Annotated in this window: 47 protein-coding genes, 1 tRNA gene, 1 rRNA gene, 5 pseudogenes and 1 riboswitch; of the genes and pseudogenes, 21 read left to right on the top strand and 33 right to left on the bottom strand. The window is 41.6% G+C overall.

Features of this window, described 5'->3' with window-relative positions; translation table 11 throughout:
* The 27 genes from AB5642_RS10645 to dnaA form a co-directional block, all read right to left on the bottom strand.
* Nucleotides 1-292: ribosomal RNA gene (locus tag AB5642_RS10645) — 16S ribosomal RNA — on the bottom strand; the annotation flags it as partial.
* 340 nt (nucleotides 293-632) lie between these two features.
* A tRNA-Ser gene (locus AB5642_RS10640) sits at nucleotides 633-720 on the bottom strand.
* Between the two features lie 176 nt (nucleotides 721-896).
* The gene (locus tag AB5642_RS10635; protein WP_195392125.1) at nucleotides 897-1,634 is read right to left on the bottom strand and encodes a 1-acyl-sn-glycerol-3-phosphate acyltransferase; all 738 of its coding nucleotides are present in this window, start codon (nucleotides 1,632-1,634) and stop codon (nucleotides 897-899) included.
* Between the two features lie 124 nt (nucleotides 1,635-1,758).
* Nucleotides 1,759-2,316 carry a hypothetical protein gene (locus tag AB5642_RS10630; RefSeq protein WP_173716664.1) on the bottom strand — a complete coding sequence of 186 codons (558 nt, stop codon included), beginning with the start codon at nucleotides 2,314-2,316 and terminating at the stop codon, nucleotides 1,759-1,761.
* 15 nt (nucleotides 2,317-2,331) lie between these two features.
* Entirely contained in the window at nucleotides 2,332-4,884 is a 2,553-nt protein-coding gene (gene gyrA / locus AB5642_RS10625; RefSeq protein WP_173716663.1) for a DNA gyrase subunit A, read from the bottom strand.
* A 15-nt stretch (nucleotides 4,885-4,899) separates the two neighbouring features.
* Nucleotides 4,900-6,822, bottom strand: coding sequence for a DNA topoisomerase (ATP-hydrolyzing) subunit B (gene gyrB, locus AB5642_RS10620; RefSeq protein ID WP_148463034.1), 1,923 nt, complete (start codon nucleotides 6,820-6,822; stop codon nucleotides 4,900-4,902).
* Nucleotides 6,823-7,077: 255 nt separating this feature from the next.
* A complete protein-coding gene (gene rsmI / locus AB5642_RS10615; RefSeq protein ID WP_118580874.1) occupies nucleotides 7,078-7,923 on the bottom strand; it encodes a 16S rRNA (cytidine(1402)-2'-O)-methyltransferase in 846 nt (281 codons plus the stop codon).
* A gap of 52 nt (nucleotides 7,924-7,975) precedes the next feature.
* Complete coding sequence (locus tag AB5642_RS10610; protein WP_195392124.1) at nucleotides 7,976-8,716, bottom strand: tRNA1(Val) (adenine(37)-N6)-methyltransferase; 741 nt, start codon at nucleotides 8,714-8,716, stop codon at nucleotides 7,976-7,978.
* Nucleotides 8,709-9,608, bottom strand: a complete 900-nt coding sequence (locus AB5642_RS10605; protein WP_118580868.1) for a stage 0 sporulation family protein — start codon at nucleotides 9,606-9,608, stop codon at nucleotides 8,709-8,711. Before AB5642_RS10605 ends, AB5642_RS10610 begins: the two co-directional genes overlap by 8 nt.
* Before the next feature lies 1 nt (nucleotide 9,609).
* Nucleotides 9,610-10,599, bottom strand: a complete 990-nt coding sequence (gene holB, locus AB5642_RS10600; RefSeq protein ID WP_195392123.1) for a DNA polymerase III subunit delta' — start codon at nucleotides 10,597-10,599, stop codon at nucleotides 9,610-9,612.
* Nucleotides 10,600-10,834: 235 nt separating this feature from the next.
* Nucleotides 10,835-11,419, bottom strand: a complete 585-nt coding sequence (locus AB5642_RS10595; protein WP_195380219.1) for a guanylate kinase — start codon at nucleotides 11,417-11,419, stop codon at nucleotides 10,835-10,837.
* 17 nt (nucleotides 11,420-11,436) lie between these two features.
* Nucleotides 11,437-13,035, bottom strand: coding sequence for an aminotransferase class I/II-fold pyridoxal phosphate-dependent enzyme (locus tag AB5642_RS10590; protein WP_243252211.1), 1,599 nt, complete (start codon nucleotides 13,033-13,035; stop codon nucleotides 11,437-11,439).
* Between the two features lie 121 nt (nucleotides 13,036-13,156).
* A complete protein-coding gene (locus AB5642_RS10585) occupies nucleotides 13,157-13,846 on the bottom strand; it encodes a response regulator transcription factor (RefSeq protein WP_118580859.1) in 690 nt (229 codons plus the stop codon).
* Nucleotides 13,843-14,991 (bottom strand): cell wall metabolism sensor histidine kinase WalK, encoded by a 1,149-nt coding sequence (locus AB5642_RS10580; protein WP_195392122.1) that lies wholly within the window; start codon nucleotides 14,989-14,991, stop codon nucleotides 13,843-13,845. Before AB5642_RS10580 ends, AB5642_RS10585 begins: the two co-directional genes overlap by 4 nt.
* A gap of 274 nt (nucleotides 14,992-15,265) precedes the next feature.
* Nucleotides 15,266-16,465, bottom strand: a complete 1,200-nt coding sequence (metK, locus tag AB5642_RS10575; RefSeq protein ID WP_195392121.1) for a methionine adenosyltransferase — start codon at nucleotides 16,463-16,465, stop codon at nucleotides 15,266-15,268.
* Nucleotides 16,466-16,610: 145 nt separating this feature from the next.
* A riboswitch (SAM riboswitch) is annotated at nucleotides 16,611-16,712 on the bottom strand.
* Nucleotides 16,713-16,865: 153 nt separating this feature from the next.
* Complete coding sequence (locus AB5642_RS10570) at nucleotides 16,866-18,158, bottom strand: UDP-N-acetylglucosamine 1-carboxyvinyltransferase (RefSeq protein ID WP_118580853.1); 1,293 nt, start codon at nucleotides 18,156-18,158, stop codon at nucleotides 16,866-16,868.
* Nucleotides 18,159-18,301: 143 nt separating this feature from the next.
* Nucleotides 18,302-18,817, bottom strand: a complete 516-nt coding sequence (locus tag AB5642_RS10565; RefSeq protein ID WP_330589405.1) for a shikimate kinase — start codon at nucleotides 18,815-18,817, stop codon at nucleotides 18,302-18,304.
* An 83-nt stretch (nucleotides 18,818-18,900) separates the two neighbouring features.
* Nucleotides 18,901-19,515 (bottom strand): flavin reductase family protein, encoded by a 615-nt coding sequence (locus AB5642_RS10560; protein ID WP_118580850.1) that lies wholly within the window; start codon nucleotides 19,513-19,515, stop codon nucleotides 18,901-18,903.
* 112 nt (nucleotides 19,516-19,627) lie between these two features.
* On the bottom strand, nucleotides 19,628-21,295 hold the full coding sequence (locus AB5642_RS10555; RefSeq protein ID WP_148463040.1) for a putative manganese-dependent inorganic diphosphatase: 1,668 nt from the start codon (nucleotides 21,293-21,295) through the stop codon (nucleotides 19,628-19,630).
* A 148-nt stretch (nucleotides 21,296-21,443) separates the two neighbouring features.
* Nucleotides 21,444-22,349 carry a S1 RNA-binding domain-containing protein gene (locus AB5642_RS10550; RefSeq protein WP_173718497.1) on the bottom strand — a complete coding sequence of 302 codons (906 nt, stop codon included), beginning with the start codon at nucleotides 22,347-22,349 and terminating at the stop codon, nucleotides 21,444-21,446.
* Between the two features lie 486 nt (nucleotides 22,350-22,835).
* Nucleotides 22,836-23,285 carry a DUF1002 domain-containing protein gene (locus AB5642_RS10545; RefSeq protein ID WP_118580844.1) on the bottom strand — a complete coding sequence of 150 codons (450 nt, stop codon included), beginning with the start codon at nucleotides 23,283-23,285 and terminating at the stop codon, nucleotides 22,836-22,838.
* A gap of 684 nt (nucleotides 23,286-23,969) precedes the next feature.
* Nucleotides 23,970-24,845: a 16S rRNA (adenine(1518)-N(6)/adenine(1519)-N(6))-dimethyltransferase RsmA gene (gene rsmA / locus AB5642_RS10540; RefSeq protein WP_173718496.1), complete on the bottom strand. Its 876-nt coding sequence runs from the start codon at nucleotides 24,843-24,845 to the stop codon at nucleotides 23,970-23,972.
* Nucleotides 24,846-24,929: 84 nt separating this feature from the next.
* Nucleotides 24,930-27,590: a lipopolysaccharide assembly protein LapB gene (locus AB5642_RS10535; RefSeq protein ID WP_272105111.1), complete on the bottom strand. Its 2,661-nt coding sequence runs from the start codon at nucleotides 27,588-27,590 to the stop codon at nucleotides 24,930-24,932.
* 52 nt (nucleotides 27,591-27,642) lie between these two features.
* Nucleotides 27,643-28,749, bottom strand: a complete 1,107-nt coding sequence (gene recF, locus AB5642_RS10530; protein ID WP_173718494.1) for a DNA replication/repair protein RecF — start codon at nucleotides 28,747-28,749, stop codon at nucleotides 27,643-27,645.
* 1 nt (nucleotide 28,750) lies between these two features.
* Nucleotides 28,751-28,966 (bottom strand): RNA-binding S4 domain-containing protein, encoded by a 216-nt coding sequence (locus AB5642_RS10525; RefSeq protein WP_173716655.1) that lies wholly within the window; start codon nucleotides 28,964-28,966, stop codon nucleotides 28,751-28,753.
* A gap of 133 nt (nucleotides 28,967-29,099) precedes the next feature.
* The gene (dnaN, locus tag AB5642_RS10520) at nucleotides 29,100-30,215 is read right to left on the bottom strand and encodes a DNA polymerase III subunit beta (protein WP_118580829.1); all 1,116 of its coding nucleotides are present in this window, start codon (nucleotides 30,213-30,215) and stop codon (nucleotides 29,100-29,102) included.
* 278 nt (nucleotides 30,216-30,493) lie between these two features.
* Nucleotides 30,494-31,858: a chromosomal replication initiator protein DnaA gene (gene dnaA / locus AB5642_RS10515; RefSeq protein ID WP_173716653.1), complete on the bottom strand. Its 1,365-nt coding sequence runs from the start codon at nucleotides 31,856-31,858 to the stop codon at nucleotides 30,494-30,496.
* 878 nt (nucleotides 31,859-32,736) lie between these two features.
* Here dnaA and rpmH point away from each other — a divergent pair.
* From rpmH to mnmG, 7 genes are all read left to right on the top strand, one after another.
* Nucleotides 32,737-32,871, top strand: a complete 135-nt coding sequence (gene rpmH / locus AB5642_RS10510; RefSeq protein ID WP_005423866.1) for a 50S ribosomal protein L34 — start codon at nucleotides 32,737-32,739, stop codon at nucleotides 32,869-32,871.
* A 79-nt stretch (nucleotides 32,872-32,950) separates the two neighbouring features.
* Complete coding sequence (gene rnpA, locus AB5642_RS10505) at nucleotides 32,951-33,316, top strand: ribonuclease P protein component (protein ID WP_148463049.1); 366 nt, start codon at nucleotides 32,951-32,953, stop codon at nucleotides 33,314-33,316.
* Between the two features lie 73 nt (nucleotides 33,317-33,389).
* Entirely contained in the window at nucleotides 33,390-33,614 is a 225-nt protein-coding gene (yidD, locus tag AB5642_RS10500) for a membrane protein insertion efficiency factor YidD (protein ID WP_118580820.1), read from the top strand.
* 121 nt (nucleotides 33,615-33,735) lie between these two features.
* The gene (gene yidC / locus AB5642_RS10495) at nucleotides 33,736-35,022 is read left to right on the top strand and encodes a membrane protein insertase YidC (protein WP_118580883.1); all 1,287 of its coding nucleotides are present in this window, start codon (nucleotides 33,736-33,738) and stop codon (nucleotides 35,020-35,022) included.
* Nucleotides 35,023-35,050: 28 nt separating this feature from the next.
* A complete protein-coding gene (gene jag, locus AB5642_RS10490) occupies nucleotides 35,051-36,022 on the top strand; it encodes an RNA-binding cell elongation regulator Jag/EloR (protein ID WP_173718493.1) in 972 nt (323 codons plus the stop codon).
* A gap of 208 nt (nucleotides 36,023-36,230) precedes the next feature.
* On the top strand, nucleotides 36,231-37,604 hold the full coding sequence (gene mnmE / locus AB5642_RS10485; RefSeq protein WP_173718492.1) for a tRNA uridine-5-carboxymethylaminomethyl(34) synthesis GTPase MnmE: 1,374 nt from the start codon (nucleotides 36,231-36,233) through the stop codon (nucleotides 37,602-37,604).
* Between the two features lie 146 nt (nucleotides 37,605-37,750).
* Nucleotides 37,751-39,634, top strand: coding sequence for a tRNA uridine-5-carboxymethylaminomethyl(34) synthesis enzyme MnmG (mnmG, locus tag AB5642_RS10480; protein WP_173718491.1), 1,884 nt, complete (start codon nucleotides 37,751-37,753; stop codon nucleotides 39,632-39,634).
* A gap of 34 nt (nucleotides 39,635-39,668) precedes the next feature.
* Here mnmG and AB5642_RS10475 read toward each other — a convergent pair.
* Nucleotides 39,669-39,770: pseudogene (locus tag AB5642_RS10475) on the bottom strand (DUF6783 domain-containing protein); the annotation flags it as partial.
* Here AB5642_RS10475 and AB5642_RS10470 point away from each other — a divergent pair.
* Both AB5642_RS10470 and rsmG read left to right on the top strand, forming a co-directional pair.
* Nucleotides 39,729-39,860 carry a DUF6783 domain-containing protein gene (locus tag AB5642_RS10470; RefSeq protein ID WP_308768470.1) on the top strand — a complete coding sequence of 44 codons (132 nt, stop codon included), beginning with the start codon at nucleotides 39,729-39,731 and terminating at the stop codon, nucleotides 39,858-39,860. The pseudogene AB5642_RS10475 and the gene AB5642_RS10470 sit on opposite strands and share 42 nt — an antisense overlap.
* A 98-nt stretch (nucleotides 39,861-39,958) precedes the next feature.
* On the top strand, nucleotides 39,959-40,693 hold the full coding sequence (rsmG, locus tag AB5642_RS10465) for a 16S rRNA (guanine(527)-N(7))-methyltransferase RsmG (protein WP_173718490.1): 735 nt from the start codon (nucleotides 39,959-39,961) through the stop codon (nucleotides 40,691-40,693).
* Nucleotides 40,694-40,768: 75 nt separating this feature from the next.
* On the opposite strand, the gene AB5642_RS10460 is transcribed toward rsmG, so the two are convergent.
* Entirely contained in the window at nucleotides 40,769-40,849 is an 81-nt protein-coding gene (locus tag AB5642_RS10460) for a DUF6783 domain-containing protein (protein WP_368371588.1), read from the bottom strand.
* Nucleotides 40,850-40,979: 130 nt separating this feature from the next.
* On the opposite strand from AB5642_RS10460, the gene AB5642_RS10455 reads away from it, so the two are divergent.
* The 5 genes and pseudogenes from AB5642_RS10455 to AB5642_RS10435 form a co-directional block, all read left to right on the top strand.
* Entirely contained in the window at nucleotides 40,980-42,146 is a 1,167-nt protein-coding gene (locus tag AB5642_RS10455; RefSeq protein ID WP_173718489.1) for an ABC transporter ATP-binding protein, read from the top strand.
* A 3-nt stretch (nucleotides 42,147-42,149) separates the two neighbouring features.
* Nucleotides 42,150-43,013 carry an ABC transporter permease subunit gene (locus AB5642_RS10450; protein WP_173718488.1) on the top strand — a complete coding sequence of 288 codons (864 nt, stop codon included), beginning with the start codon at nucleotides 42,150-42,152 and terminating at the stop codon, nucleotides 43,011-43,013.
* Nucleotides 43,014-43,026: 13 nt separating this feature from the next.
* The gene (locus AB5642_RS10445; RefSeq protein ID WP_173718487.1) at nucleotides 43,027-44,565 is read left to right on the top strand and encodes a GldG family protein; all 1,539 of its coding nucleotides are present in this window, start codon (nucleotides 43,027-43,029) and stop codon (nucleotides 44,563-44,565) included.
* The gene (locus tag AB5642_RS10440; protein ID WP_173718486.1) at nucleotides 44,565-46,583 is read left to right on the top strand and encodes a DUF4340 domain-containing protein; all 2,019 of its coding nucleotides are present in this window, start codon (nucleotides 44,565-44,567) and stop codon (nucleotides 46,581-46,583) included. The genes AB5642_RS10445 and AB5642_RS10440 overlap by 1 nt, the downstream gene beginning before the upstream one ends.
* Before the next feature lie 199 nt (nucleotides 46,584-46,782).
* A pseudogene (locus tag AB5642_RS10435) lies at nucleotides 46,783-46,878 on the top strand (DUF6783 domain-containing protein); the annotation flags it as partial.
* Here AB5642_RS10435 and AB5642_RS10430 read toward each other — a convergent pair.
* Nucleotides 46,840-46,929 (bottom strand): annotated as a pseudogene (locus tag AB5642_RS10430) (DUF6783 domain-containing protein); the annotation flags it as partial. The pseudogenes AB5642_RS10435 and AB5642_RS10430 sit on opposite strands and share 39 nt — an antisense overlap.
* The gene (locus AB5642_RS10425) at nucleotides 46,896-47,051 is read right to left on the bottom strand and encodes a DUF6783 domain-containing protein (protein ID WP_368361764.1); all 156 of its coding nucleotides are present in this window, start codon (nucleotides 47,049-47,051) and stop codon (nucleotides 46,896-46,898) included. The pseudogene AB5642_RS10430 and the gene AB5642_RS10425, both read right to left, overlap by 34 nt.
* On the opposite strand from AB5642_RS10425, the gene AB5642_RS10420 reads away from it, so the two are divergent.
* Nucleotides 47,016-47,108: a DUF6783 domain-containing protein gene (locus AB5642_RS10420; RefSeq protein ID WP_368361763.1), complete on the top strand. Its 93-nt coding sequence runs from the start codon at nucleotides 47,016-47,018 to the stop codon at nucleotides 47,106-47,108. The two genes, AB5642_RS10425 and AB5642_RS10420, sit on opposite strands and share 36 nt — an antisense overlap.
* Nucleotides 47,109-47,572: 464 nt before the next feature.
* Nucleotides 47,573-47,707: pseudogene (locus tag AB5642_RS10415) on the top strand (DUF6783 domain-containing protein); the annotation flags it as partial.
* On the opposite strand, the pseudogene AB5642_RS10410 reads toward AB5642_RS10415, so the two are convergent.
* Both AB5642_RS10410 and AB5642_RS10405 read right to left on the bottom strand, forming a co-directional pair.
* Nucleotides 47,654-47,767, bottom strand: a pseudogene (locus AB5642_RS10410) (DUF6783 domain-containing protein); the annotation flags it as partial. The pseudogenes AB5642_RS10415 and AB5642_RS10410 overlap by 54 nt on opposite strands.
* Nucleotides 47,768-48,028: 261 nt before the next feature.
* The gene (locus tag AB5642_RS10405) at nucleotides 48,029-48,982 is read right to left on the bottom strand and encodes an alpha/beta fold hydrolase (RefSeq protein ID WP_173718485.1); all 954 of its coding nucleotides are present in this window, start codon (nucleotides 48,980-48,982) and stop codon (nucleotides 48,029-48,031) included.
* 1,523 nt (nucleotides 48,983-50,505) lie between these two features.
* On the opposite strand from AB5642_RS10405, the gene AB5642_RS10400 reads away from it, so the two are divergent.
* The 5 genes from AB5642_RS10400 to AB5642_RS10380 all read left to right on the top strand — a co-directional run bounded on the left by AB5642_RS10400 (nucleotide 50,506) and on the right by AB5642_RS10380 (nucleotide 55,407).
* On the top strand, nucleotides 50,506-51,273 hold the full coding sequence (locus tag AB5642_RS10400; protein WP_148463060.1) for a ParA family protein: 768 nt from the start codon (nucleotides 50,506-50,508) through the stop codon (nucleotides 51,271-51,273).
* The gene (locus AB5642_RS10395; RefSeq protein WP_173718484.1) at nucleotides 51,273-52,274 is read left to right on the top strand and encodes a ParB/RepB/Spo0J family partition protein; all 1,002 of its coding nucleotides are present in this window, start codon (nucleotides 51,273-51,275) and stop codon (nucleotides 52,272-52,274) included. Before AB5642_RS10400 ends, AB5642_RS10395 begins: the two co-directional genes overlap by 1 nt.
* 9 nt (nucleotides 52,275-52,283) lie before the next feature.
* Entirely contained in the window at nucleotides 52,284-52,808 is a 525-nt protein-coding gene (locus AB5642_RS10390) for a DUF4446 family protein (protein WP_118580781.1), read from the top strand.
* Nucleotides 52,809-53,051: 243 nt separating this feature from the next.
* A complete protein-coding gene (gene serS / locus AB5642_RS10385; RefSeq protein WP_148463062.1) occupies nucleotides 53,052-54,344 on the top strand; it encodes a serine--tRNA ligase in 1,293 nt (430 codons plus the stop codon).
* A 190-nt stretch (nucleotides 54,345-54,534) separates the two neighbouring features.
* Nucleotides 54,535-55,407 (top strand): DUF3881 family protein, encoded by an 873-nt coding sequence (locus AB5642_RS10380; protein WP_173718483.1) that lies wholly within the window; start codon nucleotides 54,535-54,537, stop codon nucleotides 55,405-55,407.
* The last annotated feature ends 106 nt before the right edge of the window (nucleotides 55,408-55,513 follow it).

The raw sequence follows: 55,513 nt of genomic DNA, 5'->3' as shown, positions 1-55,513 counted from the left end.
TCGCCTTGGTAGGCCGCTGCCCTGCCAACTAGCTAATCCAACGCGGGTCCATCTTATACCACCGGAGTTTTTCACACCGAACCATGCGGTTCTGTGCGCTTATGCGGTATTAGCAGCCATTTCTGGCTGTTATCCCCCAGTATAAGGCAGGTTACCCACGCGTTACTCACCCGTCCGCCACTAGAAACAATCTAAATCTGCCGAAGCTTCAATAAAATGTTTCCCGTTCGACTTGCATGTGTTAAGCACGCCGCCAGCGTTCATCCTGAGCCAGGATCAAACTCTCTGATAAAGTGTTTGATGTACTCAAGACAACCAACTAGCTTAGTTATCTCTCGTCATTACTGTTATAAAAAGTTCATTCATTTGAATGATGATTCGTTAAGAATTTTCGAGAATCGTATGTGTTTCACTGTTTAGTTATCAAGGTTGTTCCGCTGTCATTTCTTTGCGACAGCTTGTTTATTTTACCTCATCTCTTTTTGTTTGTCAAGAACTTTTTTAAGTTTTTTCAAAACTTTTTTGATGAAGTTTTTTGTCTTTATTGACGACTTGTCCACTTTACCACAAGTAGAAAGCTTTGTCAACCACTTTTTTGATTTTTTTAATTTAAAATTTTAAAAAATCAAAAGCGGAGAAGGAGGGATTTGAACCCTCGCGCCGCGTTAACGACCTATACCCTTAGCAGGGGCACCTCTTCGGCCTCTTGAGTACTTCTCCAGTCTCCGAACTACTTAACCAATGTTAAATTGTGGAGTTGCGCATCTTTCGTAGCGCATTTGTTATTATACTTAAAAGATCACTTCTTGTCAACATCTTTTTTAAGTTTTTTATTTTTTATGAGAATTTCGGTGCGAAATCATGCAAATGCATGATTTCTGTGCATCGCGAAGCGTTTACTGGTTACGAAGTGAACAGTTACTATTTTCATTCGCCCGGATAGTCTCTTCAATTCTTCTTTTTACCTCTGCGGCAATCTCAGTTGATTTCATATCTTTATATTCTTCATATTCCATGGGCTTCAGAAAATGCACTTGAACATTCAGCATTTTTGCAGAACCGGTATCAAATGCTTTATAAGAATCAATCAATGTAACCGGTACAATCGGACATTTTGCTTTCATGGCAGCCTTAAAACTTCCGCCTTTAAATTCCTGAGGATGGTTTCCATTTTTGCTTCTGGTCCCTTCTGCAAAAATGAGATAATTTCTTCCTGCTTTTACTTCTTTCGTTACATTAATGATCACCTGCATAGATTGTTTAATATCTTCCCTGTCAATCAAAAATGCCTTCATACATGAAAATACCTGCTTCAAAAACGGTACATTTCCAACTTCCTTCTTTGCAACTACTGAAAAAGGTACCGGGCAGACCTCCATTATGGCAAGCACGTCATACAATCCCTGGTGATTCGGATAAAACATAAACCCATTTTGCGAAGGTATATTTTCTACTCCATGGCCGTCTATATGAAGATTTCCTCCACGATTAGCTGCATGGTCAATTTTTTTCAACATGGCATAGCGCTGTTCCTCTGTGTATTTATCCACATGCACAGCATACCAGTTCAGCATGATCCAATAATATGGTACGAATATAATATTCTTCAGTACCATTACAATGATTCTTTTCATTTCCAAGCTCCTTTCCTCTATGCAAAACTCCCCAGTGCGATAAAAATATTTTTCGGTTCCATATCAAATCACGATATGAAAAAGGGCCACTGCAAGATTCAATCATCCTGCAGCAGCCTCCCTTCTACTCTGCATCCAGCTTATTCGCAATTTTCTCCTCATACCCCGGGTTCTTTTTGATAAATACATTGTATGCTTTCGTATAAGTCTTATAAGAATCTGCAGTCATAAACTTGGCATAGTCATCTGCAGCCTGATTCCGCAGATCATCTGTGATCTCGGAAGGTGACATTACATAGTATTTACCATCTTTTTTCTCCGTCATATAGGTTCCTACGCATGGATACTCCTGGTCATTTTCCAATACCAGATTGTAAATAATGTACACGTAAGTATAATCGCCGTTTTCGGAAAGAATATCGCACTGTTCTACTTTTACTTTTGTTGGATTATGAGCAGCAAAATATTTTAAAGTAGCATCAATCTCATTCTGTAGAAGTTCATTGGTATCCTTTTCCTGAGAATAACACTGCTTCACCTTCTTCTCACTTCCGCTTACATAATTCTTTATGAGGGCTTCCACTACTCCCTCCGGCGATTTATGATTTACGCCGCATCCGGACATTGCCATGATAAACATCATGGCAATACCCAGGATTAAAATTCTGGTTCTTTTTTTCATACTTCACAGATTCCTTTATTCTGCATCATTTGTATCCTGTGAATCCTCTTCTTCAAAAACTTCCTCAGTCTCCTCAGTCGGCTCCTCACTGCTGCCGTTCTCCGTATTTCCCTCTGCTTTCTCGCGAACCTTGGCAAGACTTGCCACTGTTACACCCTCATCCAGATTGATCAGCTTCACTCCGGAAGTGATTCTTCCAAGAATAGAAATTCCAGCACAGGTAATACGAATAATGATTCCTTCTGTAGTGATCATCATAATCTCGTTTTCTTCATTGACAGCTTTAGCACCAATCACATTACCGGTTTTCTCGGTGATCTTGTAACACTTCACACCCTTACCTCCACGGTTCTGGCAGGTAAATTCACTCATAGCTGTACGTTTGCCCATACCATTTTCAGATACTACAAGCAGGTAATCTCCCTGAGAATTCAGCTGCATTGCCACAACCTCATCTCCAGGATCAAGATTCATACCCCGAACACCCATGGAGCTTCTTCCGGTACTTCTTACATCAGTCTCCTTGAAACGGATGCACATACCGTCTTTCGTCACAAGCATAATATCTTTTGTATCGTCTGTAGCCTTAACTTCAATAAGCTCATCATCATCACGAAGTGTGATTGCCACAAGACCTGTCTTACGTACATTTGCATATTCTTCCATAGGTGTCTTCTTCACAAGACCAGCCTTAGTTGCCATAACCAGATACTTGCCTTCTTCGAATTTACGCATAGGAATAACAGATGTAATGCGCTCACCTGGCATAAGCTGCAGAAGATTGACAATTGCAGTACCTCTTGCAGTTCTTCCTGCCTCAGGGATCTCGTATGCTTTTAGTCTGTATACACGTCCTGTATTGGTAAAGAACATCAGATAATGGTGAGTAGTAGTCATAAGCAGTTCTTCGATATAATCGTCATCTATGGTCTGCATTCCCTTGATTCCACGTCCGCCTCTGTTCTGGCTGCGGAAATTATCTACAGTCATTCTCTTGATATAACCAAGTTTTGTCATAGTAATGACCGTATTTTCCCTTGGAATCAGATCTTCTGTGGAAAGATCATAGACATCATATCCGATGGCAGTTCTTCTCTCATCGCCGTATTTGTCAGCGATTGCGAGGATTTCTTCCCTTACAACACGAAGAAGGAGATTTCTGTCTGCAAGAATTGCCAGGAATTTGCGGATCTTCTCTTCTAATTCTGCATATTCTGCTTCCAGCTTCTCTCTTTCCAAACCGGTGAGAGCTCTCAGACGCATATCTACAATAGCCTGAGCCTGCACATCCGTCAGTTCAAATCTGTCCATCAATTCCTGCTTCGCAATCTGAACATTGCGGGCAGCACGAATGATTCTGATAACTTCGTCGATATTATCCAGGGCTTTCAGCAAGCCTTCCAAAATGTGGGCACGTTCCTGTGCTTTATTCAGATCATATTTGGTTCTTCTGGTAACAACGTCCTCCTGATGAGCCAGATAATGCTCCAGAAGTTCTTTCAGATTCAGTACCTTTGGTACAAGGCTGTCGCCCTGAGGTACCACGCAAAGCATAATAACGCCAAAAGTATCTTGCAGCTGGGTATGCTTGTACAGCTGATTCAGAACAACATTTGCATTGGCATCTTTACGCAGGTCAATACAAATACGCATTCCCTCACGGCTGGAATGATCATTCAGGTCAGTAATTCCATCAATCTTTTTATCACGGACAAGCTCTGCGATCTTCTCGATCAGCCGGGCTTTATTTACCAGATAGGGAAGCTCCGTAACGATAATACGTGATTTTCCATTTGGTAAGGTCTCAATATTTGATACTGCACGTACACGGATCTTTCCGCGGCCTGTGCGGTATGCCTCCTCGATTCCCCTTCTTCCGAGAATAGTAGCTCCTGTAGGGAAATCCGGACCTTTTACAACGTCAAGAAGCTCTTCAATTGTGGTTTCTCTCTGCTCCTCGATGGTATTGTCAATAATTTTTACAACAGCATTAATAACCTCACGAAGATTGTGAGGCGGAATATTGGTAGCCATACCAACAGCAATACCTGTAGTACCATTGACCAGCAGGTTCGGGAACCTGGAAGGAAGCACCTTTGGCTCTCTCTCAGTTTCATCAAAGTTTGGCTGGAAGTCTACAGTATCTTTATTAATGTCAGCAAGCATCTCCATGGAAATTTTGCTCAGGCGGGCCTCAGTGTATCGCATGGCAGCTGCGCCGTCGCCGTCCACAGAACCGAAGTTTCCATGTCCGTCAACAAGAGTATAGCGGAAAGACCAGTCCTGTGCCATATTTACAAGTGCTCCGTAAATAGAGCTGTCACCATGAGGATGATACTTACCCATGGTATCACCAACGATACGGGCACATTTACGATGTGGCTTATCCGGACCGTTGTTCAATTCGATCATAGAATACAGCACTCTACGCTGTACCGGTTTCAAACCATCTCTTACATCAGGAAGCGCTCTTGAAGCAATAACGCTCATAGCATATTCGATGTAAGATTCTTTCATGGTTTTCTCCAGATCCACATCATGGACCTGGTCAAAAATCTTGTCATCCATATTGTTCTATCTCCCCTAGATATCCAGATTCTTTACAAAGCGTGCATTCTCTTCGATAAATTCACGTCTTGGTTCTACCTTGTCACCCATAAGTGTGGTAAATACAAGGTCAATTTCGGAGGTAGCTGCCTCATCCATTGTAACGCGGAGAAGAATACGCTTCTCCGGATCCATGGTAGTTTCCCAAAGCTGCTCTGCATCCATCTCTCCCAGACCTTTGTAACGCTGGATCTTATTGTTGGAGTCTCGTCCTATCTCTGTAAGGATGGCGTTCAGCTCATCGTCATCATAAGCGTACCATACCTTCTTGTTCTTCTCGATCTTGTACAGCGGCGGCTGTGCCAGATATACATAGCCCTGCTTGATCAGTTCCGGCATAAATCTGTACAGGAATGTAAGAAGCAGTGTGGCAATGTGGGCACCGTCAACATCGGCATCAGTCATAATGATGATCTTGTGATATCTCAGTTTGGAAATATCGAAATCATCATGAATACCAGTGCCAAAGGCTGTGATCATAGCCTTGATCTCTTTGTTTGCATAAATCTTGTCCAGACGGGCTTTCTCTACGTTCAGGATTTTTCCACGAAGAGGAAGAATAGCCTGTGTAGCACGGTTACGTGCTGTCTTCGCAGAACCACCCGCAGAATCTCCCTCTACGATATAGATTTCGCAATTTTCCGGATTCTTGTCCGAGCAATCGGCAAGCTTGCCTGGAAGGGACATACTGTCAAGGGCAGACTTCCTTCTTGTAAGATCTCGTGCCTTACGCGCTGCCTCTCTGGCTCTCTGGGCAAGTACAGACTTCTCTACGGTCGCCTTGGCTACAGCAGGATTCTGTTCCAGAAAAATCTCAAGCTGTTTGCTTACAACACTGTCCACAGCTCCTCTGGCCTCACTGTTGCCAAGTTTCTGCTTCGTCTGGCCTTCAAACTGCGGATTGCCAATTTTAACGCTGACAATAGCTGTCAGGCCTTCTCGGATATCATCACCGGAAAGGTTTGGCTCGCTGTCCTTGAGAAGCTTATTCTTTCTGGCGTAATCGTTAAATGTGTTTGTAATGGCATTTCTGAAACCAGTAATATGGGTACCGCCTTCAGGAGTATTAATATTGTTTACAAATCCGTAAGTATTCTCTGTATAAGAATCATTGTGCTGCATGGCAACTTCAACCGCCACACCGTCCTTCTCACCCTCGCAGTAAATGATCTCCGGATAAAGAGCTTCTTTACTTCTGTTCAGATAAGTTACAAATTCACGGATACCACCTTCATAGTGGAAAGTTTTCTCCCTTTCCATACCTTCCCGCTTGTCAGTAAGAATGATCTTCAGACCTTTGGTAAGAAAAGCCATTTCACGGAGACGCTGTTTCAGGATATCGTAATCGTATACAGTCTCCTCGAATATCTGCTTGTCCGGGAGAAAAGTAACAGTAGTTCCGGTAGAATCACCACATTCTCCAACTTCCTTAAGCGGATACATTGTCTTACCACGCTCGTAACGCTGCTCATATCTCTTTCCATCTCTGCAGATTGATACTTCAAGCCATTCAGAAAGTGCATTAACAACGGATGCACCTACTCCGTGAAGACCTCCTGATACCTTGTATCCTCCACCGCCAAACTTACCGCCGGCATGAAGAATGGTAAATACCACCTCTACAGCTGGAATGCCGGCTTTATGATTGATTCCTACCGGAATGCCTCGTCCATTGTCTACAACTGTGATGGAGTTATCAGGATTGATCGCTACATTTATTTCTGTACAGTAACCAGCCAGTGCCTCATCTACGGCATTGTCCACGATTTCGTATACAAGATGATGGAGACCACGGCTGGATGTACTTCCAATGTACATACCAGGTCTCTTACGTACGGCTTCCAGACCCTCCAGAATCTGGATTTGGTCCGCTCCGTATTCTGTATTTGTTTCGCCCATGATATTCCTCCTGTTATGATCTATTAAAAAGTTACAGGAATTTACGGCTCATTTCTGCTGCCAAATCTCATTCCTGTTTTTGCGCATAAAAATACAGATTTATTATAGCACAAAATCCCCGTTTTTGCCAGTTAAAAGCCATTTCAAGATGTAAAAAAAACGGCGTATTTTCAACGGATATCCGTCAAAAATACGCCTTATCTCCCCCTATATGTCTGCTTGTCAGGAATAACACCTGCCAGAACAGTTTCTTCTCTATTTTTGCAGCAAAAGCGCCTGGTAAATATCTCTTTTTGTCACACCTCGATCCTTTGCAACCATCTTCATTGCCTCTTTGCGTGCGATCCCCTGATTCTCATAAATCGCCATATGTTCCTCAATGGAGATGTCTCTCCAGGATTCCTGTGACTCCTGTTCCATTTCCTTTCGGCTTCTGCCCTCGATCACCAGGACACACTCTCCAAGGGGCTTCTGATCTTTGTAAAAAGCAATCAGATCTTCGATTGTTGTCCGAAATGCCGTTTCATACTTCTTGGTAAGCTCACGGCAAAGAGTCATTCTGCGGTTTCCAAGAGCCTGGTACAATTCCTGCAGGGTACCAACCAAGTGATGGGGTGCCTCATAAAGGATGATGGTGCGGGTTTCGTTTTTCAACTCTTCCAGAATGGCTTTCCTCTCTTTTTTATCCGGAGGTAAAAAGGCCTCGAATGCAAATCTGCGGGTGGAAAGTCCGGACAGGGTAAGAGCCGTGATGCATGCTGCCGGGCCTGGAAGCGAAGTTACTTCAATTCCGGCATCGTAACACATAGCAGCCAATACTTCCCCTGGGTCAGAAATTCCAGGTGTTCCCGCATCTGTGATCAGAGCCACATTCAGACCCTCCTGCATTTTCTCAATGAGGGTGTAGGCTTTCTCCACTTTGTTGTACTCATGGTAACTGGTCATTGGAGTTTTTATGTCAAAATGATTGAGAAGCTTGATACTGTTGCGGGTGTCTTCCGCAGCGATCAGATCCACTTCCTTCAGAACACGGAGCACGCGAAGCGTAATATCCTCCAGATTTCCGATTGGCGTGGCACATAGATATAATTTACCACTCATATTTTTCTCCCTTCTGCAATCATCTGTTTTTCATTTTTTATTTGCGATCTTTTTAAATCATATCGTACATTTCCAGAATGTCCTTTGTATAGACTCCCGGCTTCTCATACACGATCAGCGGTCTTTCCACAGTAATCCGGGAATTGCCGCCTTTCAGGGCTTCTATGAGCACCATATTAGGCTCCCTGTCAATGTATGGATAAACAAGCTGCATACGCTTAGGCTCCAGCTTATATTTCGTCAAAACCTGCATAATTTCTGTCAGTCTGAACGGTCTGTGTACCATGTAAAAACGTCCTCTGTCTCCAAGAAGCTTCGAAGCCTGGCTTACCACATCCTCAAGAGTACAAAGGATCTCATGTCGGGCGATTGCCTTTGGCATATGCGGATTGGTCAGTCCATGCTGCCCGATCATATAGGGCGGATTGCAGGTGACAACATGAAAAGAAGCTGCCCCGAAAATACTGACAGCCTCCTTAATATCACCTTGTCTGATACTGACCCTGTCCTCCAGGTTATTGTATTTCACACTTCTTGCCGCCATTTCAGCACACTCTTCCTGGATTTCCAGACCTGTGAAATGCTCTCCCACAGTCTTGGAAGCAAGGAGTACCGGAATAATACCAGTTCCCGTTCCCATATCGAGAACCTTCTCTCCCTTCTTCACTCTGGCAAACCCAGATAAAAGAACAGCGTCCATACCGAAGCAGAATTTCCGGGGATCCTGAATGATATAATAGCCATTCTGCAGATCATCTACCCGCTCATTCTCCTTCACAAGATCATTAATCATCTAATTTGGAATCTCCCTTTTTATCTTCAAGATCCTTCAGTTCCTTTAATTCCTGTTCAGAGACTTTTACTTTCTTTTTTCTGGAACGGAATTTCAGTTCGCCTACAGGGAATTCCTGAATTTCTTTCTCATCACCAATTTCTACTACTACCTTTACAAGCTGGCGGAGTACATTTACACTCTGTACATTGCCCTGGATTCCGTCTGGAGTAGTTACCGTATCTCCGATTCCCGGAAGTCTGCGATTCAGCTCCTCATAGGTCTCCTGCTCATTCTTCAGACAGCACATCAGTCTTCCGCATACACCTGAAATCTTCGTCTGGTTCAGAGAGAGATTCTGTTCCTTGGCCATTCGGATGGATACAGGTGCAAACTCGGAAAGATAAGTATGACAGCAGAGACATCTGCCGCAGATACCGATTCCTCCAAGAATTTTTGTTTCATCTCTTACACCAATCTGGCGAAGTTCAATTCTTGTCTTAAAAATAGATGCAAGATCCTTTACCAGCTGGCGAAAATCAATTCTGCCGTCTGCTGTAAAGTAAAACAACACTTTATTGTTATCAAAAGTATACTCTGCGTCAATCAGCTTCATCTCAAGTCCATGCTCGCGAATCTTCTTCTGGCAGATCTTGAAAGCGTCCCTCTCACGCTCCCTGTTATACTTCTCTCTTTCATCATCGTCTTTGGTAGCCACACGAAGCACTTCCTTCAAAGGATGTACCACCTGGTCATCCACCACATCCTTAGGTGCAAGCACCACCTTTCCATACTCAACACCGCGGGCAGTCTCCACAATTACATGATCGCCCGGTTTCACTTTATAGTTCTTCGGATTGAAGTAATAGATCTTACCTACATTCCGAAATCTTACGCCTACTACTTTTGCCATTCTATTTCTCCCTGATTGTAAGGAACAGAAGCTCAAGAGCAAGTTCTGTATTTACATTGGCACGAAGACGTACTTTTGTTTTCTCCAGTGCATCCAGAATCTTCTCCAGGTTCTCATAGGAACGCTGGCTTGCCTGTTCCCTTATATAATTTATTTCCTGCTTAAATACAAGATTATCAACTTCCCGTGTAGCCTTAAACATCAGTACATCACGGAACCAGAACTGGAAAAGATCCAGATAGTCACTGATGTTCTGCTTATCATTGGAAAGCTCCTTGATTGCTTCTGTAAGCTCATATACTTCCATTCCGTCTGCATTCTTCAGGATGCGGAGTGCATTCTGGGTCATATCTGCAAACTCCTGGGAAGTAGCTACCTGTTTCGCTCTGCCAATACTGCCATGAGCATAGGAAGCATCGATCTCAGCCTGATAATCCGGTATATGGAGATGTTCCATCAGGTACTTCTTTACCAGACCGTCATCTACAACCTTCAGATCCAGACGTACACATCTGGAACGAATGGTCGGCAGCAGAGCATCAATATTGCTTGTGAGAAGCATGATAACTGCATATTCCGGCGGCTCTTCAATGGTCTTCAGAAGAGCATTCTGTGCCTGGGGATTCATCAGCTCTGCATTTGCCACAATATAAACCTTGTATGGGCTGCAGTATGGCTTAATATCCACATCATTGATAATCTGTTCCCTGATTTCGTCAATTGTAATCACATTTGGCTTCTCATGGGTCACCATAATGATATCCGGGTGATTCTTACCGATTGCCTTCTTGCAGGAATCACAATGTCCGCAAGGCTCCGTACCGCCCTCTTCACACTGCAATGTCATCGCATAGGTTCCTGCCAGCAATTTCTTTCCAGAACCAGGGTCACCTGTAAAAATATACGAATGGGACACTTTCTCTGTCTGTATGGCATTCTTCAAATGTCTGATTATCTCTTCATGTCCTATAATGTCGTTAAACCCTAACATCGGAATCACCTCACCCTATCATTTTCGCTATTGTCAAAGGCTGCGTTCTGCAACCCTGCATAGCTTATTTTGTACAAATACACTCTAAATGTATTTACCCTTTAATTCTATCATGTACGACAAAATCATGCTATAGTTTTTTGTGAATTTATTCACTTATCAACAAAAAATGTTACTGCGCACTCCGTGACCAGTAACACGCTTCGCGATGCACAGAAATCATACTTTATACTTTTTACGCATGTTTTATATATTCAGCAATTTCCTCTACACATTCCTCCAGATCAACATTCTGGAATTTTCTCGTAATCCCGGCAGCAGCAATTTTTTCTTCGGAAAAATCCTCCTGATCTGCAAGAAATCTTCTGCACATTTCCTCATAGCGGGGTATCTCCTGACCACGCTCTCTTTTCAATGCTCTTGCAAGACGCTCTCCGTCCTCCACTTCGATATAAACAGGGCAAACATTCTCTTTTCCATAGTATTCTCTCATTTTCACATAAGATTCAAGTGTACCGATTCCCATATAGTCAGCATTTTCCAAATCCACCTGACCGTCATCTGCTGTAAAATAGTTCCATATTCCATGTACTGTATGATAAGCTCTGGCCTCGATCAGATTTCCGCTGCTTCGAAATGCTTCCAGCTTTTTATCATCCACGAAATAGTACTGTTTACCATTCTCTTCCTCTGCACGGATTGGGCGGGTCGTATAAAGAACCAGCTTCTTGAGTCCCAATCCCTCATGTGCTGCCAGCCTGGCATATATATGATCCTTACCAGACGCGCTTTTTCCCATAATGTAAAATATTTTTCCCATAATGTATCAGGCAGGGGTTACACCTCTGCCTGCTCCTTTACTACGCTTATTGTTTCGTTATTTTCTCCGCAAAGACCGTGAAGATTCAGTCCCTGCTCCATATATCTTCTCACATTCCTTGTAAAAAGTCCAGTAATCTGTTCGCCTGGAACAATAATGGGAATCCCCGGCGGATAAAGATATACAAATTCTGCGGCAATTTTCCCTGCACTTTCTTCCAGAAGACAAAGCTGGGATGGGGCATCCATTGCCCTGGAAATGGACATAAGCTGCTTCATATGACCACACTTGCAGGCATATTTTTTATTTCGCAAGCCATCGCTGCGGGTATCCTTTTTGTCACAGCTTTCACAATCTTCAGAATTACATTTAATACAATTCTGTCTTTCCACTTCCGGTACATAATCTGAATTTCCAACAGCTATTTTCTCTGTTATATTCCTGCTCTTCTCTGCCAGTTCAGCTTCCTGCCTGTCGATTTCTTCTATAGCTTTGCAAAGTCTCCGGAATCCTTCCCTGGTGTCTCCAACTGCTGCCAGTGCAAGCACATAATTCTCTGTAGTCATCTCAACTTCCAGATGATATTTTCTTCGAAGGATTCCCGCAAGTTCCGGACCATTTAAACTGCTGTGCAATGTGGACAGAATCAGCTTAGAGCGGTCATAATCAAATATTTCTGTTGTGCCCTGTTCGTCCTTTTCTTCTCCAGTCTCTTCCGGTGTCTGTAACAGACGTATATACCTGCACTGACCAAGCTGTCTGCGGGCGGCTTCCAGATTTTCCGTAAATTCATCAAATAATCGTCCGCTGTCTTTTTCCAGTTTCGCTACACAGGCATCCAGACTGGACATAAGTATATAGGACGGACTGCTGGTCTCATAAATTCCAAGAAATCTGCGGATCAGCTTCTCACTTACACGTTCACTGCACAGATGAAGCACTGCAGTCTGGGTCATGGCCGGCAATGTTTTGTGAAAGCTCTGGATCACCACATCTGCTCCCAGATCTGCTGCTGAAACGGGAAAATAGTCAGAGAATCTGAAATGAGCACCGTGGGCTTCATCCACGATCAGCGGAATTCCATATTTGTGGACAGCCTCCGCAATCTGACGCACATCTGAAACCACGCCATCATAAGTAGGCGATGTAATAAGTACTGCTTCGATTTTCGGATTTTCCTCAAGATATCTTTCCACACGGGATACGGAAATTGAACCATTTATCCCCAAATCGTTGTCAGATTGTGGATAAATATATGTGGGAACCAGTTCCCGGAGGTATATTGCGTGGTAAACAGCCTTATGACAGTTTCTGGCCACCAGAATCTGTCCACCCTTTTTCACAGATGCGGAAATGGCAGTAAGAATTCCTGCTGTACTTCCGTTGACACTAAAAAAACTTTTCCTAGTGCCGTACATTCTGGATAAGGCATTCTGCGCTTCAAGTAAAATTCCCTCAGAATGATGCAGATCGTCGAATCCGTCTATTTCCGTAATATCACGTTCAATGGGAAAATCTCCCTCTATGCACGCCTTATTCCGCTTGTGACCTGGCATGTGGAAAGGATAGAAGTCGGATTTGCCGTAGTTCTCCAATTCTTTATATAGTCTTCTCATTTTACCTCTCAATTTTCTCAGAAATTATGTCATCTTTTTCAAACACGCTCTAAAATAATATCATAACAGTATCTGAGCAAAATAATATCATTCACAGCAACCATTTTGTAATCAGAAATTATCACACTTTAAATCTGTATCCCACGCCCCAGATGGTCTCGATATACTGCGGCTTGGCATTATTATACTCAATTTTCTCACGGATTTTCTTGATATGAACCGTAACTGTAGCAATATCACCTACCGATTCCATATCCCAGATTTCCCTGAAAAGCTCTTCCTTTGTAAAAACTCTGTTTGGATTCTGGGCCAGGAATGTGAGCAGATCAAATTCCTTGGTGGTAAAAGTTTTCTCCTCGCCATTTACCCAGACGCGGCGGGCAGTCTTGTCGATCTTGATTCCACGAATCTCAATAATGTCGTTCTTCTGCGTGGTGGAACCGATCAGACGGTTATAGCGATCCATATGTGCCTTTACTCTGGCAACAAGCTCGCTTGGGCTAAATGGCTTGGTCATGTAATCGTCAGCCCCAAGTCCAAGACCGCGGATCTTGTCAATATCATCTTTCTTCGCGGAAACCATAATGATCGGAGTATTCTTAGCTTCTCTTACCTGGCGGCAGATTTCAAACCCGTCTATCTCCGGCAGCATCAGATCCAGAATAATCAGGTCAAAATCTTCTTTCAATGCCATATTAAGCCCCAGATCGCCTCTGTTGCAGATTATAACTTCAAATCCTGAGAGCTCCAGATAGTCTTTCTCAAGCTCTGCAATCGCTTCTTCATCTTCAATGATCAGAATTCTGCTCATTTCATTGGTACCTCCTGGTATTTTCTAAGTACAAAATACATGATCGTGCCGATTCCAAGACGGCTTGTGGCCCATACTTTTCCCCCATGGTCCTCCAGAATTTTCTTTACAATGGAAAGACCGATTCCGCTTCCGCCTTTGGAAGAATTTCGCGAAACATCTGTACGGTAAAAACGGTCGAAAATATAAGGCAGATCTTTCGGGCCAATACCTTTCCCATTGTCCTCAATCTCAATCTGGATAAAATCACCCACATCCTTGATTCGGATCTGAATGATTCCTTTAGGCTTGTCCATATATTTGATAGCGTTGCTGATAATGTTATGGATAACGCGGCGGATCTGCTCCCCATCGGCAATTACCATAACGTCTTTTTCCACGTAGTTGGCATAAACCAGCTCAATTCCCCTGGTCTCAAGTTCCAGACCAACTTCTTCTGAACAATCTTCAAAATAATCTTCCACATTTAGTTTGCTAAAGGTATAAGGAATGCGGTTGGTATCGATTTTGGAATAAAAAGTCAGCTCGTTGATCAGATGATCCATCTCATTTGTCTTGTTGTAGATGGTGCGGACATAGCGATCCATTTTCTCAGGGGTATCTGCCACTCCATCCATGATTCCCTCTACATATCCTTTCACTGCTGTGATCGGAGTTTTCAGATCATGGGAAATGTTGCTGATCAGCTCTCTGTTCTCTTTTTCTATAAGGCTTTTTTCTTCTGTAGATTCTTTCAGACGGCGGCGCATTTCCTCGAAATCCTGACAGAGCTCAGAAAATTCGTCTTTTCCTTCTACATCCAGAACGAAATCCAGGTTGCCCTCTTTTATATTCTGCGTCGCTTTTTTTAATTTAACCAATGGAACGGCAATGCTGCGATATACCCAAAGACCAACTACCAAAGCAACGGAGATCAGGATTACAAACGCACTGATAAACAAATCCTTGGCCATTACATGTACCCTGCCCTGACTGTCGGCTGAGTCTGTTATGGAAATATCATATACTGTTCCATCGCTCTCAGTCACTGCCTGTGCTTTCTGCGCCTGTGACTGGCTGAATCCATACAAAGTGGCGGCAAACAGAAGCAGAGGCATAAGAATGATCATGGTGAATCCCAGAACGATTCTTGTTTTTAGCTTCATAACAGTTCTATCCTTTTTCTTCTTTTTACGGAAATTTTCAACAGCTTCCCTGTCGTATGAAGCTGCTTCACCCGATTTATATAGATTATAGCATAAAGCTCTGATTTCATCTCTTAATTTTCTATAAAAAATAGCTCGATAATATGCAGTTTTTTCAACATAAAAAAACCTGGAAAAGACTTCTTCTGCTATATACTAGTCTCTTCCAGGCTCTAACTTTAATATGGAATTTTCAAGCAGGCTTCAATACAAGCCATTTTCTTTTAACCAAATTTTACGCAAGATATTTCTTCAGATCATCAACCTTGTCCAGATGCTCCCACGGAAGATCTACATCTGTACGGCCGAAGTGTCCGTATGCAGAAGTCTGTTTGTAGATCGGGCGGCGGAGATCAAGCATTTTGATGATTCCAGCCGGACGAAGGTCAAAGTTCTCACGGATGATCTCTACCAGTTTCGCATCAGATACTTTACCTGTGCCAAATGTTTCTACATGAATAGAAGTCGGATGTGCAACACCAATTGCATAGGAAAGCTGGATCTCGCACTTGTCAGCAAGACCTGCTGCAACAATGTTCTTTGCAACATAACGTGCTGCATAAGCTGCAGAACGGTCAACCTTTGTGCAGTCTTTTCCGGAGAAAGCACCGCCGCCGTGACGTCCTGTTCCGCCATAAGTATCAACAATGATCTTACGTCCTGTAAGACCGCTGTCGCCGTTTGGTCCACCGATAACGAAACGTCCGGTCGGGTTGATAAAGTATTTCGTATCCTCATCTACCATTTCAGCCGGGATGATCTCATCAAATACATATTTCTTGATGTCTGCATGGATCTGCTCCTGTGTAACATCCGGGTCATGCTGAGTAGAGCAAACAACTGCATCAATACGGCTTGGTTTGCCATTCTCATCATACTCAACTGTTACCTGAGTTTTTCCATCTGGTCTTAAATATTTCAGAGTGCCATCTTTACGGACTTTTGTCAGCTGACGGGAAAGTTTGTGTGCCATGTTGATTGCGTATGGCATGTATTCTTCTGTCTCGTTGGAAGCATAACCAAACTGGATTCCCTGGTCACCAGCTCCAATAGAGTCAAGCTCGTCCTCATCCATCTGATTCTCTTTCTGCTCAAGTGCTTTATCAACACCCATTGCAATATCAGCAGACTGTTTATCAAGTGCTGTGATTACTGCACATGTATCAGCATCAAATCCGAATTTTCCACGAGTATAACCAATCTCGCGGATTGTCTCTCTTACGATTGACTGGATATCGATATTTGCCTTGGAAGTGATCTCACCCATAACCAGAACAAGACCTGTTGTAGTTGCAGTCTCGCAAGCTACACGGCTCATCGGATCCTGTGCGATCAAAGCATCCAGGATGGCATCAGAAATAGCATCACAGATTTTATCCGGATGACCTTCGGTTACAGATTCAGAAGTAAATAAGATTTTTTCTTTGTTTTCCATTCTTTTGTTTTTCCCTTTCTTCAATGGAGCGAAAATTTCCAAAACAGCTAATATCTATCTGCGCTGCGTTGTATGTTTTCCGCGAAAAAAAAGAACAGCCCGGACAAGCGGACTGTCTTATAAATGACTTTTTATATAAACAATCCTCTTATTGTTCGATCACTCGCTCAGGTTGGCACCTTCCTCTCTTTCGAGGGGTTGCCGTGGCTTCATAGATCCTATGTATCTCCACCACTCTGAATAAAAGGCTATTCTTCAGTTTTCCTGTTGCAAGCAATACAATATACTGATTGCTTATAATTGTCAATAGACATTTAATGTCTTATGACTATTTTTTCACCAGATTAAGTCTGATGCTTAACAGATCAAGGCGGTCAGGCTGCGATCTGAAATTAACAATTCACCCTACACGCAGGCGGAATTTCTGGATATCCTTCTCACTGGAAACTCTCTCGATCTCTGCGCCAAGGCTGCGAAGCTTCTCTTCGAAGTTCTCATAGCCACGCTGGATGTAAACAATATCGTCCACAATGGTGATTCCCTCTGCTGCCAGTCCTGCAATAACAAGAGCTGCCCCTGCACGAAGATCCGGTGCACTTACCCTTGCACCAGTGAGCTTATTCACGCCATCGATAATTGCGGAATTGCCTTCAACCTTGATACATGCTCCCATTCTGGAAAGCTCATCTGCATATTTGAAGCGATTCTCAAAAATACTCTCAGTTACAATACTGGTTCCCTCTGCAAGTGCCAGGGTAACCGCAATCTGCGGCTGCATATCAGTCGGATATCCCGGATATGGAAGAGTCTTCACATGAGTGCGATGAAGTCTGCCCACTGCACGTACACGTACGGCATCATCAAACTCCTGAACTTCACATCCGATTTCCTCAAGCTTGGCTGTAGTAGCTTCGAGATGCTTTGGAATTACATTCTTAACTGTGACATCACCACCGGTAGCTGCTGCAGCGAACATAAAGGTTCCTGCCTCGATCTGGTCCGGAATGATAGAATACTCTGTGCGGTGAAGCTTCTCAACACCCTTGATACGGATCACATCTGTACCAGCACCTTTGATATTGGCTCCCATGCTGTTCAGGAAGTTGGCAACATCTACTACGTGTGGCTCTCTGGCAGCATTTTCAATAATCGTACGTCCTGGTGCAAGAGATGCTGCCATCATAATATTGATGGTCGCTCCTACAGATACTACATCCAGGAAAATATGGCTTCCATGGAGATTTGATGCTTCCGCAACAATGGCTCCATGAAGAATATCAACTTTCGCACCAAGGGCTCTGAATCCTTTCAGATGCTGATCGATCGGACGGCTTCCGATATTGCAGCCACCTGGAAGAGGAACTTCCGCTCTTTTATATTTACCAAGTAATGCACCAAGAAGATAGTAAGATGCACGGATCTTCTTAATGTACTCATAATCTACACTTACATCACCAATGGTAGAACCATTGATCTTAACAGTTGATTTATTGATTCTGTCAACCTGTGCTCCGATGCCAGCTATTGCCTCCAGTAAAACGTTGATGTCTCTGACGTCAGGCAGATTCTCGATGAGAATTGTCTCATCCGTCATAATGGCTGCTGATAAAATAGCCAGCGCTGCATTCTTTGCACCTGCTATCTCTACTTCACCAACAAGCGGATTTCCACCTTTAATCACATACTGTTCCATAATACACCTCTATTATTCTTACTCCGCGAGCCAAAAAGGCTATTGTCAATTTCTCTCCAATAACCTGACAGCCCTCCTCTGATTCACAGTTACTGTTCACTTCGTTCATCGTAACTCATTCCGCGAATAGTAACGATCTACAGTTACTTAATAACCCCTGTCTGTAGTGTTTCCAAAAGTGCCTGCAGACTTGCTTCCAAATCTTTCCCTTCTTCATCTACCACAATGTCTGCATATTTCTCGTATAAGGGAACTCGCTCCTCATATAAACTCTTCAAGGTCTGTCCTTCTTTCAGAAGAACTCCCCGCTTCTTAAGATTTCCAAGCCGTTTCTCAAGAGACTCCAGAGAAAGGCTGAGGTAAACTACCTTCCCAATTGATTTCAAGTGTTCCATGGCTTCACTGCAATATACCACACTTCCCCCAGTAGCAATTACAGTATTCTCTGTATCAATCGACGCATTTACGCGATTCTCAATGGCCTTGAAACCATCTTCTCCTTCTTCATCAATGATCTGATAAAGACGTCTTTTTTCTTCTTTTTGTATTAAAAGGTCTGAATCTAAAAATTCATATCCAAGTATTTTCGCAAGAACAACGCCCAGTGTGCTTTTACCTGCACCGGGCATTCCAATTAATGTTATATTATTCATTTTCATTCGATACTCCTTTAAATAATAACACATAAGAGCCATTATTGCAATCACATTAAAAAATTGTTACTGAGTTCGTTAAAAAATTGTTACTGAGTTCGGTTTTTTAATGGGTGATTTTTAAGTTTCTGATTATGCTTTTTTCCTTTTTTTACGCTATATCCAAAGGTGCCCAGTTTCTTTCCAAGTCCCAGATATTCTCCATGGGAATATACCATCAGTTTTGACTGATTCAGCTGAAATTTATTATTTTTATCCATATAGGCTTCGTCCGCATGCACTGCAACTACTTCCGCAAGGAACATGTGATGAGAACCAAGCTTCTCAATTTTCTTAACTTTACATTCAATATTTACAGGAGCTTCACCGATCATTGGTGCCTTCACTTGATCCGCCTTTTCTTTGGTAAGATGAAGCTCCTGAAATTTATCAACCTCTCTGCCGGACCGCACGCCACAATAATCGGTGGCGTATGCAAGCTCTTCTGTGGTAAGGTTCAGAACAAATTCCTTTGTCTTGCAGATCATATCGTAAGAAAATCTGGTGGGACGAACGGAGATGCTTACCATTGGCGGGTTGGTACACACGGTGCCAGCCCACGCTACTGTTATTATATTATCATTACCCTCGCCATCTGTAACGCTGACCATCACAGCAGGAAGCGGGTAAAGCATATTGCCTGGTTTCCAGGTCTGTTTTGCCATATTTTTGCTCCTCTTTTATGTGAAAATTTCCCGTGCAAAGAACCTTCTGCGTTACTTTTCACTTTGTGAGCAGTATCTTTTAACAGCCTCTTTGCCGGGAAAATCTTTATTATCAGTTAAAGTCATTTGCCATGATCTGCGCAGCTTCCATCATAGCCGGGATCATCTGTTTCTTACGGGAAACCACTCCTTTCAGGTGGAAGCACTTATCCTCCGGTTCCTGCTGGAATGCGATTTTTCCCATTTCCTCGCTGCCCTCACCGTAATAAATTACATCTGAAGACTCGTCCATAATATTGGTTAACATAAAGTAAACACGGGTAATTCCATGGCGCCCGCACTCGCTTACCATAAATGGTTTCAGGCGGACTTTGATCTCCTGAAGCTCTTCCTCGTCCATGGAACTGATCTGTCCAACACCAAAAGCCACATTTCCTTCTGCAATAAATTTCTTGTAATCCTGATAGAAAATTTCTTCAGGTGCTTTATCCTTCAGATTGCTTCCAGCCTTGAACATTTCTCTTGCGAAATCTTCAATCTTAATGTCCGCGATCAGTGCAAGCGCACTTGCTGCGATCTTGTCCTGCTGGGTGCAGGTTGGGGAACGGAACATTAAGGTATCGGAAATAATGGCTGCACAGAGAAGTCCTGCGATCTTAGGCGGAATCTCCAGTCGCTGCTCGTCATAAATCCGGTAAAGGATTGTCGCAGTACATCCAACTGGCTCATTTCGGAAATTAATCGGCTTCATAGTTTCCAGAGAACCAAGCTTATGATGGTCAATGATCTCCAGAATCTCTGCTTTCTCAATATTATCAACAGCCTGGTCTTTCTCATTATGATCTACCAGAATTACCTGTTTCTTGTGCATGTCAAGGAAATTTCGTCTGGAAATGGTTCCCACACATTTTCCCCGCTTATTGATAACAGGGAATGCACGATGGCGGTGCTTGATCATAACATCCTGAATATCATCTGTGAAATCTTCAGTATTAAAAGTTACCAGATTATCTTTTTTCATCACATAGTTTACCGGAATACTCTGGTTGATCATGCGGGCAATTGTGTAGGTATCATATGGAGAAGAGATAATGATGATCTGTCTCTCCTGAGCTTTCTTTATTACCTTCTCACTTACCTGAATACTCATTCCTACAATAATGCAGCTTACATTCAGTTCTATTGCCTTTAACTGATCTTCCTCACGGTTTCCAAGAATAACCATATCATTTTCTTCGATATAGTTCTTCATCACCTCCGGATCAGCAGTTCCAATAAGGATTTTCCCTTTGGTAAAATAGCCGTGACCGTTTCCTTCTACGATTTCACCGTCAAGAGTATCCCTGATCTTGTTATACTGAGTTCTGGCATTTGAAAGAAGATAGCTGTCCTTGGTATCCATGTAAACATCAGCAATATCGCCGATTGTTACAATTCCCTCCAGCTCATCCTCGCTGTTACAGATGGGAAGGGTCACAATGCCTTTATTCTGCATCATATCCCAGGCATTTTTCAGGGACATGGTACGGTCTGCATCCGGTTTTGGACGGATATCCATATCTTTTACCTGCGTTCCGATATTTCCCAGATAAGCCGGTGGCTGTACGCCAAAACGATTCAGTACATACTGGGTCTCTTCATTGATCTGACCGGCGCGTCTTGGAATATAACGCTTGGTCTGGGTGGTTCTGTTTTTGATATCTGCGTAAGCAATTGCCGAACAAATAGAATCCGTATCCGGATTCTTATGTCCCATTACAAATACTTTCTGATTCTTCATTCACATTCTTCCTTCCAAAATTCAGCTGACCTCTGCACACTTTTCATCTGTAAACAGAGTTTTTATTTCGGGTCTACTTCTCAAACACGCTCTACAGAAGATTTTCATTTTGGGCGATTGTCTTAATCGTCCAAATCTGCACTTTATATTAATTCAGTTTAATATTTGCAAATAAAGCTCCCAGAGATGTGGTTGCCTCTTCTCCGGACTGTGGGATTTCTATTTTCTCTTCTTCCACTTCTTTTGCCATCATATCAGTTGCTTCTTTGATACTCAGGCTCAGTTTTCCATCTTTCACTGCAGTTACTTTTACTTTCACCTTATCTCCAACTGCAAGAACTTCTGATGGTTTACGGATTCTCTTTTCGCAAATCTGGGAAATATGTACCAGTCCGGATACGCCGTTTCCAAGATCTACAAATGCGCCGTATGGCTGAAGGCTCTCTACAGTTCCTTCTGTTACAAAGCCTGGCTGGATATTGGAAATTTTATTCTTTCTTTCCTCTTCTGCTTTTTCCCTTAAAATTTCTTTCGCAGAAAGAATCAGTTTTTTGTCCTCTTTATTGACATCGATTACCTGAACCTGGATGTGTCTGTTCAGATATTCGTTGGTGTCTTCTACGTAATTCAAGGCCAGCTTGGAGGCCGGGATAAAGCCGCGCACACCTTCTACATAAGCAACTGCACCGCCGTTTACTACATCTTTTACCACTACATCAAGAACCTCTCCGGAGGCTTTCAGCTCTTTTAATTTGTCCCAAGCCAGGACGTCAGTAGCCTCAACTTTGGATAAAAGGATGTTACCATTTCCATCGTCTTTTCTTACGACTGTGGCGGAAACTTCATCTCCAGGGTGTACTTCTTCTTTAACGTTAAAGCCCGGCTCTCTACTGTAATCTTCTACCGGGATAATACCTTCTGCATAATATTTTAAATCTACAATAATTTCTTTATCATCTACACTCACAACTGTTCCTGTGAGAATGTCGCCTTCTTCAATTTTCTTAAAAGAAGCTTCAAGTTCTGCTTCGTAATCCTTCATTGTCTCTGCCATGACCTAGACTCCTTTGCCCCTGTTTTTGCTTCATTATAGCACACCGCTTATTCGTTGCAAATAAATTTTGGAATGTACATTCGAAAAAACACCGCTCTTTAAGCGTCAGAGTGTAATATCTGGCGTTTAAAGAGCGGCATATTCAGACAAATTTTCCCAAAAATTGTGACGCACATCTTGCAAAAAACCTTTTTCAAATACGCTCTAAAACGAGGAGTGCCCCGGCAGTAGCTGCCGGGGCGATTATTATGAAAAAATTTTATGTGTAATGGTGTCATTACAACGTCTTCTGTGTATGTTCTTTCGAACTGATTATATAGTATCAGATACTTATGAACAAAATACATGCAAATTGTTAACGAATAATGAACATTTGTTTTATTTGCACAATTTCTTCTTTCATTTTCCTCTTTTTTTATAAATTTACCACATTTGCATCTTTACTTTAATTTGGTAAAGTTATACATTTTGCACATTTTACGTTTCTCATTCGAATAATCCTTTTACAAATTCGATTAACTTCGACACAAGACCTTTGGCATCATCCTTTGTAACACCCATATCCTGCAGCTTACTGTATACAGAATTTACATCGCTTCTAAGAGCATCTTCGTCAATTTTTGCATCCAGAACCTTGCGTACTACAGAAACAAGAGAATCTACCTCTGAATCAGAAAGAGATACCCCAAAATGGTCTGCTGCCTGAGTTACAGCACTTCGTACCTGGTCATCTGTGATGTTCTGCTGGTCTACAAGATCCTTGGCATACATAATAATGTCTACTGCTTTTCCAGGGTCAGAAGCAAGAAAATCAATTCCACTGTCCAGAAGACTTTCTACTACTTCTGTATCACTGGATGCCATAACCGGCATCGGCATGGAACATGCAAGAACTCCTGCAAGGATAAGTGCTGCTGATTTTTTCATTTTTATCATGATAATTACCTCCTGATTGAATGTTGCTGTTCAAGACTTGCCCAGTAACGATTAAATGTCATCTGTTCAAATCTCTCCAGTAACAATTAACTATTGCTGTTCATGGTCTGACCAGCAATAGTTAATATTCTGTTCACACACTGCTGGAATCTGGTCATATTTATGATCTGATTTCCTCATATCAAGTAATTTTCTTCTGAAATTTAATCAATACCGGAAATAAATCTTCCTCCAGATTCCAGCCCATTATACTACACCTTTTCCTTTTATTTGTAAAATGTATCTAAAAACTTTATAATCTTTTTATAACTAATCTCCAAAAACAGCCCATTTTTCCAGGAAGTTACAAATCTTTTCAAATTCGTTCACTAATTTTTCATAAGATAAACACGATTCTTTCAAACTTTCCCGATATACTAACATCATAAAAATAATAACAGCCAACATTATTTTTATAAAATTTCTTTTTCATATGTCAGTCACCCAAAAGTGATTGACTCTCCTTCCTTTTAAAAAATATATTTGAGACAAAATAAAAATCACCCGTCTAGCCACCGGGTGATTTTTATTGTATAAGATTTATGCAGTAAATCATTTCCGAACATGTGAAGGATCACGGGAGCCGCAACGCTGCGAAGCAATCCGAAGATATCAAGAACGGGGCTTACGCCCCGTTCTTGATATCTATCTCAATTTATTAAATGCGTTTGCAAGATCAGCAAATTCTGCTAAAGTAAGCGCTTCGCCTCTCACATTTACCGGAATTCCGGTCTCTGCCATAGCTTTCTCAATTTCCTCTTTTGAAAAATCAAGCTCCTGGGAGTTCTTCAGTCCATTTACCAATGTTTTTCTTCTCTGATTAAAAGATGCCCGAATCAGCCTGAACATCAGCTTCTCATTGTCCACCTGCACTGGCGGCTCTTCATATCTCACAAGCTGGATAACAGCACTTCCCACCTTCGGTCTTGGCATAAAACAGTTCGGCGGAACATTCGCAATGATCTGCGGTCTGGCATAATACTGAACAGCCAGAGACAAAGCACCGTAATCCTTTGTTCCAGGACCAACCTGCATTCTGTCTGCCACTTCCTTCTGTACCATAATGGTGATGGAAGAAATGGGAACATGGTTTTCAAAAAGTCCCATGATGATTGGTGTGGTAATATAATAAGGCAGATTGGCAACCACCTTGATAGGCTTGCCCCCATTTTTCTCCTGTGCCAGCGCCGCAATATCAACTTTCAGGATATCCTCGTTGATCACAGTCACATTATCCCAGTCTTTCAAAGTATCATTTTCCAGAATCGGGATCAATGTCTTATCAATCTCTACAGCCACCACTTCTCTGGCTGCCTCAGCCAGATACTGGGTCATGGTTCCAATACCCGGTCCGATTTCCAGAACAAAATCATCCTTGGTGATCTTGGAAGCCTCGATTATTTTTTCCAGAACATGGGTATCGATAAGAAAATTCTGACCAAACCTTTTCTGGAAAGCAAAATTATACTTTTGAAGAACTTCAATGGTATATTTCGGATTTCCTAAATAAGGTCTGGTCATATTAATTTCCTCTTTCTTTTAAATTATTTAATCATTATCTGAAAATCACACAATCTGGGCAGCTGTCTGCAATTCCCCTATTACTTATTTTGCAAAATCTTTCTCATAAAGAACCGTAAATCCATCACGGTCTACTCTCTTTTTCTTATTAAACTTCAGAAGTCCGCCCTGGGATTTCGCCATTGCTGCGTCAAGCATTTCCTTAACTGCGCCAATGTTCATAGGCTGGTCTTCTTTCTGGTTCACACCGATCAGATTATACAATGCAAGCATTCCCATCTGGTCGATCTTGTAACCATTTTCCTTGGTGTAAACTCTTGCAAAGTTTACAAGTTCATCATTGGTAAATACCGGAATGTTGATCATGGATGTAAACTTCTTGGCAAATTTCGGGAATCTTGCAATCAGCTTACGCATTCCGATCTTCTCATCCTCAATAATCACAGTAAGTCCGTCTGTGCGGAACTCCATAGCCTTATCCAGAATATCCACTGTTTCCTGTGTCAGTTGATTAGCATTCTCAATGACAAGGAAACCACCGCTAAGTTTACCAATCACTTTCGTAATATCCATCTCATTCAGCTGGTCGGCAAACACATAAGCCACCTTGGAAGCCGGCAGATTCAGCTCTTTACAGATTGCCGGAATCAGACTTGCGATCAGTCTTGTCTTACCAGTTTCTTTCCCACCCATGACGATCACGTTTCCAGTCTTGGAGGTCTTATCAGCCGCTGCCATCTGCACATCGCAAAGTGCACTGATCAGCTGTTCCCGCATTCCCGGAACCTTTACAAAATATGTAAACAGCTTCTTCTCATCATCGGTAAGTGATTTCTCTCTTGGCACAATGTCAGATGGATTTCTCTTATCCTTTGGCTGAATAGAATCAATAAACTGTTCCAGTTCTTCTTCCTCGGAAAGAGATTCAGAAGACTCTTCTTCCTCTTCATCCTCGTCAAAATCAAAGTTTTCGTCCTCAGAATCTTCCGGTTCTTCCTCTGCATCTTCAGTTTCAACCACATCATCAGCAGCTGGAGGCATATCCTCATCCTCTTCTTCTCCAATGCTCTCTCTGAGAAGCTTGGCAATAAATTCATCCTCAGACATGGAATCATCAGAAGGCTCTTCTTTCTCCTTATGTCCTGCCGGACCATTCATAAACTCATCCTCAGCAGCCTGAAGATCCTCTTCGGAAAGGAATTCCTCTTCCTCAAGTTCTACAACCGGCTTTTTCTGTTCTGGTTCTGGCTCGATTTCTTCCTCGTCCTCAGTGATAACTTCCTCTTCTTCCGGAATCTTCTCTACTTTTTCTTCTTTTACAGCTTTCTGAGGTTGTGTAGATATTTCTTTGGCGACTTCTACAATTTCTTTATTTTCTTCCTGAACTTTCTCTTCATCTACCTTCTCATCCGGAATCTCAATTCCCTGTGCAGAAGCAGCAGCAAGAATCGTATCCTCCAGATTGAAATTTGAAAAATCAAATGCAGGTTTCTCGTCTTTCATTTTCTCCGCAGCATCAGCCTCATCACTGAAAAGGTTATTCTGTACAGGTGCCTTGGGAACCTCAATCTCTTCCGGTACCATATTCTTCATAGAATCCGGAATATTCAGTGTAGGCATTTTCAGGTTCTCAACAGGTGTTTCTGTTTCTGTGGAAAATGCGTTCTTCTCTTCTGCAGACTCTGAACGATCTGCATTCTCTAAACCTTCTGTATTTTCTTCTGAAACTGCTTCCGCTGATTTCTCTGCAGTCTCATCTGCTGTATTCACAGATTCTTCAGCAACAGTCTCCTTGGTATTCTCCACTTTCACCTTGCCAGTTTCAGGCTCCAGCTCCGGTACACTTTCATATTCTTTCTCAGAAGCCGGATCACGAAGCATTTCTTCCTGAACCTCTTTCGTCTGCTCAGTGGAAACAATGCTGTCTTCCATTTCATCCATCTTACGGCTTCCAAAAATGTCACGAAGTCCTTTGGAAATTTTATCCTGAAGACTCTCTACGCCATCCAGATCCTCATTCTTGATCTGAATACTTTCAATAGATTCACTTCCCTGGTTCTCAGCTTCCGGTGCTTTCTCTTCTTCCTTAATGGTATCTGCTTCCTCAGGTTTCAGAAGCTTCGGTACAAACTGCTGTTCATACCGCTCTTTCTCCTCGCCGGTAAGAGCACCCATACGCTGTTTCAGGTCCATAGCCTTCATCACGTAGTTACCCTCGTTGAACCAGAGAATGATCTCGTTGCAAAGCTCCAGACATTTCTCTTTGTCACCATCCTGATAGTACAGTTTGGCAAGCTCGTAAGACCATTTTTCGGTAAATTCTTTCTCCTTATAATCCTCCAGAACCTTGATTTGCTCTGCAAGAGGAGCCTTTTTTACTTTCAGGATCTTGTATTTCAGGATGTACTGCGTATTATCATTTGGCGCAACTTCCCTGTACTCCTGATAAAATTCCACTGCCTCGGAAACCTGTCCCAGCTTCAGGGAAACTTCTACAAGACGATAAAGAATGTTCTTACCAATGGAGGCTCTGTGATAAGCCAGCAGGAAAATTTCCTTGCTGTCCTCATAGCGTTTATTGGCAGCATAGATTTCACCAACCACACAAAGGGTACGAACATTTTTCACACGGCGCCAGTCAATGCTGTCTACAACATTCATGGCTCCCTTATAGTCCTTCTGTTCTACTAAATGGTTAATCTCTTCAAGTTTAACCCGAAATTCCTCTTTGTCCAAATTTTTCACCAACTTTCCATAGTTAATGCCAGTTTAGCATATCGCATACTACTTCGCAAGCTTATTTATCTGCAGGACATCCCATCGGCTGATACACATGCCCCGCCACAACATGAAACACTTTATTGATCGTAAACTGATGACTGACAAAATCATCCAGACCAGTACAGGTGATCATGGTCTGAATATCATGAATACTCTCAAGAAGATAATTCTGACGGCTGCTATCCAGCTCCGAAAGGACATCGTCCAGAAGCAGAACCGGTTTATCATGAATGATCTTCTCCACCAGATAAATCTCCGAAAGTTTCAGGGAAAGAGCTGCTGTTCTCTGCTGCCCCTGCGAACCATATTTGCGGATGTCAATTCCGTTTACAGCCACCATCAGGTCATCCCTGTGAGGACCGGACGAAGTCATTTTCATCCGAAGATCCCGGTCTCTGTTGCGGAAAAGGCTCTCTTCCAAAGCCTCACTCTCCACGCTTGGTTCATATATCACTTGTATATTCTCAATACCGCCGGTAAGATTTCTGTGAATTTCCTTAATGATCTCATTAAGGGACTCCACAAATTCTCTTCTTTTGCCAATGATCTTACGGCCATAATTTACCAGCTGCATATCCCATACATCCAGAGTCGCTCCAAGATCCGGCTGCTTATACATATCCTTCAGCAGCTTATTTCTCTGGTTCAGAACATGATTGTATCCGGCAAGATCTGTGAGGTATAGTTTATCCAGCTGACAAAGCTCCGCGTCCATGAATCTTCGTCGCTCTCCCGGACCGTTTTTGATAATATTCAGATCCTCCGGAGAAAAGAAAACCAGATTCACCACACCAAGAAGCTCTCTCGCCTTCTTTATGGGAAGCCCGTTGATTGCCACGCCCTTGGCCTTATTTTTCCGAAGGTGCATGTCAATCTTATAAGACATGGAATCTTTTCCCACCATCATGCGGATATGGGCTTCATCCTGTTCAAAGCGGATAATCTCCCGGTCTTTGCTTCCTTTATGGGATTTGCTGGTTCCGCACAGATACACAGACTCCAGGATATTGGTTTTTCCCTGTGCATTATCCCCATAAAAAATATTAGTTCCTTTGTCAAAAGAAAGTTCCAGCGATTCGTAATTTCTGAAATTGCTTAATTTTATGGATTCAATATAAGCCATTTTACTCGTTTCCGGACAGAACCTTCACATCCTGGCCATTATAGGAAATAACGTCACCGCCATAAACCTTGCGGCCTCTTCTGGTATCTACTTCGCCATTTACTTTTACAAGTCCGTCGTTGATCACATATTTTGCCTCAACACCGTCTGATACAAGTTCAGCAAGTTTCAGTGCCTGGCCAAGTTTGATAAATTCATCTCTGATTCTGATTTCCAATTTTCTGCCTCCACTCTTCTGGCATCACGACTGCAATTCGTTTTCCAGACTGTCTCCAGCCATTATTGGCAGTCCGTGTTCACTTCCATACTCTTCCAATTGTCTGTTACGTTTCTCTCTGTGGCAAGTGTCATTATCTTGCCTGGTTCTGATTTATGTTAACCGGAAGAATCAGATACGTGTAAGTTTCTTCCTCATCTCTGATAAAGCAAGGTGCTTTCGGGTTTACCAGGTAAATGTCGATGGTCTCATCATCAATAACCTTCAGTGCATCGATCAGGAACTTGGGATTAAATCCGATCAGAATATCTTTTCCCTCTTTCTCAATATCAATATCCTCGTTCATGGAACCCATTGCAGAATCAATCTTCAGCTCCATGCTGCCATCTGTAATGTGGATAATGATCGGTTTCTTATCTCCTTCTCTTACAAGAAGTGTAGCACGGTCGATACAATCCAGAAATTCTTTTTTGTTAATGGAAAGTTTGGTCTCATAATCGCTGGAAAGCATCTGGTCAATACGGAAATATTCCCCTTCGATCAGACGGGAAACTACCATAGTCTGGTCAAATTCAAATAAAATATGATTATTGGTAAAGAAAATGCTGACTACGTCATCCATTTCTCCGGATAAAATCTTACTGATCTCGTTAAGAGTCTTACCTGGAACCACAACCTTGCGGTCTGAATAGTCTTTCTTCAAAGGCATTTTGCGGATTGCAATACGGTGTCCATCCAGGGAGACAATTTTCAGACAATTATTCTTAATTTCAAACAGCTCACCAGTCATTAATTTGTTGTTATCGTTGACTGCAATTGAGAATATTGTCTGATAAATCATATTCTTTAATGTATATTGAGAGATAGTTAATGGTTCATCTCTTTCAATCATAGGAAGATATGCGAAATCTTCTCCTGATTTTCCAGGAATATTAAATTTTGCTTTCTCACAGGTGATAGTTGCAGCGAATTTTTCATCAGTTTTAATGGTAACATCGTTGTCTGGAAGTCTTCTGATGATCTCGTAAAAGATTTTCGCATTCAGGGCAACCATTCCTTTTTCTTCTATAGTACCTTCGACAATGGTTTCGATTCCAAGTTCCATGTCATTAGTAGTAAATTTGATCTGATTTGTTGTTGCATCAATCAGAATACATTCCAGAATTGGCATAGTTGTTTTGGATGGTACAGCTTTTAAGGAAATGCTGACGCTCTTCAACAAGTTACTTTTGGAGCAAATGATTTTCATAATGTGTATAACTTCCTTTCTGGAGAAAATGGGTTTTTCATTAAATATATTTAAGAAGATATCCGCCGTATCCGCCGTAGGGGGTGTGAATATGTGAAAAACTCACTTCCGCCCAGTGAATAAAAGGGTTTCGGGTATGGATAACTTCGTGTAAAAGCATTGGTTTAGAGTGTGAATAACCTGTGTAAAACCACATAAGCGATTTTGTCGCCAAAAGTTATTCACATTAATACACATAATGTCAACATCTTATACACATGAAATGTGGAAAAAATGTGTTAAGTTTGTGGATTAATTTTTTTCTTTAATGTATCGATGGTGTTCTGGAGCTGTTCGTTGTTCTGGAGCTCCTTTTCGATCTTTTCTACTCCGTGCATAACGGTAGTGTGGTCGCGATTTCCAAGATACTGTCCTACATTTTTCAGCGGGATCGCCAGAATTTCACGGCAAAGATACATTGCCACCTGTCTTGGCATCACGATCTTGGAACTTCTTTTATTTCCACAAAGATCGGCAGTACTTACATTAAAATGCTCTGCTACCATAGAAATAATGTAGTCTGCAGTAATCTGTTTATTTTCATTCGGTGCGACGATATCCTTCAGAGCCTGCTCGGCAAGTTCAAGGGTAACCTCTTTTTTCTCCAGTTTTGCATAAGCAACTACCTTATTGAAGGCACCTTCCAGCTCACGGATGTTGGATTTGATATTATTTGCAATATATTTGATAACATCTTCGCTTACATTGTAGCCGTCCATGTCTTCTTTTTTATGAAGAATGGCCATCCTGGTCTCGTAATCCGGCAGAGTAATATCCACGATCAGTCCCCATTCGAATCTGGAACGGAAACGCTCATCCAGAATTTCCATATCCTTCGGCGGTTTATCGGAAGATATGATAATCTGTTTGTTTGCACTGTAAAGGCTGTTGAAGGTGTGGAAAAATTCCTCCTGCGTGGATTCCTTTCCTATAATAAACTGAATATCATCAATGAGAAGGACATCAATGTTACGGTATTTCTCGCGGAATTTACTCATGGCGGTGTTATTTCCATTACGGATGGTCTCGATCAGCTCATTGGTAAATTCTTCACTTGTAACATAGAGAACCTTACTGTTATCATCATTTTCAATAATAAAGTGGGCGATGGAATGCATAAGATGGGTCTTGCCAAGTCCTGCACCACCATAGATAAACAGCGGATTGTACGTATTTCCCGGAGATTCCGCTACTGCCAGGGCTGCAGCCTGAGCCAGTTTGTTGTTGCTGCCCACGATAAAAGTATTGAATGTATATTTGGGGTTCAGATTTGCTTCTTCACATCTGGCCTTAAAACGGTTGTCCTGATCAGGTGCAGCGTCGGAAATGGATTTCTTCGCCGGGACGTCTTCTGGAAGGATAAATTTCACTTCGCAGTCGGTCATTCCGGTAACTTCGCTTATGGTAACCTGCAGAGGCAGTTTGTAATTCTTATTAATGTAGCTTAATCGCACCTGGTCGGAAGCGACGATGGTAACTACATTTCCACTGACATCATAAACCTTCAGGGGTTTCAGCCATGTGTCGAATCGAACATCGGAAAGATCGTGCTCCTTTTTCACAATTCCCAGGATTTCATCCCATTTTTCTATTACTGTGCTCATTTTTTCCTCCCGTACACATCTGATTGTTTCTTATATTAAATGATGCCGTCCGTCGGCGACATGTCCGTTTATCAAAATACCAGCTGGAAACAGGAAATTAGGGTGTGGCAGGCTAAATATACCGGAATTTTACTGGTATTTTGATAAACGGACATAAATATCCTTATATATATTATAATAAATCCTGTCTTTTCGCAACGACAAAATCTTATTTATATAGGAAATTTATGTGGAAAAGTATGCACATCCTGAGAAAAAATCAGAACTGCTGTGGATTGTCGTAAAAGGATGGGGATGTGGGTGGGAAAATGTTGTACTGGACGTGAAAATAGGAAAAACAACTGGGGAAAAGTGCAGAATTGTCCACAAAACATCCACAATTTGAAAAAATTGCAGTGGATAATAAAAAAATTCCAGGAAAAAAATGGGGGATATCTTGTGAATAAACTGGAAAGTTATCAACATTTTGTGTGTGGATAAATGTGGATAAAAAGGTTGATAACTATTCTGGTTACCATAACATGGTTTTGCGGGTTTCAATAATGAAAAATTATGTGTATAACTCTATCCACTGTCGAATCCCCTCGAAATATACTGTTTTTTGTGACATATGCGTTAAAATCAACAGTCAAAAGTGGATATTTTTGCTGATAATCCCCAGGTTATCCACAAGTTATCCACAAAATGTGGATAATGTTACGTAAACCTTTTCAAAATGACAGGTTATGCACAGTGTGGAAAACTTTGTGGATATAAAAAATTCCAGGAAAGCAAGAATTTTTACTTGACGAGAATGCCATTTATGAATATAATTGAAATGATGTTCTGATTAGGTTAATAATTTTAAATTCCATATAGATAAAGGAGGTGCTTTACCTATGAAAATGACATTTCAGCCGAAAAAAAGATCTAGAGCGAAAGTCCATGGCTTCAGAGCTCGTATGAGCACAAAAGGCGGACGTAAAGTATTAGCTGCCAGAAGATTAAAAGGAAGAAAGCAGTTATCTGCTTAAGACCGTTAAGACCGCAGTTACTGTGGTCTTTTCTTCTATACAGAAATAATTATTTCAATATCATATAAAGGAGAATCAGATGGAATACTCAGACTCCTTAAAGAAAAATAACGAATTCCAAAGGGTATACCGAAAAGGAACATCACAGGCAAATCGGTATCTGGTGATGTATGTGCTTGAGAACCATGACAGGCACATGGAGAATCGTCTGGGAATATCTGTAAGTAAAAAAGTTGGGAATAGTGTGGTACGCCACAGAGTCACCAGACTGATACGAGAGAGCTACCGCCTGAATGAAAGATCCTTCCGTCAGGGACTGGACATTGTAGTGGTCGCAAGACCAAATGCAAAGGACAAGTCCTATCAGGAGATTGAGAGTGCGCTTATGCACCTTGCAGGCAGAATGAAGATCCGCCGTGAGGCTGAGCTTCATGTGGAAGATTAAACGGTATTTGGGCAGTATTGTTGGTTCGGTAAAGGAGCGGCAATATTGAAACAGATTTGCAGGAGAAATTATCATGAGCAGATTTAGTCCAAGGAATATCATGATTCATATGATTCGTCTCTATCAGAAATATATATCGCCGATGAAGAGAACAAAATGTCCTTATATTCCCACATGTTCTCAATATGGTTTAGAAGCAATTCAAAAATATGGTGCGTTAAAGGGCGGGCTTCTTGCAGTGTGGAGAATTTTGCGCTGCAATCCTTTTTCACATGGAGGATACGATCCTGTGCCATAAACTGTACTGAAACAGATGGTGTACAATAAATGACACTTTAAACTGATTTTCAGCACAAAAACTCAAACTTTGACAATTGAATAGTTACACCGAAAAAGCCTAGGAGGAAACAAACTTGGATATGATTTTATTAACGAAGAGCAGTGTCCCGATTATTGGACAGGTTGCTTCTATTATGGGCTGGATCATGGACGGGATTTACAGAGTTCTTGATCTGGTGGGTATTCAGAACCTGGGTCTTTGTATCATTATCTTCAGTATTATTATTTATGCACTGATGACACCATTGCAGGTTAAACAGCAGAAGTTTTCTAAGTTAAGCTCTGTTATGCAGCCTGAGCTTCAGAAGATACAGAAGAAATACAAAGATAAAAAAGACCAGGCGTCCGTGCAGAAAATGCAGGAAGAAACTCAGCTTGTATATCAGAAATACGGTGTTTCACCTACCGGCAGCTGTGTGCAGCTGTTGATCCAGTTTCCTGTCCTGATGGCATTATGGCAGGTTATTTACAAAATTCCTGGTTATGTTGGCAGTGTAAAGAATGTTTTCACAGGCCTTGTTGATCAGATCACAAGCGTAAGTGGCTACACAGACCTGATCCAGAGCTTTATCACAGACAATAAGATGACTCGTGTACAGCTGGCGCTGGATAACGGAAAAGCGACCAGTAATTCTGTCATCGATTTCCTTTATGCATTATCTCCATCTCAGTGGAAAGATCTTGCATCAATGGATCAGTTTAAGGGATTTGCAGATACCATTAACACCACGTCTGCAGAAATTTCCAAAATGCAGAATTTCTGTGGATTAAACATTGCAGATCAGCCTCTGAACTACATTAAGGCTGCTTTTGAGGGAGCATCTATTGCACTGGCAATCGCTGCACTTCTGATTCCTATTCTTGCATGGGCGACTCAGGTACTGAACTATAAGCTTATGCCACAGGCTACTTCATCTGCTGAAGGAGCTGTTGATACGATGCAGGCTTCCATGAAGACTATGAATACGGTTATGCCGCTTATGTCAGCAGTATTCTGTTTCACATTCCCGGTAGGTCTTGGTATTTACTGGATTGCAAGTGCGGTTGTAAGAAGTGTTCAGCAGTGGTTTATCAATCGTCATCTTGATAAGATGGATATCAATGATCTGGTAAACGAGAACATGAAGAAGATGGAGAAACAGCGTACGAAGGAAGGACTTCCGCCGCAGAAGATCACCAATCAGGCAAACCAGTCTACTAAGAATATCAATACCAAGATTGATAAAGGTTCCAGTAACACAAACGCAGAAGAGAGAGCCAGAAAAGTAGAGGAATCCTACCAGAATGCAAGAAATGCAAAACCTGGAAGTATTACAGCAAAAGCAAATATGGTCAGGGATTTTGACGAGAGAAACAAGAAGAAGTAATTGTTGTCGGGAACGGAGGGTTTCATAGATGGAGGAGTTTATCCAGTTTTCAGCAAAAACGAAAAATGAAGCAATCACCAAGGCGTGCATCGAATTAGGTGTTTCCAGTGATCAGCTGGAAATTGAAGTGGTTTCTGAAGGTAGTTCCGGATTTTTTGGCATTGGAAGCAAACCGGCAATCATAAAAGCACGCAAGATCTATACAGTTTCTGAAGAGGATGAGATACAGGAAATCGTTGATACTGTGAAAGTTGATGCGATCAAAGAAGAGCAGACCAGAAAGCCTGCCAAAACTTTTGTAAAAGCTGAAAAACCGGCTCCAAAGAGTGAACCGGAGAAAGCAGCTGTAAAAGAAGCAAAAGAGCCGAAGCCTTTTAAGGAAACAAAAGAAAAACAGCCGCGTCAGCCGAAGGAAAAAACCTTCAAGGAGCGTCCTGTAAAAGAAAAACCGGCAAAAGAAAAAATGCCGAAAGAGCCAAGAGAAGAGAAGCCGAAACAGTCCAAACCTGTTGAGATCATCACAGATCCGGCAGAGATCAAAGAAGTGGAAGAGAGAGCAATTGTTTTCCTTCGCGACGTATTTGCATCTATGAATCTTGGTGAAGTGGAGATCACTTCCAAATACAACACAAATGACGGTTGTCTGGAAGTTGCTTTTGAAGGAGAGGATATGGGAATTCTCATCGGTAAGAGAGGACAGACCCTTGATTCCCTTCAGTATCTTACAAGCCTTGTTGTAAATAAGGGCAAAGCAAATTATATCAGAGTAAAGCTCGATACAGAAGATTACCGCAGACGTCGTAAAGAGACTCTGGAGAATCTTGCAAGAGGAATTGCCTACAAGGTTAAGAAGACCAGAAAGCCAGTTGTACTTGAGCCGATGAACCCATATGAGAGAAGAATCATTCACTCAGCGCTTCAGGGCAATAAGTATGTAGAGACTGTTAGCGAGGGCGAAGAGCCGTATCGTCATGTGGTTGTAAAATTAAAAAGATGGTAAATCTTGCATAAAACATCTGAATGTGTTATAAAAGATTTGCAGAATGAATAAGAGGTTATTCCAGGTGAAAGATGGAAGAACTGAAGCGTTATGCTTTTGTTTTAATATCTTTCCCTGGAGTAACTTTTTTTGTATAATAAAATGATATGAGTGTCAAAAGATGTGTTAAGTTTATAATTTGGATTGTAATTTACATGGAGGAAATCACATGAATACAACGATTGCAGCGATATCTACTGCTGTGAGTGCTTCGGGAATCGGAATCATCCGAATCAGCGGCCCGGAAGCCATGGACGTTATATCCCGCATTTACCGTTCCAAGGGCGGGAAAAAGAAAATTAAAGAAGTGCCCACCCACACCATTCATTATGGTTATATTTATGATGGAGAAGAAGCGGTGGATGAAGTTCTGGTCATGGTTATGCGCGCCCCCAAAACATTCACAGGAGAAGATACCGTGGAGATTGACTGTCACGGCGGTGTCTATGCCATGAACCGGGTTCTGGAAACGGTTTTGAAAAACGGCGCCAAGATTGCCGGACCCGGAGAGTTTACCAAGAGAGCTTTCCTGAACGGCAGACTGGATCTTTCCCAGGCAGAGGCAGTTATGGATGTGATCCAGGCGAAGAATGAATATGCGTTGAAAAGCTCCATGAGTCAGCTGAAAGGTTCTGTACAAAAGACCATCAAGGAGATTCGAAGCGACCTGATCTACGAGATTGCTTTTATCGAGTCTGCTCTGGATGATCCGGAGCATATCAGCCTTGAGGGATATCCACAGAAATTACATGGAATCGTGGAAAAAGAGCAGAAATCCATCGAAGAGCTGTTGAAAACTTCCGCAGATGGCAAGATCATCCGGGAAGGAATTGAGACGGTTATCGTGGGTAAGCCAAATGCAGGTAAGTCCTCCCTGTTAAACCTTCTTGTAGGGGAAAATAAGGCCATTGTAACGGATATTGAGGGTACTACAAGAGATATTCTGGAGGAGTATATTACTCTTCATGGAATTACGCTGAAAATTGTGGATACGGCAGGTATCCGCGAGACAGAGGATGTGGTGGAGAAAATCGGTGTTTCCAGGGCACGGGAGGTTGCAAAGGGTGCAGATCTGGTGTTATACGTAGTAGACAGCTCTACAACGCTTGATGAAAATGATGAAGAAATCATTGAAATGCTGAAAGACAGAAAAGCAATTGTACTGTACAATAAAACAGATCTTGCTTCGGCTGTGAGTATGGAGGCATTAAAGGAGAAAATCAACCATCCTCTCATTCCGATTTCTGCGAAAGAGGAGACTGGAATTGCCCAGCTGGCGGATACCATTAAGAGTATGTTTTTCAGTGGGAAAATCTCTTTTAACGATGAGGTTTATATTACAAATGCCCGTCACAAAGAGGCACTGGAAGAGGCAGCAGACAGCCTTGCAATGGTAAAACAGAGCATCGAGGATGGCATGCCGGAAGACTTCTTTTCCATTGATCTGATGGCTGCTTATGGAAGCCTTGGAAAGATCACAGGAGAGGAAGTTGGGGAAGATCTGGTGAATGAGATATTTAGTAAGTTTTGTATGGGTAAGTAGTGGCAGAGGGACGCGATTTGGCAAATGATATTCCACGCAGGTCGTCGCAACGCTCCTGAAATGACCTGCTTAGGAATATCAGTTGCCGAATCGCTGTGCACTGGTTAGGATAATATATGAATGAGTGTGTTATAGAGGAGATAAAAATGAAACATTTAGAGGAGAATTATGACATAGTAGTGGTCGGTGCTGGACACGCTGGCTGTGAGGCAGCGTTGGCTGGGGCGAGACTGGGAGTGAGTACGATCATGTTTACGGTAAGTGCAGAGAGTATTGCGCTGATGCCTTGTAACCCAAATGTAGGCGGTAGTTCAAAGGGACATCTGGTCCGCGAGTTGGATGCTCTTGGTGGAGAGATGGGAAAAAATATTGACAAGACTTTTATTCAGTCTAAAATGCTGAACTGTTCCAAGGGTCCGGCAGTGCATTCCCTTCGTGCTCAGGCTGATAAGCAGGCTTACAGTAATGAAATGAGAAAGACGTTGGAGAATCAGGAGAACCTGACCATCCGCCAGGGAGAGGTTACCAAGCTTCTGGTAGAGGATGGCAAGATCACAGGTGTGAAGACGTATTCCGGCGCTGTCTACCATTGTAAGGCGGTAGTTTTGTGTACTGGAACTTATCTGAAAGCACGCTGTATTTACGGTGATGTAAGCAATTATACAGGTCCAAATGGACTGCAGGCAGCCAATTATCTGACTGATTCTCTGAAAGAACTGGGAATTGAAATGTTCCGTTTCAAGACTGGAACACCTGCCCGAATTGCAGGAAATACCATCGACTACAGCAAGATGGAAGAGCAGTTTGGGGATGAGAGAGTAGTGCCATTTTCTTTTTCCACAGATCCGGAGGATGTGCAGATCGAGCAGAAATCCTGCTGGCTGACTTATACCAATGAGACTACCCATGATATTATCCGTGCCAATCTGGATCGTTCCCCGTTGTATTCTGGTATGATCGAGGGAACTGGTCCACGTTATTGCCCGTCTATTGAGGATAAAGTAGTTCGTTTTGCAGATAAAAAAAGACATCAGGTGTTCATTGAGCCAGAGGGAATGTACACAAATGAGATGTACATTGGCGGTATGTCCAGCTCTTTGCCGGAAGATGTGCAGGAGGAAATGTACCACAGCGTATCAGGCCTTGAGCATGCAAAAATTGTGAAGAATGCTTATGCTATTGAGTACGATTGCATTAACCCAAGACAGCTTTATCCAACGCTGGAGTTTAAGAAAATTAAAGGTCTTTTCAGTGGCGGGCAGTTTAACGGAAGTTCAGGTTACGAGGAGGCAGCAGCCCAGGGACTGATCGCTGGTATCAATGCAGCCATGGAAGTGCTGGGAAAAGAGCAGCTGATCCTGGATCGTTCTGAGGCTTATATCGGTGTTCTCATTGATGATCTTGTTACAAAAGAGAACCATGAGCCATACCGTATGATGACCAGCCGTGCTGAGTACCGTCTCCTTCTTCGCCAGGATAATGCGGATCTGAGACTTCGTAAAAAGGGCTGGGAGGTAGGTCTTGTAGATGACGAAACCTATGCAAAAGTAGTAGAAAAAGAACGCTTGATAGCGGAAGAAATCCAGCGTGTGGAGAATACAAATGTGGGTATGACAGAGGCAGTTCAGAGCCTTCTGGAAAGCAAAGGAAGCACACCACTTAAGTCAGGAATCAGTCTTGCAGAGCTGATTCGCAGACCGGAGCTTTCTTATGCAGATGTGGCTCCTATTGATAAGAACCGCCCTGAACTTGCCTGGGATGTGCAGGAGCAGGTAAACATTAATATTAAATACGACGGCTATATCCGTCGCCAGATGAAGCAGGTAGAGCAGTTTAAGAAGCTGGAAGCCAAGAAGATCCCGGAGGATCTGGACTATGAGAAAGTAAAGAGCCTGCGTATTGAGGCACGGCAGAAACTGGAACTTTACAGACCTGTTTCCATTGGACAGGCATCCAGAATTTCCGGCGTTTCACCGGCGGATATTTCGGTGCTGCTGGTTTATATGGAGCAGTATGGGAAAAATCGTTAATAAAGGCGCATTTTTGCGCTTACGCAAGTAATAATCATATGCCAGAGCCTGTTTGAAAAATCGTTCCCGCAATCTGCACGCCCCACTTTGCGGTATATTTCATCCGAATTCGGTTGCCGTAGCCCGCTGCAGCGCCCTCATCCGGGTGAAATCTCCCACAAATTGTGACGTACATCTTGCAGAAAGCCTTTTTCAAACACGCTCTAGCGGATTTCACCTTCGTTAAAAACGCACCTGAAATGACCTGCTAAGAAATATTACTTGCAAAAACGCTGTGTATTAAGCAACTGGAAAGTAAGTAGTTTGAGGTATAAGGAGACATATATGGAATACGATTTAACACTCTTTGAGAAAGGACTAGAAGAGCTTGGAATTGCTCTGTCCCAGGAGCAGAAGAAGCAGTTTATCACTTATTATGAGTACCTTGTAGAGAAAAATAAGGTAATGAATTTAACTGCAATTACCGAGTACAACGAGGTAATTTTAAAGCATTTTCTTGACAGTTTATCTATCGTAAAAGTAGGAAGTTTTGACCAGAAAAAGCTGCCGGGAAAGTCCGTGATCGACATCGGAACCGGCGCTGGTTTCCCTGGAATCCCGCTGAAAATTGCTTTTCCGGAGCTTAAAATTACCCTTCTGGATTCTTTGAATAAAAGGGTGAATTTCCTTAATGAAGTAATCGAAATGCTTGGTTTAAAAGACGTAACAGCGCTTCACGGAAGAGCCGAAGACTACGCGAAACAGAAGGAACACAGAGAAAAATACGACTTCTGTGTCTCCCGTGCAGTAGCCAATTTAAGCACCCTTTCCGAGTATTGTATCCCCTTTGTAAAAGAAGGTGGCAGCTTTATTTCCTACAAATCCGGCAAGATAGACGAGGAACTTTCCCAGGCTGAAAATGCCGTAAAAATCCTCGGCGGCAAAGTCCAGAATGTAGTGAAATTTCCCCTTGTGGACACGGATATGGATCGTTCTTTCGTTGTGATCAAGAAGATGAAACCGACCGCTAAGAAGTACCCAAGAAAGGCTGGCTTGCCGGCAAAGGAGCCGCTGGCGTAGGATATATGTTAATATTAAGATAACATAGGTTCTGTCTCAATCACTTTCAAAATACGGGCAGTTATGGAATTGTCTTCATCGCGAAGAGTTTGTCTGAAAAAACATTCCCGCAATCTGCACGTCCCACTTTGCGGAATGTATTTTATTTTGGGACACACTTCCAACACAAAATAATCACATATTTCTCACATAATTATCTAAATTTCCTCACAGGTTGCACATAAAATAATCATAGATAGATGCATGGGATAAGCCATGCATCTGCAACTTGAAGGAGGTAAGAAACTTGATTGAAGTAAAAAATCTGGTAAAACGCTACGGCGATCATACCGCTGTAGACCACCTTTCTTTTGAAATCGAGAAAGGCAAGATTTATGGTTTTCTGGGCCCCAACGGCGCCGGAAAATCTACGACCATGAATATGATAACCGGCTATATTGCATCCACCGAGGGAACAGTAGTCATAGACGGTCATGATATTCTGGAAGAACCTGAGGAGGCAAAAAAATGCATCGGATATCTACCCGAAATGCCGCCCCTTTATTTTGATATGACCGTTCTGGAATATCTGAAATTCGTAGCAGATCTGAAGAAAATTCCTAAAGATAAAAAAGCCACTATGATCGAAGAAATCATGGACATGGTAAAGATTACCGACATGAAAAATCGTCTGATCAAGAACCTTTCCAAAGGTTACAGACAGAGGGTTGGTATTGCGCAGGCTGTGCTTGGTTACCCGGAGGTTATTATTCTGGATGAGCCGACTGTCGGCCTTGACCCAAAACAGATCAACGAAATCCGCGATCTGATCAAAGGCCTGAAACAGAAACACACCGTTATCCTCAGCTCCCATATTTTGTCCGAAGTCAGCGCCGTCTGCGACTACGTGCTGATCATTTCCCATGGAAAACTGGTAGCCAGCGATACCCCTGAGAATCTGGGAAAACTGGCAGCAGGCTCCAACAATCTGAACCTGCTTGTAAAGGGCCAGAAAGACACTATCAGAGCCGCTCTGGAGGCCGTAGAAGGGGTAAAAGAGGTTACGGTAAAGAAAAGCCCGGAGGAAGGCGTATACGCCATTACAGTGGGCACCGAAGAGAATATGGATGTGCGTGAAAAAGTATTCTACAGTATGGTAAATGTCGGTTGCCCGATTCTTGAAATGCAGTCTAAGAAAGTTTCTCTGGAGGAGATATTCCTTGAACTTACAGAGAGCGAGAAAAAAGATAAAGATGCGTCAGAAAAAAAGTCCGGAAAATCTTTCTTTAAGACGGCAGCAGATGCTGAGAAGTATTTGAATGATAAAAACGAAGATACTGTCCCTGATAATGGATTTGAAGAAAAAGGCTTTGATGAATCGGGCGAAGTATCCGACGATGTGTCAGATAATGGACTGTCTGGTGATAAACAGAATAGTTTTGTCGCATCTGAGAAAGAAAAGGGGGAAGAGTAAACCATGCTTGCTATTTATAAAAGAGAGTTGAAGAGCTACCTGACTTCCATGGTCGGCTACCTGTTTATGTTTTTTGTGTTGCTGATCGCAGGTATTTATTTTTCAGCGTACCAGCTTTCTGCTGCTTATCCGAAATTTGAATATACTTTAAATGCCATGACCTTTGTGTTTCTGATTGCAGTGCCGATCCTGACCATGCGTGTACTTGCTGAGGAAAGAAAGCAAAAAACGGACCAGCTTCTGCTTACCTCTCCGGTATCTGTATCCGGCATCGTAATGGGAAAATATCTTGCACTTGTGACTATTTATGCAATCCCCATTGCGGTTCTTGCAACTTATCCGCTGATTATGTCGAAGTTCGGAACCGTTGCATTTGGTTCCGCGTACACAGCACTCCTTGGATTTTTCCTTCTGGGAAGTGCAAACATTGCAATCGGTGTATTTTTCTCAGCAATCACTGAGAGCCAGGTAATTGCAGCAGTTCTTACCTTTGTATTTTTATTTGCTTTTTATATGATGAATGGAATTTCTTCTTTTTTCTCAGAGACGGCAATGTCTACGTGTGTGACATTTGGCATTCTGATCATAGCGCTTAGCCTTATGATTTACAGTATGATAAAAAATGCAGTGATCTCAGGTGCTGTCTGCGTGATTGGAGAAGTGGCACTGGTGATTATTTATGTTGTAAAATCCAGCGTGTTTGAAGGAGGAATCCAGAAGGTTCTTGAAGTGTTTAACTTAAGTTCACACTTTGAAAACTTTACAAACAGTATTTTTGATGTGACTGGAGTTCTTTATTTCCTGTCCGTCATTGCCATTTGTATATTCCTTACCATGCAGACGATTTTGAAGAGACGTTGGAATTAAGGAGGTGGGGAAAATGTTTTTTAAGAAGAAAAATGATAACAATATTGACAATAACGATAAAAACGTAATTAATATCGAAAGCGTCGAAAATAATAACAATAATAACAAAAAAGAAAAACGAAAATTTAAAGACAGTATTAATAAAAAGTACTTGAAAAATGGAAGCTACAGTTCTGTTATGATTGTTGTTTTCGTCGCTATCATTATTGTTATAAATATGATTGTCGGAAATCTTCCTTCAAAGTATACGCAGCTGGATATCAGCTCCGAGAAACTTTACACCATCGGTGATGAGACAAAAGCGATGCTGAAAGATCTGGACAAGGATGTAACCATATATCAGATCGCCCAGAGCGGAAGTGAGGATGAGACTATCAGTAATCTGCTTCAAAGATATGCAGATGAATCTGATCATATTAAGGTGGAACAGAAAGATCCAGTGGTCAATCCTAAATTTGTCAGTGAATACACCAGTGACAACCTTTCCTCTAATAGCTTAATTGTTGTATGCGGAGACAGAAATAAGGTTGTAAATTATAACAATATTTACGAATCTACAATGGATTACAACACATACAGTTATCAGACAACAGGATTCGACGGCGAAGGTCAGATAACAAGTGCCATCGCATATGTAACTAGTGAAAACCTGCCGGTATTGTACACATTAGAGGGACATGGAGAGCAGGAACTTGATTCTACGATCAAGGAAGATATTGAGAAAGCAAACATGGAAATCAAATCCCTGAATCTGCTTACAGAGGGAAGCGTTCCAGAGGATGCCAGTTGTCTGCTGATTGATTCTCCTACAACAGATATCTCAGAGGATGAGAAGACTGCATTGATCGATTATCTGGAAAATGGTGGAAAAGCAATGATTTTCTCCGATTACACAGGAGAAAAAATGGAAAACTTTGATGCAGTGCTGAAAAACTACGGCGTAAGCAGAGTAGATGGTCTGGTATTTGAGGGTGATGCACAGCATTATGCCGCTCAGATGCCTTACTATCTGGTTCCAACTGTAAACAGCACAGATATTACATCTGATGTTGCTTCTTCCGGATATTACATCCTGATGCCGTATGCACAGGGAATCCAGAAATCTGATGACGTGAGAGACACTGTAAATATTGAAAGCCTTCTTACAACTTCCGACAGTGCATATTCAAAGACAGATTTGAACAGCGGTTCTCTTGAAAAGGAAGACGGTGATGTGGATGGTCCATTTGACCTGGGTGTCAGCATTACAGAGACTGTAGATGATGATAAAGAGACTCATATTATTTATTATTCCACATCAAACCTGCTACAGAGCCAGATCAATCAGATGGTTTCTGGTGGAAATGAGAAACTTGTGATGACTTCTTTAAGTTCTCTGGTAGACACAGAAGACAGTACAACAGTCTCTATCCCATCAAAGAGCCTGGAAGTATCTTATCTGACTTTGACAGCATATGATGCAAGCTTCTGGAAAATCTGTACCATTGGTCTGATTCCTGGAGCATTCCTGTTGATTGGATTTATGATTTGGTTAAAGAGGAGAAAAGCCTGATGAAGAAAAAATCAGTAAATCTTATTACAGCAGTGGGCGTTTTGGTTGTCCTCAGCGGCGCATACGTAGGCGTAAAAGCCTACGTAGCCAAGCAGGAGGCCGCGGATACCGAAAGTGCGGAGGAAGAAAATCCGGAAATTATTTCCATAGCGTCTGCTGATGTAAAATCAATAAAATTTGTAATTGATAAAAAAGAAGTTACCTTTGAAAAAGATGGAGATTCCTGGGTAAAAAGTGATGAAACTGATTTTCCGGTAGATCAGGATAAAATCGACACACTGGTAAGCTCCCTGAATTCTATAAAAGCGGAAAGAACACTGGAAAATGTGGAGGATGCATCAGAGTATGAATTGGATCAGCCGGAGAACACGATCACGGTTACCACAGAAGATGGGGAAACGACAGTAATCCAGCTTGGAATGGAGAATGATTCCACAAGTCAGGAATACATTGACTTGAACGAGGATTCTTCTACGGTTTATGTAGTAAGCAATTCCACGTTTTCTTCTTTTGAAGGAACTTTGTACGACTTTGCAAAAAGCGGCGTTTTCCCAACTGTGGATTCCTCTACGGTCAGCAAAATTTCTGTAGAAGGAAAAGATTCTTCCTATGTCGTAGAGAAAGATGAAAATAATTTCTGGAATATTACTGGTGATGGAGAGACTGAGAAAGCAGATTCCGCGAAGGCCACTTCCTTAGCCAGTGCATTATCCAGTATGGCTTATTCGAGCTATGTAAACTATAACTGTGCGGAAGATGAATTCTCTCAGTATGGATTGGATAAGCCGTATGCAGAGATTACAGTGTGTTATCAGGAAAAAGTTAAGAAAGAGTCCACTGATGATGAAAACGAGGCTGAAAATGGCGATGAGGAGGTCTCAGAGGCATCTGAGGATGAGAATCAGGGCGATGAAACGGCGGATTCTGAGACTGATGGAAGCGAAAGCTTAGATGAAGATGCGGATTCTGAGACAGATGGAAACGAAAGCTCAGATGAAGATGTGGATGTGGCAGACGCAGAAGCTGTAGAAAATGAGAATACAGATGAAACAGCAGATGACAACGTCGAAGCAGAAGATACAGATGTAACTGAATCAGATGACGAGGCTGGGGTGGAAACTACAGATACTGAGTCCGCAGAAAGTTCTGAAGATTCAGAACCGGAAACTGAAATGGTTGACAGAGAACTTGTAATTCAGGTTGGAGATCAATCTTCAGATGGTGGAAGATATGTTCGGGTAAATGATAGCAACGAAATTTATACAATATCCGAGGATTCTCTTGATACTTTCCTTGGAAAAACAAATGCTGATTTCTGGGATTTGACAGTAAGCTATTTGTCTGTAAATAATCTGGATACTCTGGATGTGAATTACGGAGAAAAAGATTATATCGTAAATGTTTCACGTGAAACATCTGAGGATGAAAACGTAGAAACATCGGATAATGAGACGGAAGATGAAGATACAACAGATAATACCAGCAGTGATGTTGCCGACGGCAACGATGTAGAGGGAAATGCTGCTGATGATAACACTTCATCAGGTGATTTGACCGACGAAGATACTGAAAATACAGATGACAGTTCTTCTACTGCAAGTACCACAAGCTCAACCGGTGTAACCTTATCTTATACACTAAATGGAAAAGACCTGGACAGCACAACATTTACAACGTTCTACAATAAGCTGATCAACATGACAGCGCAGAAACGTCTGACTGATGAATTTAAGTCCAATGAAGATCCGGAAATGACTGTGAAATTTACAGATATAGATGGCAATGAAATGGAAGTGGAGTATTATTCCTATGATACAAATTACTATGCCGCTGTTATAAACAAAAAAGTATATCTGGTAAATAAAATGACAGTAAAAGAACTGTTTCAGGCATTTGAATCTGTAACTGGTGAGAAAGAGGAAAACGAAAACGCTGAGACAACAGATCCTGAAACAAATGCTTCTACAGATAATGCTGAAACAGAAACGACAGAGGCTTCAGAGGATGCTGAAGAGTAGTAGCTGAAAAAATGATTAAAAAAGATCCTTGCCTGTGAAAAAAACAGGACAAGGATCTTTTTTGCTGTTTGGAAAAACTGTTGAATTGCCTGTTGCATAAGAATTCTACTGGATATGAATATGCGCGTACATCGTTTTGCAAATAACGATATCAATCAAGCTGGATGCGTGAAGTTGAAGGTGCGGATGGAAAAAATGTGTGGCGGGCTACGCCCGAGCGTGTCTGAAAAATCATTCCTGCAATCTGCACGCCTTGCTTTGTTATATATCTTATTCGGATTCGGTCGCTGTGGTTCACTACAGCAACTGAATTTAAGTTAAAGCTCCTGTGAATTGTGGCATGCATTTAAAAATCATTCCTGCAATCTGCGTGCCAAATTTTGTGGTATATTTTGTCCGAATTCGGTTGTCGCAGCTCGTTACGACGCCCTCATCCGGGCAAAATCTCCTACAAATTATGACGCACATCTTGCAGAAAGCCTTTTCCAAACACGCTCTGGTCCGCTGACATTTCAAATGGTATGAAATATGTAATTAACGTTGGCTATTTTGTCTGTTTGAATTTCTATATGCATTGTTTTTGAAAATAAAATTTTAAAAACCTTTGAATTTTACTCATATGGTTTTACATTAGCCGTCTATATAAAAAGTCCGAAAACAGAAACTTTGCTTTTGCTTTCTGAAATATTACGGTAAATATAAAATGTAATAATAACTTTTATAAAATAAAAACCTACTAAAACATACAATAAAGTCCAATAAATAACACTTAACGACACGATGATACAACAAAGACCTATTTAATGTACTTTGAACAACAAAACAGGCAAATGAATCGTAAAAATCCTCTGAAAAATATATTGTTATGTAAAAATATACTTTTAAACAATTCTAATTAAAACAAAAAGATTGTATAAAGATAAAATGGAACAGCGCATAATTGAAAAAATAACAAAATAACAACAAAACAATACGAAAAGAGTTCTGAGATGTATTTGAAAATCATTTCTCAATCCACACCCCCCACTTTGCAGTATATTTTACCCGTAGTTGGGTGTGTCGTAGCACGTTGCAGCACCTTCATTCTGGCCAAATCTCCCGCAAATTGTGGCGCGCACCTTGCAGAAAGCCTTTTTTAAACACTCTCTGGGATGTATCAAAAAACATTTTCGCAATCCGCACACCTTACTTTGTGGTATATATTCCTGAATTTGGCTGCCATATTCGCTACGGCAACCTCATCCTCATCCTGGTCAAAGTCCCACAAATTGTGACGTACATCTTGTAGAAAGCTTTTTTAATATGCTCTGGAAATATAGAAAGAACAGGAAAAGCATAAAGCATAATAAATTATTATTACAAAAACAAAAAAACTTCGGGATTATATTATACAATCTCGAAGCTTTTTATTCTGCTTTGAAGGCATATCTATATCTTTATTTTAATTAAAAGAATGCACCAACCTGCTCAAGAAATGCTTCTACATTCTCAATATGTGGAAAATGCTTGGAACATGGAATGGTTGCTGACTCAATTGCTGGATTTACTTTCTGATAAGCTTCTACAATTGCAGCACCATTTGGCTCATCTTCACCTTCTACGATATAAATGCTGTTATCAATTGATTCTACAGCATGGCGAATGTTGATATTCATATATTTAGCACTTTGGCTGGAGTATAGGCATTTTGCATAATAACCACCTTTGTGCGCAGCTTCATAATATGCATCCAGGACATCTTTGTCTACATGGAATGGATTATAATAAAGCTTATCAAGGAAGAAATCATTAATTGTTTCACGTGAAACAATTATATGGTAGATAAAGGTTCCAAATATAGGCAGTTCGATAAAGAATTTGAATAATTTATCCTTTTTTGTGGTAGTTTGGGCAAGAGAAATCATGCTTACCGGATTAATAAACATGATTTTATTAATGCTTTCTTTATCGTAAGCAGCGGCAGTAGTAACAAATGAACATGAGAAACCACTTGCAATGATGTCGGTTTTCTCTTTAATTACATTTTTTATAAAATCGCAGATGATTTGTACGAAAAGAAAATTTGTATATGTAATTCCAGCTTTTTCCGAACGTCCGCAACCTAATAGATCAAGGGTATATACGGTGTGCTCTTGAGCAAGTTGATCCTCAACACGAGACCATTCGTATCCACTGGCTCCAGGCATTGTATCATGAATAAGAAGAAGAGGAGAGCCTTTTCCCTTCTTGGTATAATAAATTTTTCCGAAACGCCAATTATAATAGTTGTGATTGGAAAAATCAAGCATTTCTTTTAACTGGGAAGAGGCAACAATTACTCTATTGGTGAGATGGATGACACCAGCGGCAATCGTAGTCAACGCGGCCAGAGTCAGAATTTTATGTTTAGTGTCTTTCATTTTATAGAGGACCTCCTTTGGGTTTGTATGTATATTATACGCCAAAGAGGCTGATTTTACAATGTTTTTTGACGTATAAATGGGAATTGACAGAATACTGGGCTACTGTTCACTTCGTTCACAGTAACACGCTTTGCGATGCACAGAAAGACGAACCTTCTTGTGACAAGCACAAGAGGTAGCGTTTGCTGCGCAAACTTAATTCTCGGGGGTTCTGTGAATTTTTTTCACAAAAAACATCTCGCGGAGCATCACTGGTGAACAGCAACAATACTGATTGCTACTCATTTCGTGACCAGTAACATGCTTCACGAAAAAAGACATATTATTTGCTTTTGATAACCTGTTTAGATATGGTTGATATTTCGCGGTTTTATTGGCTTTACCAAACCTATAACTTATTTAATGTGTTGGTCGTTATCCCGGACGCGATTTCACAATGTATATTCACCGCCGCGCGTCGCAACGTTCCGGCAAGCTAATGACTAACTGCGACTAAGACGCTCAGGAGAGCCTTCGCGCCTAAGTCTCCGTAAGTCATGGATCTCACCTCCACTAAAACCGCTCCTGAAATGCGCGGCTTGCGAATATACATTGCAAAATCGCTTGATGCTGGAAAGGGAAGAAAGAAACAGTAACGATAACAACGGGAGTGGGGGAAGTAATTGGTATCCCGCAACTTTATTGTTTTTTGCAAATCTATCGTTGCCAAGAAAGTGTAGGGAAAACAATCACTCCCCCTCCCCTCTTCATTAAAAGTTCTTATCAACCAGCAAGTCTCAGCCAGTACACAGCATTTGGGCAATGTGTATTACTCCAGCGAGCCATTTCAGGCGCGCTCTTAGCGTAAGCGAAATTCAGCGCTTACGTAGACTTATGCGTGAGGGCTCTCCCGAACGCATTAGTCGCAGTTAGCGATTAGTTTGCTGGAGCGTTGCGCCGGCGAGTGAGTAATACACATTGTCCAAATGCGTCCGCATTGAAGAACTTTTAATCAACTAAATAGCAATAGAAAATAATAATAATTTTTTATATGTTGACTTCCAACAAATACATTCCAAAAAATGTTTAAAATCCCACAGTTAGGGTTATAATTAATAAGAAGATAAAAATAGACAATATTTTTATGAAAAGAAATGCCATTTTCTATGTTTCACGTGAAACATTATGTGGCGAGATAAATTTAAAAGTGTTATAATAGCAATAGTTATATGATAAGATTGCAGAACCTGTAGGATGGTGGTGTAATCTATAAACTTTGGTTATTGTGTGCAATTAAAATTTGCAAAATGTTTCACGTGAAACATTTTTATGTAATAAGAAATTCTGTTAAAATTTTCTATTGCATAAAAAGCCCTACCAGGTAGGATTACACTGTGGCAGAAAGTTAGATGGCGCTCGAGGTGCCCCGCCGTAGGTGGAGAATCCTGCAAGCAGGCTTCTTTTTTACAATTAAACATGTTGCTTTTTATAAAAATGTTGTGTGAACAGTAACCTAAATAATATGAAAGGGAGGGTTGATATTGGGCAGAACGATTGCGGTTGCTAATCAGAAAGGCGGCGTTGGCAAATCTACCACAGCCATTAATCTTTCTGCATGCCTGGCAGAACAGGGAAAAAAGGTTCTGACAATTGACATGGATCCTCAGGGAAACACTACCAGTGGATTAGGTGTTGATAAAAATGAAGTAGAAGATACCTTGTATGAACTTCTGGTAGGACAGTCCGATGTTGAGAAGACGATTGTCAAAGATGTAGTAGAAAATGTAGATTTGATACCATCAAATGTAAATCTGTCTGGCGCAGAGATTGAGCTTGTTGGTATTGATAATAAAGAATACATATTGAAAGAGATTACTGACAAAATAAAGAATAATTATGATTATATTATTATTGATTGTCCCCCATCTCTGAATATGCTTACTATTAATGCACTTACTGCTGCGACATCTGTTTTGGTTCCGATTCAGTGTGAGTACTATGCATTGGAAGGATTATCACAGCTGATACATACTATTGATCTGGTAAAGGACAGGCTGAATAATGATCTTGAGATTGAGGGCGTTGTGTTTACTATGTATGATGCCCGTACAAATTTATCGCTACAGGTAGTAGAGAATGTTAAGGAAAATCTTCAGCAGAATATTTACAAGACCATTATTCCGAGAAATGTCAGACTGGCAGAAGCTCCAAGTTACGGACAGCCGATTACTCTTTATGATCCGAGATCCACAGGAGCAGAAGCTTATCGCCTTCTTGCGGAAGAAGTGATAAACAGGGAGGTTGAGTAATGGCAGTTAAAAAGAAAGGTCTTGGAAGAGGTCTGGATGCTCTTTTCCCGGAGAAGTCAGTGAAGCCAGCTGAAAAAAAACAGGAGCAAAAGCCAGTTGCCACAAATGAAAGCTTACATCAGCAGGAAGAAGGTTCTTTGAATGCTTCAGCAGTGAAGAGTGCTGCAGAAACAAAAGATACAGCACAAGCTGCAGTAGTTGAAGAACCGAAGAAATCTGAAATGCTTGTGAAGATTTCAAAGGTAGAGCCAAACAGAACTCAGCCACGCAAGCAGTTTGATGAGGATGCTTTATTGGAATTATCTGAATCAATTAAGCAGTTTGGCATCTTACAGCCACTTCTGGTTTCGAATAAAGGCGATTACTATGAAATTATTGCGGGCGAGAGAAGATGGAGGGCAGCCAAACTTGCCGGATTGAAAGAAGTTCCGGTAATCATTAAGGAATTTAATGATCAGCAGGTAGTTGAGATTTCCCTGATTGAAAATATTCAGCGGGAAGACTTAAATCCAATAGAGGAAGCGATGGCCTATAAGCGCCTGATCGATGAATTTAAGCTGAAACAGGATAATATTGCAGAACGCGTTTCTAAGAGCAGAACTGCAGTGACTAATTCCCTTCGCCTTTTGAAATTGGATGAAAGAGTTCAGCAGATGCTGATTGATGAGATGATTTCAGCTGGGCATGCTCGTGCAATTCTTGCAATTACAGACAAGGATAAGCAGACAAGTGTGGCAATGAAGGTTTTTGATGAGAAATTAAGCGTTCGAGAGACTGAAAAACTGGTAAAACATATTGTGGAGCCACCGAAGAAAACTCAGAAGACGGTAAATACAGCTGAAGATGCGATTTACGAGAGTCTCGAGGAGAAAATGAAGGGCATTATGGGAACCCGGGTTTTTATCCACAGAAAGAAAAATAATAAAGGTAAAATTGAAATTGAATATTATTCCAGAGATGAACTGGAAAGAATCATTGAGTTGTTTGAATCAATAAGATAAGGAGAGTGCATGAGCAGTATTTTTGACAGCCTGGGAATTGACCCGGGTATCATTATTATTTTACTGCTGATTCTGACCATCGTTCTGGCGGTGAATGTATTCAGCAGCAAAATGAGGCTTAGCCGTTTGGAACGTAAATACAAAATGTTCATGAAAGGCAGTGACGCACAATCTCTTGAGAAAGTTTTTGTACGAAAATTCGCCCAGATTGACCGCCTTTATGAAGCAAAAGAGGATCATGAGCACGACATCAGCTTTATCAAACATCATTTGGAATCTATGTTCAGCAAATATGGAGTTGAAAAGTATGATGCGTTCGATGATGTAGGCGGAAAACTCAGTTTTGCACTGGCTTTGTTGGATCAGGATAATTCCGGAGTAATTTTGAATGCAGTACACAGCAGAGACAATTGCTTCCTTTATCTGAAAGAAATTGTAAAGGGAGAGTCCTATGTAATGTTGAGCCAGGAAGAACTTGAAGCCCTTAGAAAAGCTGTAAATTTTGGCTTGGAAAATATTGAAAAAGATGAGTAAATTGGTTGCTGCGAACAGTTGGTAAAAAATGAATATAAGTCATAAAAAAACAGCGAAAAATGACAAAATTGTTATAAAAAATAAATAATAATGACAATATTGTTATAAAACGAAAAACAAAACAGATACTTGCCATAAAAAGAGATATGAAAAAATAAAACAGATACTTGCTGCAAAAAGAGATATGGAAAAATAAAACAGATATTTGCTATGAAAAAAAAAGTATCAGTACAGGAGGAAGACATGTTAGACATCAAATTTGTGAGAGAGAACCCGGAAATCGTAAAGCAGAACATCCGCAATAAATTCCAGGACAGCAAACTGGAGCTGGTTGACAAGGTTCTGGAGTTGGATAAGGAAAACCGCGAGATCAAACAGGAAGTAGAAGCTCTTCGTGCAGAGAGAAATAAAATTTCCAAACAGATTGGTGCTCTTATGGGCCAAGGAAAGAAGGATGAAGCAGAGGAAGTTAAGAAACAGGTTGCAGCTTCCGGTGAGCGTATTGAGGAACTTTCCAAGAGAGAGAAAGAAGTTGAGGAAGAGCTTCTGAAGGATATGATGGTAATCCCGAATATCATTGACCCATCTGTACCGATTGGTAAAGATGACAGCGAGAACGTTGAGATTGAGAAATTTGGTGAGCCTGTTGTTCCGGATTTCGAAGTTCCGTATCATACAGAAATCATGGAAGCTTTTGACGGAATCGACCTTGATAGCGCAAGACGTGTTGCTGGTAATGGTTTCTATTATCTGATGGGGGATATCGCAAGACTTCATTCTGCAGTTATTGCATATGCACGTGATTTCATGATTAACAGAGGATTCACATACTGTGTACCGCCGTTCATGATCAGAAGTAACGTTGTTACAGGTGTTATGAGCTTCGCTGAGATGGATGCCATGATGTACAAGATCGAAGGTGAGGATCTGTACCTGATCGGAACCAGTGAGCATTCTATGATTGGTAAATTTATTGACCAGATCATTCCGGAAGAAGAGCTTCCAAAAACTCTTACAAGTTATTCTCCATGCTTCCGTAAAGAGAAAGGTGCTCATGGACTTGAAGAGAGAGGCGTTTACCGTATCCACCAGTTTGAGAAGCAGGAGATGATCGTAGTTTGCAATCCAGAGGACAGCAAGATGTGGTTTGACAAACTGTGGCAGAACACTGTTGATCTGTTTCGTTCCCTGGATATTCCGGTTCGTACACTGGAATGCTGCTCTGGTGACCTGGCAGACCTGAAAGTGAAATCCCTGGATGTTGAAGCATGGTCTCCAAGACAGAAGAAATACTTTGAGGTAGGAAGCTGCTCCAACCTTGGTGATGCACAGGCACGTCGTCTGAAAATCCGTGTAAACGGAAAAGATGGCAAGAAATATCTTGCTCATACTCTTAATAACACAGTTGTTGCTCCGCCAAGAATGCTGATCGCGTTCCTTGAGAACAACCTGAATGCAGATGGAAGCGTAAATATTCCAGTTGCCCTTCAGCCATACATGGGTGGAATGACAAAAATTGAGAAAAAGTCCAAATAATTGGACTTAAAAACAAAATAGTATAAAAATACCGAAAATGGGACTTTGATCTGAAACAGTAATAGATTAAAAGTAAATGATCTGAAAATAGTAATAGTCAAAAGTAAGGTATCAGATGATCCGGAGAATATCTGAATATCTGAAAAATTGTTTGATTTGCAATAAGACTGCTTAACAGGGAGGTGATAATGTGCATAGTTATTTAAGAACTGTTGGCTTTTCAAAGGTAAAGTCACGTAAAGAAATGCAGGAAATCATTCAGGATGTGATAAATACTTACGATGAGAAAATTGCAGTGGAGAATCATCCGGATGGAGTTTTTGTACAATATTCCAAGAATTATGGCTGTGACTGTGGAATAACAGTCTGTGGACAGTATGATGAAGACAATGAGTTTCACGTAGAATATTCATTTCCGTTTTTTCGCGGCACAGGAATCACCTCTCAGGAGAGTGTAGTCGTGGAGAGACACGCAGAAAAAGAGTCTTACGCAGGGGCGTGTGATGACATGCGCCTTGGCGTGACTTTGATCTTTTATCTTCAGAATCCTGCAGAATATATGCTGGAGAAGTATAAGGGGAATATGCGTGAAGGACAGCCACTGACGATTACAGGACTGGCAAGAGAAGGGAAGATCCTTTTTCCGGTTCAGAAAGATAAAGAAGCTGTAAAAGTAGAGCGGGAGCTGACAAAAAACCGCAATAATCTGATCGCGGCTGCCAGAAATGGTGATGAAGAAGCTATGGAAGACCTTACAATGGAAGATATGGATATGTATTCCATGATTTCCGAGCGTATTGTCACAGATGATGTGCTGACAATTGTGGATACCTGTTTTATGCCTCATGGAATTGAATGTGACCAGTATAGTGTGATGGGCGAAATCGTGGATTTTGTGAATTTTAAGAACATTCTCACTGGTGAGAAACTGTGCCAGATGACCATCGAGTGCAATGATATCCAGTTCGATGTGTGTATAAACTGTGCGGATCTGCTAGGAGAACCGGCTGTGGGACGCAGATTTAAGGGGCTGATTTGGCTGCAGGGGCAGCTGCATTTTTAGACGAATCTTTAGATTCGTATTCATAGACTAATTGATACGTGAACAATCGGTGTCAGGACAGAGAAAAAAACAGCTTACCATCTATTGATAGCTGCCCTTTTCTCTG

The sequence above is a fragment of the Ruminococcus sp. 1001136sp1_2201st1_G3_2201SCRN_220225 genome (genome assembly GCF_040924365.1).
In the GTDB taxonomy this organism is placed as follows: domain Bacteria; phylum Bacillota; class Clostridia; order Lachnospirales; family Lachnospiraceae; genus Blautia_A; species Blautia_A faecis.
This window is presented reverse-complemented; position numbering and strand designations above follow the sequence as displayed.

Coding starts and splice junctions, on each gene's coding strand:
- AB5642_RS10610 (WP_195392124.1), bottom strand. CDS start 8,716: ATGATTAATGATCTTGTGAAGGAGAATGAGCGGGTAGATGATCTGCAG.
- AB5642_RS10635 (WP_195392125.1), bottom strand. CDS start 1,634: ATGAAAAGAATCATTGTAATGGTACTGAAGAATATTATATTCGTACCA.
- AB5642_RS10595 (WP_195380219.1), bottom strand. CDS start 11,419: ATGGGAAAAATATTTTACATTATGGGAAAAAGCGCGTCTGGTAAGGAT.
- serS (WP_148463062.1), top strand. CDS start 53,052: ATGTTAGACATCAAATTTGTGAGAGAGAACCCGGAAATCGTAAAGCAG.
- mnmG (WP_173718491.1), top strand. CDS start 37,751: ATGAAACATTTAGAGGAGAATTATGACATAGTAGTGGTCGGTGCTGGA.
- AB5642_RS10570 (WP_118580853.1), bottom strand. CDS start 18,158: ATGGAACAGTATGTGATTAAAGGTGGAAATCCGCTTGTTGGTGAAGTA.
- AB5642_RS10405 (WP_173718485.1), bottom strand. CDS start 48,982: ATGAAAGACACTAAACATAAAATTCTGACTCTGGCCGCGTTGACTACG.
- AB5642_RS10585 (WP_118580859.1), bottom strand. CDS start 13,846: ATGAGCAGAATTCTGATCATTGAAGATGAAGAAGCGATTGCAGAGCTT.
- rsmI (WP_118580874.1), bottom strand. CDS start 7,923: ATGAGTGGTAAATTATATCTATGTGCCACGCCAATCGGAAATCTGGAG.
- AB5642_RS10550 (WP_173718497.1), bottom strand. CDS start 22,349: ATGGCAGAGACAATGAAGGATTACGAAGCAGAACTTGAAGCTTCTTTT.
- AB5642_RS10630 (WP_173716664.1), bottom strand. CDS start 2,316: ATGAAAAAAAGAACCAGAATTTTAATCCTGGGTATTGCCATGATGTTT.
- AB5642_RS10450 (WP_173718488.1), top strand. CDS start 42,150: ATGCTTGCTATTTATAAAAGAGAGTTGAAGAGCTACCTGACTTCCATG.
- rsmA (WP_173718496.1), bottom strand. CDS start 24,845: ATGACCAGACCTTATTTAGGAAATCCGAAATATACCATTGAAGTTCTT.
- rsmG (WP_173718490.1), top strand. CDS start 39,959: ATGGAATACGATTTAACACTCTTTGAGAAAGGACTAGAAGAGCTTGGA.
- dnaA (WP_173716653.1), bottom strand. CDS start 31,858: ATGAGCACAGTAATAGAAAAATGGGATGAAATCCTGGGAATTGTGAAA.
- yidC (WP_118580883.1), top strand. CDS start 33,736: ATGATTTTATTAACGAAGAGCAGTGTCCCGATTATTGGACAGGTTGCT.
- AB5642_RS10560 (WP_118580850.1), bottom strand. CDS start 19,515: ATGGCAAAACAGACCTGGAAACCAGGCAATATGCTTTACCCGCTTCCT.
- AB5642_RS10425 (WP_368361764.1), bottom strand. CDS start 47,051: ATGTGCGTCATAATTTGTAGGAGATTTTGCCCGGATGAGGGCGTCGTA.
- AB5642_RS10565 (WP_330589405.1), bottom strand. CDS start 18,817: ATGAAAATGAATAATATAACATTAATTGGAATGCCCGGTGCAGGTAAA.
- recF (WP_173718494.1), bottom strand. CDS start 28,749: ATGGCTTATATTGAATCCATAAAATTAAGCAATTTCAGAAATTACGAA.
- rnpA (WP_148463049.1), top strand. CDS start 32,951: ATGGAATACTCAGACTCCTTAAAGAAAAATAACGAATTCCAAAGGGTA.
- AB5642_RS10580 (WP_195392122.1), bottom strand. CDS start 14,991: ATGAAGCTAAAAACAAGAATCGTTCTGGGATTCACCATGATCATTCTT.
- gyrA (WP_173716663.1), bottom strand. CDS start 4,884: ATGGATGACAAGATTTTTGACCAGGTCCATGATGTGGATCTGGAGAAA.
- AB5642_RS10605 (WP_118580868.1), bottom strand. CDS start 9,608: ATGGCAAAAGTAGTAGGCGTAAGATTTCGGAATGTAGGTAAGATCTAT.
- holB (WP_195392123.1), bottom strand. CDS start 10,599: ATGTTAGGGTTTAACGACATTATAGGACATGAAGAGATAATCAGACAT.
- AB5642_RS10390 (WP_118580781.1), top strand. CDS start 52,284: ATGAGCAGTATTTTTGACAGCCTGGGAATTGACCCGGGTATCATTATT.
- AB5642_RS10440 (WP_173718486.1), top strand. CDS start 44,565: ATGAAGAAAAAATCAGTAAATCTTATTACAGCAGTGGGCGTTTTGGTT.
- jag (WP_173718493.1), top strand. CDS start 35,051: ATGGAGGAGTTTATCCAGTTTTCAGCAAAAACGAAAAATGAAGCAATC.
- yidD (WP_118580820.1), top strand. CDS start 33,390: ATGAGCAGATTTAGTCCAAGGAATATCATGATTCATATGATTCGTCTC.
- AB5642_RS10590 (WP_243252211.1), bottom strand. CDS start 13,035: ATGAGAAGACTATATAAAGAATTGGAGAACTACGGCAAATCCGACTTC.
- dnaN (WP_118580829.1), bottom strand. CDS start 30,215: ATGAAAATCATTTGCTCCAAAAGTAACTTGTTGAAGAGCGTCAGCATT.
- metK (WP_195392121.1), bottom strand. CDS start 16,465: ATGGAAAACAAAGAAAAAATCTTATTTACTTCTGAATCTGTAACCGAA.
- gyrB (WP_148463034.1), bottom strand. CDS start 6,822: ATGGGCGAAACAAATACAGAATACGGAGCGGACCAAATCCAGATTCTG.
- mnmE (WP_173718492.1), top strand. CDS start 36,231: ATGAATACAACGATTGCAGCGATATCTACTGCTGTGAGTGCTTCGGGA.
- rpmH (WP_005423866.1), top strand. CDS start 32,737: ATGAAAATGACATTTCAGCCGAAAAAAAGATCTAGAGCGAAAGTCCAT.
- AB5642_RS10555 (WP_148463040.1), bottom strand. CDS start 21,295: ATGAAGAATCAGAAAGTATTTGTAATGGGACATAAGAATCCGGATACG.
- AB5642_RS10395 (WP_173718484.1), top strand. CDS start 51,273: ATGGCAGTTAAAAAGAAAGGTCTTGGAAGAGGTCTGGATGCTCTTTTC.
- AB5642_RS10445 (WP_173718487.1), top strand. CDS start 43,027: ATGTTTTTTAAGAAGAAAAATGATAACAATATTGACAATAACGATAAA.
- AB5642_RS10545 (WP_118580844.1), bottom strand. CDS start 23,285: ATGATAAAAATGAAAAAATCAGCAGCACTTATCCTTGCAGGAGTTCTT.